This window comes from Glutamicibacter arilaitensis, assembly GCF_044793945.1.
In the GTDB taxonomy this organism is placed as follows: domain Bacteria; phylum Actinomycetota; class Actinomycetes; order Actinomycetales; family Micrococcaceae; genus Glutamicibacter; species Glutamicibacter arilaitensis_B.
In genome coordinates, this window is record NZ_CP084994.1 from 115343 (window position 1) to 171708 (window position 56366).

Genomic DNA, 56366 nt, shown 5'->3' on the forward strand with positions numbered 1-56366 from the left:
ATCATTGGCTTGATCGTCAGTATTTCCGGCTCACCTTCGGTGGGTTGGGGGTGGTGATGGGTCGGGTTGGTGGTGTGGTTCATAAGACTTAATGGCACTGGATCATCAGGTGTTGTTTCGAGACTGTTACGGCGGTCATAGCGTGGGGGAAACGCCCGGTCCCATACCGAACCCGGAAGCTAAGGCCCACTGCGCCGATGGTACTGCACTCGTGAGGGTGTGGGAGAGTAGGTCACCGCCGGACTTAACTTGAAGTATGTAGTTTGTTTTGATGATGGTTTGAGGCCCTTGCACCTGGTGGTGCGGGGGCCTCACCTGTTTAAGCCTTCGGCGCATATACGTGCGACTTCCTTCGGGCTAGAGATCTACTAGATACAGTGAATAGTAGGTACTGCTAGATCCGCTATACAGGGAGCCCCTCGTTGACTACAGATGCGCTGAAATATCGTGATGATTCTATCCGCCCCCAGGATGACCTTTACCGTCATTCGAACGGTAAGTGGTTCGAATCAGCGTCCATCCCGAGCGACCAAGGGCTCTACGGATCTTTCATGGAGCTTCGCGATGACGCCGAAGACGCGGTCCATTTGATCATTACTGATGCGGTGAAAGCCTATGAATCCGGATCGGAACTAGCTGGACCATCACAGCGTATTGCCAACCTATACGGCAGCTTCATGAACGAAGAAGTCATCGAACAGCGCGGCGCCGACCCGGTAGCCGAATACCTGCAGGCAATTTCGGACGTTTCGGATGTTGAATCCCTGCTTGAGCTATCTGGCTCCTTCTACCGCAAGGGAATCAGTGGTTTCCTAGCCTCGGGTGCCATGAACGACGCCGGAAACCCGGAACGAAACCTGTTGACCTTCTTGCAGGGTGGACTCGGATTGCCAGATGAGTCCTATTACCGCGAAGAACAGTTCTCACAGACCGTCGCCGACTATGAAGAGCACCTCACTCGACTGCTGACACTCGGTGGCATAGCCGAGCCTGCGCAGGCGGCAGCCTCTGTGATTGCGCTAGAGACCAAGATTGCTAGCCACCACTGGGATCGAGTGAAGGTCCGCGACGCTCAAGCACGCTACAACCTCATGACCGAGGAGGAGGTCTTCAAGCTGTTCCCTGGCCTGCGCCTGTGGCTGAAGGGTGCCGGCATCGAATCGAAGTACTCCGCCGAGGTAGTCTTCTGGCAGCCAAGCTACTTCGAAGCACTCTCAGGACTGCTAAGTGCAGAGCCCCTGGCCAGTTGGAAGAACTGGCTAACCGTGCAAGCGCTGCGTTCCTTTGCGCCTTACCTATCCAGTGCATTCGTCAATGAGAACTTCTCCTTCTACGCGGCCAAGCTCGGCGGGGTGGAAACGCTCAAGGAACGTTGGAAGCGCGGAGTCGCGTTCACCGAAGGCGGCGTAGGCGAAGATATCGGTCAACTCTATGTGGCCAAGCACTTCCCGCAGGAAGCAAAGCTTGCGATGGACGCTCTGGTTGAGCGGCTTATCGAGGCCTATCGCATTTCGATCTCGAATCTGCCGTGGATGGGCGCGGAGACCATCGAAAAAGCACTTGAGAAACTTTCGATGTTCCGGTCTAAGATTGGCTATCCCAACGAGTGGATCGACTACTCCTCAATTGAGACCGACCCCGTGGACGTCATCGCGAACCTTGCGGCGGCGAACGAATTCGAATTCAAGCGAGAGCTGAAGAAGATCGATGACGGGGTGGACCGCGAGCTATGGTTCATGTACCCGCAGACCGTCAACGCCTACTACCATCCGTTACTGAACGAGATCGCCTTCCCTGCTGCCATCTTGCGCTTGCCTTTCTTCGACAAGGACCGCGACGTCGCCTCGAATTTTGGTGCCATCGGCGCGGTCATCGGACACGAGATCGGCCATGGATTCGATGACCAGGGCTCGCAGTACGACGGGACCGGACAGCTGACCAACTGGTGGACCGAGGAAGACCGCGCGGCTTTTGAGCAGCTCACCGGCAAGCTGGTTGACCAATACAACGCGTTGCACCCCACCGAGGCACCGGATCACCAGGTGAACGGCGAGCTGACGCTCGGCGAAAACATCGGTGACCTCGGCGGGCTAGGCATCGCCTACCGAGCCTACAAGCTAGAGCTGGCCGCGCGCGGCATCGAAGCGGACGAGGTGATCGACGGGATTACCGGCGACCAGCGTTTCTTCTACTCCTGGGCCGAGTGCTGGCGCACGTTGATCCGTCCGGAGACCGCAGTGGTGCGCGTGACCACCGACCCGCACGCGCCGGGCGAGTTCCGCTGCAATCAGGTGCCCAAGAACCTGGCGGCATTCCATGAAGCCTTCGATACCAAGCCGGGCGATGGAATGTGGCTTGATCCGGCTGATCGAGTGACCATCTGGTAGGACGAGTCAAGGCGCAGGGAGCGATCTCTGCGCCTTGAATTCGTTAAGGCATAGAGATCACCGTGTAAGGCGCATCATGATCCTGCCAAATGACACTGAATGACACGTAGAATGGTCTATTGTGACTTCCCAAAATAATTCCGCAGATAGCACCGATCCAAACGACCAGCGTCAGGTCCGCATCGACAAGCGCAACGCCCTGCTGGCGAATGGCGAGGAAGCCTTCCCGGTTGGGGTGGCACGCACGCATAGCCTGCAGCAGGTCCGCGAACAGTTCCCTGAGCTGGAGCCTGATCAGGCCACTGGCGTCAAGGTCGGCATCGCCGGACGTATCGTCTTCATGCGCAATACCGGCAAGCTCTGCTTCGCCACCGTTCAGGAGGGCGGCCCGAAGGGTGCCGGCACCCGCCTGCAGGTCATGCTTTCGCTGGCAAATGTCGGCGAAGAGCGACTGGCCCAGTGGAAGTCCTTGGTTGACCTTGGCGACCATGTGTTCGTGACCGGCGAGGTAATTTCTTCGCGTCGCGGTGAACTGTCGGTGATGGCAGATGGCTTCGAAATGGCATCCAAGGCCCTGCGTCCATTGCCGGTGTTGCACGCAGAGCTGAACGAAGAAACCCGTGTGCGCCAGCGCTACGCGGATCTGATCGTTCGCAACGAAGCCCGCGAAATGGTGTACAAGCGCGCGGCCATCATCCGTGCGGTGCGCAACACCCTTGAAAGCCACGAGTACGTCGAGGTCGAGACCCCGATGCTGCAGCTGGTGCACGGTGGCGCTTCGGCCCGCCCATTTAAGACGCACCTGAACGCCTTCGACCAGGAAATGACCATGCGCATCGCGCTGGAGCTGTACCTGAAGCGTGCAGTGGTAGGCGGGGTGGACCGAGTCTTCGAAATCGGCCGCATCTTCCGCAATGAGGGCGTGGATTCCACGCACTCGCCAGAATTCACCATGCTTGAATGCTACGAAGCCTACGCAGACCAGTACGTGATGGCAGAGCGCATGCAGCAGATGATTTTGAATGCGGCGGACGCCATCGGCGCCGGTCGCACCATTGAGACCGCTAAGGGCACCATCAATCTGGACGGCGAATGGCGCTGGCTGAGCGTGTACCCGGGTCTCTCCGAAGCCGTAGGCGTGGAGATCACCCCAGAGACCGACGCCGAGGTATTGCGTGATGTCGCCGAAAAGCATCAGGTCAAGATCGATCCGGCATGGAGCGCGCAGAAGCTTGTTATCGAATTGTTCGGCGAGATTGTCGAGCCGAAGCTGATCGATCCGACCTTCGTCTGCGATTACCCGCCACTGGCGCAGCCATTGGCTCGTCCACACCGTTCAAAGCCCGGCGTAATCGAGGCCTGGGATTTGATCATTGGCGGAATGGAGCGCGGGACCGCCTTCTCCGAGTTGATTGACCCTGTCATCCAGCGTGAGCGCCTGACCGAGCAGTCGTTGTTGGCTGCCGGCGGCGATCCGGAGGCAATGCAATTGGACGAAGACTTCCTGCGTGCACTTGAATACGGCGCGCCACCAATGGGTGGTATCGGATTGGGCATCGACCGACTGGTCATGCTCTTCACCGACCTAGGTATTCGTGAAACGATCTTGTTCCCATTACTAAAGCCGGAGGCATAAAGCCCATGCCATATGTAGAGGCAATTGTTCCAACTATCGTGCTGGGGCTCATTTTTTGGTACGCGATCAAGGCTATTTCAAACGCTGATCGGAATGAGCGTAAAGCCCAGGCAGAAGCCGAAGCTAAAATCACGCAGCATGGTAATTCAGAATCCAACACCTCTGGAAATTAGGATAATCCTAGTAATTCCCTCTTAATTGTTTGATGCGTTCGAATTTATTGCAAAATTTGACTATACTTGATTTTTGCAATGGACTTTGAGTTCTTATGGACTTAGTTCAGCAAATCCACGCATGGAGGAAATGGAATAATGGCACGTCAGGTTCAGATTGCCCTGATTGACGACATTGATGGCAGCGAAGCAGTTGAGTCGATTTCGTTCAGTATTGCTGGTCAGCACTACGAGATTGACTTGAACACGGAGCATGCCGACGAATTCCGTGCGGCCCTAGAGCCATATATCGAAGCTGCGCGTTCGGCTAAGCAGAGCAGCGCAAGCGAGGCTCCTGCAATTCGCGCATGGGCCAAGGAAAACAACATTAAGGTCAACGCCCGCGGGCGTCTGAATGCTGATGTTGTCGACGCCTATAACGCAGCGATGCGCAAGGGTAGCCGGGGTCGCGCCAAGTAATTCACTAGGTGTTGATTTAGTCTCTCAAAGGGCCGGGGTATCGAAAGATACTCCGGCCCTTTGCTTGTATCACGACTAGATTACGAAGATTTTGTTTGGTGTACCAATCAATTTTATTTGCTTGAAGATAGAACAAATGAATTGCCGATAAATTTGCCACAAAGATATTGGTTTTCCGTTCAAACAGGCCGTCATCTACTCCTCCGGGTTATCCCTATGGCGAACAAGGGAGCATTGTGGCCCTGCGGTGCGTAGCATCGAATTATTGGTAAGCAAGGAGTGTGCCGAAGATGTTTGAGAGATTTACTGACCGTGCCCGTCGAGTTGTCGTGCTCGCCCAAGAAGAGGCGCGCATGCTCAACCACAACTACATCGGCACCGAGCACCTGCTGCTCGGTCTTATCCACGAAGGCGATGGGGTAGCCGCTAAGGCGCTCGAGTCGCTGAATATTTCGCTGGGTGCCGTGCGTGAGCAGGTGCAGGAGATTATCGGAAAGGGCCAGCAGGCGCCTTCCGGTCATATCCCCTTCACTCCACGCGCCAAAAAAGTTCTGGAGCTCTCGCTGCGTGAAGCGTTGCAGCTGGGGCATAACTACATTGGAACCGAGCACATCCTGCTCGGCCTGATCCGCGAGGGCGAGGGCGTCGCAGCCCAGGTGCTGGTGAAGTTGGGTGCCGACCTCGGTCGCGTGCGCCAGCAGGTCATCCAGCTGCTCTCGGGCTACCAGGGAAGCAAGGACACCGCCTCGGCTGGTGTCAGCTCCGGTGGACAGTCCGAGGGGACCCCTGCCGGGTCTGCAGTACTGGACCAGTTCGGTCGCAACCTCACCGCAGCCGCCCGCGAGGGCAAGCTGGACCCGGTGATCGGTCGCGAGCACGAGATGGAACGCGTTATGCAGGTCCTCTCGCGCCGTACCAAGAACAACCCGGTCTTGATCGGTGAACCTGGTGTCGGCAAGACCGCGGTTGTCGAGGGCTTGGCCCAGGCAATCGTGCGTGGCGACGTGCCGGAGACCATCAAGGACAAGCAGCTGTACACACTGGACCTCGGTTCGCTGGTGGCTGGCTCGCGTTACCGCGGCGACTTCGAAGAACGCCTGAAGAAGGTGCTCAAGGAGATCCGTACCCGCGGTGACATCATCTTGTTCATCGACGAGATCCACACCCTGGTGGGTGCTGGTGCCGCCGAAGGTGCAATCGATGCAGCCTCGATCCTCAAGCCAATGCTGGCCCGTGGCGAGCTGCAGACCGTCGGTGCCACCACGCTGGATGAGTACCGCAAGAATATCGAGAAGGACGCGGCGCTTGAGCGTCGTTTCCAGCCGATTCAGGTCAAGGAGCCCTCGGTCGAGTTGACCACGCAGATCCTGCGTGGCCTGCGTGACCGATACGAGGCGCACCACCGCGTGTCCATCACCGACGGTGCCCTGCAGGCTGCCGCCACGTTGGCGCACCGCTACATCTCAGACCGTTTCCTGCCGGATAAGGCCGTTGACCTGATCGACGAGGCGGGTGCACGACTGCGCATCCAGCGCATGACCGCCCCGCCGGCGCTGAAGGAAATGGACGAGGAAATCGCCACCGTGCGACTGGAGAAGGAAGCTGCGATTGATGCGCAGGACTTCGAAGGTGCCGCCTCGCTGCGCGATAAGGAATCCAAGCTCATCGAGGCCCGGAACGAGAAGGAAAAGTCCTGGCGCAACGGCGATCTGGATGAAATCTCTGAGGTGACCGAGGATCTCATCGCCGAGGTGCTAGCTAACTCGACCGGTATCCCGGTAGTGAAGCTGACCGAGGAAGAGTCCACGCGTCTGATGAACATGGAAGAAGAGCTGCACAAGCGCGTCATCGGCCAGGACTCGGCGATCAAGTCGATCAGCCAGGCGATCCGGCGTACCCGTGCAGGCCTGAAGGATCCGAACCGCCCCGGCGGCTCGTTCATCTTCGCCGGTCCAACCGGTGTCGGCAAGACCGAGCTGGCCAAGGCACTGGCCGAATTCCTCTTCGGTGAGGAAGACGCGCTGATCACCTTGGACATGTCGGAGTACTCCGAGAAGCACACCGTGTCGCGACTGTTCGGCGCCCCTCCGGGCTATGTCGGTTACGAAGAGGGTGGCCAGCTGACCGAGAAGGTGCGCCGCCGGCCGTTCGCCGTGGTGCTCTTCGACGAGGTGGAGAAGGCTCACGCCGACCTGTTCAACTCCTTGCTGCAGATTCTGGAAGACGGTCGACTGACCGACTCCCAGGGCCGCGTGGTGGACTTCAAGAACACCATCATCATCATGACCACCAACCTTGGTACCCGCGACATCTCTAAGGGTGTAATGACTGGTTTCCAGTCGGCAGCGGACACCAAGACCGGTTATGAGCGGATGCAGGCCAAGGTCCAGGAGGAGCTGCGCCAGCACTTCCGCCCGGAATTCCTGAACCGTGTTGATGACACCGTGGTCTTCCCGCAGCTGAGCCAGGATGAGATCGAAGAGATCGTTGATCTGTTCATCGGACGCCTGTCCAAGCGATTGGACGACCGCGGCATGACCATCGAGCTGACCCCAGCTGCACGTAGCCTGCTCGCCGAGCGCGGTTACGATCCTGCAATGGGCGCCCGCCCGCTGCGCCGCACGATCCAACGCGACATCGAGGACCAGCTCTCTGAGCGAATCCTGTTCGGGCAGATCGTCACCGGCCAGAAGATCACCGTGGATGTCGAAGGCGTGGCGGAGACGCGCAAGTTCACCTTCCACGCCGAGGGCGGCACCGGCCAGCTGGAAGGCGAGCCGGCACCGGCAGCGCTGGAAAGCTAAAACGAAGCATTAAGCACCGCGGGTGCGGTTTTCGGAGAAATCCGAAAACCGCACCCGCGGTGCTTTTTAACTAGTTTCCAACTGCCTTCGCAACCAAGGCGGTGAGCATCGCAGCCTGCTCGTCGTTCAAACCGGTGATCGCGAACGAGGTTGGCCACAGGGTTCCCTCGTCGAGCCGCGCCACATCATTGAATCCGAACGTCAGGTACCGGGCTTCGAACTTCTTGGCATCCTGAATAAAGCACAGCACCTTGCCATCGAGCGCATAGGCGGGCATGCCATACCAGAGCTTTGGCTCCAGCTGCGGTGCGGTGCTGGTGATGAGCTCGTTCAGGCGTGCTGCCAGCTCCTTATCCGTACCCTCGAAGGAGTCGATCTTCGCTTCAAGATCCTTGCGCGCCTGCTCCTGCTTTTCGGCCTTGGTCATGCGCTTCTTCGGTGCCTTGACCTCGGCCGCACGTTCCTTGATCGCGGCCTTCTCGGCGGCGCTGAATCCCGACTGGTCTGAATCTGACATGCTTATTCTCCTAAGAAACCTGGTTGATGCGAACCATATTGCCCGACGGATCGCGGAAGGCGCAATCGCGCGGTCCCCACGGCTGGTCGACAGGTTCCTGCAAAACCTCAGCCCCGCTGGCGCTCAGCGATTCGAAAAGCGAATCCACGTCGGGCACCGAAAGCACCAGGCCGCCCAGCGCGCCCTTGGCGATCAGCTCGCCGAGGGCAGCGGCGTCCTCTTCGGAGCGCCCGGCTCCCGGAGCGGAAAGCACCAAGTTCAGCCCGGGCTGCCCGGGAACGGCGAGCGATACCCAACGGAACCCGCCATGAGCCACATCGGAGGCTACCTCCAAACCGAGCGCGTCACGGTAGAAACCCAGCGCCTCATCGACGTCGAGAACCGTCAGAGGGACATACTGCACACTAATATTTGTCATGATTTCAGCCTAATGGCACGATTCCCGCCCGGCTTCTCCAAAACTGCTCAGAATCGCGGCGGACGCAGGAGGATCTTGGCAATGCAGGAGGGGATCTCTTCCGTCGCCGAATGCTCGCGCTCGCGATAGGCCGAAGGGGACTCGCCAACCACCTCGGTGAAACGGCTGCTGAAAGAACCCAGTGAGCTCCAGCCGACCTGCATGCAAGCATCTGTCACCGAAACTCCGGAGCGCAGCAGGTGCATGGCCCGCTCGATGCGCCGGGTCAGCAGGTAGGTATATGGGGTTTCGCCATAAGCGCGCTTGAACTCGCGGGAGAAATGCGCCGGGGACATCAGCGCACGAGATGCCATGGCTGGCACGTCCAAGGGATCGGCATACCGGCGGTCCATCAGGTCCCGGGCTCTGCGCAGGTGGGCGAGTGTCTGCAAATCCATTAGGCGCGCTTCCGGAAGACCAGGTAGAGCCCCAGGGCAACGCAGCACAGGTACACGCCGGTAACTGCGATCCAGCCGGCGGTGAATCCGCCAGGCGAGGAGATCAGCGCGCCCATCATCAACGGTCCAAAGGTGAATCCGGCGAACTGCCCGGCCGAGACGATGCCGGTGGAGCTGCCCAAGGACTGCGCGGGAACGGCGCGCAGCAATGCCGCCATCAGCACCACCGAGACGCCCAGCGCCGCCGCACCGTGAAGGACCACCGCTAGCCACAGCAACCACGCCGAGTCATGCACCTGAGCTTGCCAGAAGGTCACTGCGCCACAGGTGGCCAACAGCGCCAAGGTAAGCAGCAGCTTCGGCGCAGAGACCCCGCGAGCCATCAGCGCGCCCCAGCCGATTCGGGCGCCGACTCCGAAGGCGCCAGCCACCGCGGCGGTCAGTCCGCCCAGGAGCAGCGAAAAGTCCAACTCGCGCACCGCAAAGAGCGGAAGATAAACGTTAGTTGCCTGGACTCCCAAACCGTTGATGAAACCGAAAACTGTCAGGGTGACGACGATAAAGCGGGTAGATGGGCCGGTGGCCGTTGCCGAGTGCTGCCGCGCGCCGCTCGGGGCGGCCGGCAGCATCGCGGTGGCGTTGATCAGCTTCACCGCGAGCACGCCGAGCACCCCTGCAAGGACCGCGCCGACAAGAGAGGCGCCACGCCAACCCACCCAGGCTGCCAACAGCGGGAACCCCAGGCTGCCAACCAGCTGGCTGACCTGCACCCCGGACTGCTTTATCCCGGTCCAGGTGATGCGCTGGGCAGCGGGCACGCGTTGGACCAGCACCCGGTTGGTCACCCCGTTCGGGAATGACTGCGCAAACCCGGCGAGCATTGCCGCGATCAGGAGTACCGCATAGCCCCCAGGGAGCGCAACGAGTGCCAGCGCGGCCGCGGCCAGGCCGAAGATGAGGATGAATAAAGTGGTGTCTTTTTGGCGGTCTGCGAATGAGCTGAAGGCGGCGTTGCCGATAGCCGCGCACCCGAAGCACACGGTGGCCAGCAAGCCGAACTGCGCCTCACTGATTTGCAGGTCGCGAATGACCAGGTCGCTGGTTGCGCTCAACCCGTAGGTGAACAGCGGCGCGATGCCCACCGCGGCGAGGAGTACCAGCAGCAGGCCGGCTCCGGGTCTGGCCATGTGCCGTTGCATGTTGCTCCCTGATTTGAACTGGTCCGTCCTTAGTGTTGCATATTGCCTAGCTGATGTGTCACAAAAAAGACGTGAATGCTTGGGTGGCGTCGAGTACGCGAATAGTATTTGGCAGGTGAATACTTTTACCGTCCGTTCAGCCCGTACCAACGATGTTGCCAAAATTAGGGATCTTGTTCGGCCCTTGGCAGGAGATCGGATTCTGCTGGACAAAGAGGCGGTAACCTATTACGAATCTATTCAGGAGTTCGTGATCGCCGAAGACGCGGACGGCGAGGTGGCCGGCTGCGGAGGCCTGCACGTCATCTGGGAAGACATCGCCGAGATTCGAACGCTCGCCTCCAGCGCCCGGTACCGCGGGCAAGGGGTGGGACATATGCTCATTGAGGAATTGCTACGCCGGGCCAAGGCCGTTGGAGTTTCCCGGGTCTTCTGCCTGACCTTCGAGGTGGCATTCTTCGAACGCCATGGGTTCAGCGTCATGGAAGATCAGTCGGCGGTGGACCATGAGGTGTACCAAGAGCTACTGCACTCCCGTGATGAAGGCGTGGCCGAATTCCTGGACTTGGCGCGGGTCAAGCCGAATACGCTGGGCAACACCCGAATGATCTTGACCCTCTAATCCATCGAGTCAAAGCGCGCGCGGAAGAACAGGTAGAGCGCGTAAGCCAGCAGGCCCACGCCGATCGCCGTGAGGATTGGCGCCCCGAAGCTTTGCTCACGGATCGCTTTCAACGCCCCGTCCACACCGGTGGCCTCTTCGGGGTCCTGCTGGATCGTTGAGGTGATGAACAGCAAGCCGAGGGCAGCAAGCACCAGCCCCTTGGCCACGTAGCCGATGGTTCCGCTGATCTTGATGGCGGGGGAGAACTTGGACCCGCCCGAGGCGGAGAGGTCTGCCAAGAACTTTCGGGTCACGCCCTTGTAGAGGTAGTAGCCGGCCATGGCGAACAGGGTCAGCCCCAAGGCGATCAGCGCGATCCTTCCGACAGGATTTCCCATCAGTTCAGCGCTGAAGCTGCTTGCTGTTTTCCCGGAGTCGCTCCGGCCGCCGAGCGCGTAGCGACCGAAGGTGCCGCCGACCACGATGAAAACCCCGCCCATGGCCACATACTTGAGCCGGCCAAAGAGCCTATCCTGCTCGAAAAAAGCCTGCCCGACATGCCAGAACCCCAGCAGCAACGCTCCGGCGGCGCACACCCACAGCAGCACTTCGCCAAAGGGCTGCGCGGCGAGGGCTTGCAACGCACCGCTCTGGTCGGCTTCAGCCGATCTTCCGGTAGCCAGGAGGACCGCGAGGATGCCAAGGACCCCATGCAGCAGGCCGTTCGCAGCGTAACCAAGGCGCGCGGCACGCTCAAACCAGGGGTGATCGGCCGCTATTCGGGCGGCGTTGACTGCGTCGGCTGAACCTTTCATAGGCACAGCATAAGTTGACCGGGAGCCAAATGCGAGATGCGGCGCGCATCAGCTCAGCTTGGCAGCCGCACTCCGGCTGCTTCGTCAATTGCCAACCCGTCGCGCAGCAGCCCGGCTAGTGCACGTTCGCGCTGCTCGAGCGGTGCCTCGAGCTTGCCCAGCGCAACGTACTTGGCATGCTCCTGGCGTGCGAGGTCGGCTAGGAAAGTTTCGCGGTGCACGGGTTCTTCATGTTCGCGCAGGATCGCCATGATCGCCCCGCGAACCTGCCGGTCGGTGCCCTTCCAGGCTTGCCCCTTGGGTACGTAGTGCGGGGCCGGCTGTCCGGCTTTGATCCACGCGCAGTGCTCGAAAACCGGGCAGGTATCGCATTTAGGGGAGCGCGCTGTGCAGATCAGCGCGCCGAGTTCCATCACCGAGATGTTCCAGCGGTTCGCGGTTTCAGTATCTTCGGGCTGCACCTGCCGGGCGCGGGCGAACTCGCTGGCCCGCGGGTTCGGTTCGGGCAGGGCCATCGCGCCGAAGAGCCGGGCGTGCACCCGGCGAATGTTCGTGTCGACCACCACCGTGCGCTGCCCGTAGGCGAAGCAGGCGATCGCCGCGGCGGTGTACTCGCCCACTCCGGGCAGGGCGCGTAGCCGCTCTTCGGTCTCGGGGACGTGGCCGTCGTATTCGGTGGTAATTTCGATAGCTGCCGCGTGCAAGCGCATGGCCCGGCGCGGGTAGCCTAAGCGCCCCCATGCCTTGAGCGCCTCGGATAGCGGCTCCGCGGCAAGATCTTGGGGCCGCGGCCAGCGCCGCATCCACTCTTCCCAGACAGGTTGCACGCGCACCACAGGGGTCTGCTGCAGCATGAATTCGCTGACCATTACCTCCCACCCGGTGGCCCCGGGGCGTCGCCAAGGAAGGTCACGGGCATTGACGGAGTACCAGTCGTTGATCAGTCGGTGGATTTCTTGCACGTACTCCACTCTAAGCGAGCCGATTCACGGTGTGGAATCGGCTCGCATTACCGCGCTGCGGGCCGGACATGAACTAGCCTTAAGCCATGAGCAATGCATCGGGGGCTAAAGTGACGGCGAGCGTATATCGCCGTCGGCGCATTGCCGTGATCGCGATCGCGATAGCTATAGTCGGTTTGCTGGTGTGGGGCGCCGTCGCGCTGGCCGGAATCCTCGGTGCCAGCCCCGAGGGATCGGGAAGTCCTCAGGCCACGCCAACCAACTCGGCGGAACCAAGCGAATCCGCTGATCCGAGCCCGGACGGAAAATGCACGGTGGAAGAGATTGAGATTACCGCGCAGACGGATGCCCCCTCTTACTCCACCGACAAGCAGCCTCTGCTCATTCTCGGGATCGAGAATACCTCGAAGAGCGAGTGCGAATTGAACGTTGGCACCACGCAGCAGGAATTCTTGATCACCAGCGGCAACGATCGAATCTTCTCCACGGTCGATTGCCTTGCCGATGGCGAGGACGTCAATCTCATGATGAAGCCAGGGCAGAAAGAATCTGCTCGCTTCTCCTGGTCCCGGCAGCGGTCGGCCCCGGGCTGCAAGTCGGTCAACGTGCAACCTCGCCCGGGAACCTACAAGTTCACCGCGGCCTTGGGCGAAAACAACTCGGAGCCGGTCACCTTCCGTCTGGACTAGATGTATCGATCCAACAGCGAGGATTCGGCCATGCGGGCCAGCCCCTCACGGATCGAACGGGCGCGCTGTTCGCCAACCCCCTCAATTTCCATCAGCGAGGTAGTCGAAGCGGCCATGAGATGCTGCAGGTTATCGAAGGCTGCGACCAAACGCTCCCCGATGGCCTTGGGCACTGTGCGGATTTGCGAGAGCAGCCGGTAACCCTTCGGGGTGAGCTGATCATCTTGGCTCACCGTCGCGTGGGGGAACAAGATCTTGGTCAGTGCCTCCAATTCGATCAGCTGCGAATCGGAAATCTCATGTAGTTTTTCAAGCGCCGCGTTGATGTCCAGCTCTTCGCCCTCGGCATTGGAGTAGTCGCGCAGGATCAAGTGGTTGTCGGTCTGGATCCCGGCGAGCAGCTCGGCATGCTGAGCTGCTAGCAAACGGCCATCGACACCGAGTTCGAGCACGTGGCGGGAGATCTCTTCGCTGGTGCGCCGCAGCATCTCGGTGCGCTGCAGCACCGCGAGCACCTCGCGCACCGTGGCGACGTCCTCAATTTCGGCGGCCGAAAGGGCGCTGGTGACCTGGTCCAGGCGGTGCCGATAGCGTTCAAGGGTGGCGACGGCTTGATTGCCGCGAGCCAGTAGGCGCTCACTGGTTTCCAATACGTAGCGCTCGCCGGCGGCATAAAGGGTGATGGTGTGCATCGACTGGGAGACCGAGATCACCGGGAAACCTGTCTGCGTCGCCACCCGCTCGGCCGTGCGGTGGCGAGTTCCCGATTCCTGAGTTTCGATCGCCGCGTCAGGCATCAATTGCACGCCGGCCTGCAGCAGTTGCTTGCCGGTCGCGTCCAGAATTATCGCGCCGTCCATTTTCGCCAGTTCGCGGATCCGGGTTGGAGTGTATTCGGTGTTGATGCGGAAACCGCCGGAGCAGATGGATTCGACAATCCGATCGTGGCCCAGGACTACCAGGGCTCCGGTGCGTCCGCGCTGGATGCGTTCAAGGCCTTCGGCAAGTTCGGTCCCCGGGGCGATGCGGGCCAGGGTAGAGAGCAATGCGGGGGTGGGGTGCAGTTTCACCGTGCGTCCTTTCAGCGGGCAGCAACCCCCATTTTATCGTGTGGAGTTCTGCCTTTGGGTAAAGGCGATATCCAGCGCCTCGGTAATCGACTCAACTTGGAAGACCCGGATGCCCTCTGGAATGTTTTTCAGTGGCTCGGGGGTGGACGGAGCCATGGCGAAGGAGAACCCCAAGCGGGCAGCCTCGGTGATGCGCCTGGAGATCTCCGGAACCTGGCGGACCTCACCGGCCAGACCCACCTCGCCAAAGGCGACAAAGTCCTGCGGGAGCGGGAATTCGTTCATCGAGGAGGCGATCGCCAAGGCGCAGGAAAGATCCGCTGCAGGTTCGGTGATTTTCACTCCGCCAACGGTGGCGATATAGGAATCCATGGAGGACAGGTCCATGCGGGCGCGCGCCTGCAGAACCGCGAGCACCATCTGCGCACGGGCCGGATCCAGTCCGCTGGTGGCCCGGCGCGGCGCCGGTGCCGTGGAGCGCGAAAGCAGTGTCTGCACCTCGGCGACCAGTGGGCGCCGGCCCTCTAAGGTTACGGTGATGCAGGTGCCGGGCACCGGATTGCGGGTCCGCGTGACGAAGAGTTTCGACGGGTCGGTCAGCGATTGAATGCCATCTTCATTCAAGTCAAAGCAGCCCACCTCATCGGTAGCTCCATAACGGTTTTTCAGCGCGCGCAGGATGCGCAACCGCGAATGCTTCTCCCCGTCGAATTGGCAGACCACATCGACCAGGTGTTCAAGCAGCCGTGGGCCCGCTACCGAGCCTTCCTTGGTTACGTGGCCGACCATGATGGTGGTCATCGCCCGGGTCTTCGCCGCGTTGATAATGGAGGCGGCCACCTCACGCACCTGCGAAACGCCACCGGCGGAACCGTCGATTTCGGCTGAGGAGAAGGTCTGCACCGAGTCCAGGACCAGCAATTGCGGATCGATCTCGCGGATCTGCCCCAGAGCCAAGGACAGGTCTGTTTCGGCTGCCAGGTAGAGATTGTCAGCGACGGCGTTAATCCGTTCGGCGCGGGATTTCACCTGTGCCGCGGATTCTTCGCCGGTCAGGTAGAGGACGCGAAGCCCGGTCTGCGCGGCCTTGGCCGCGACGTCGAGGAGCAGCGTGGATTTGCCCACTCCGGGTTCGCCGGCGAGCAGGATCGCCGCGGCGGGAACCAGGCCGCCGCCAAGCACCCGGTCGAGTTCGGAGACTCCGCTGGTGCGGAAAGCAGCCGCGGAACCATCGATTTCTGCGATGGGCCGGGCAAGGTTTGCGACCTTCGCTGCAGGCGCGGTGCGAGCGGATATCGCGCCGACTTCCTCTACCGAACCCCAGGCTTGGCATTCGCCGCAACGGCCGACCCATTTAACCGTCGTCCAGCCGCATTCGGCGCACTTGTAGCTTGCTGGAGACTTGCTGCGTGTCGAGGTCTTGGCCATGTACCAATGCTATCGAGGCCGGCGGACAATTCAGCTCAGGCGGGGCAGTGGCCCAACGGCTTCCTGGTGATCGCGGCCGGCAGCCTGCAAGAGGTCGACGACAAGCGGACGCAATAGCAGCACCAGCCCTTCGCCTTGGAGTCCTTCAACCCCAAGCTCACGCGGGTCAAGCTGGGCTGCCACCGCTTCGAGCTGGTGGCGCGCGGCCTTCTCGAATTTTCGTTGCCCCGCCACAGTTGGTTCGCGCACCGAATGGGCCATGGTGTTGACCGCCTCGGAAACATCGCGCAGCAGCGGTGCCACATTCTGCGCGCCTTCTGGGGTCAGCGCGCCATTGCTGAGCACCGAAGCCAGGCGGCGGGCGAAGACGCGGCTGTTGCGCGCGGCGCGGTCGTAATGCTCGAGGCGCAAGGCGAGCCGGGCCAGTTCGTGCCGGTGCCTGCGCGCCGTGGGGGACAGGGTGGCGATTTCCTTGGCCGCGCGGAAGGCTGCCGGAAGCTTTTCGACATGGCGTTGGGTGGCGCGTGCCTTGATCAGGGCGTGGAAGGCCGCACGGTGGTCGTCGTCCCGCACCGCCCAGGAGCACTCGATCAACGCCTCGGAAAGTTCCTTGAGCAGATCCGAGAGGGCGCCGATCGGGGTGCGCCGCGGATCGCTGGGCCATAGGACGATGATCAGCAGTGCAAGCACCGAACCAGTCATGGCATCGAATGATCTGGCGAATGGCCCGTCCGCGCTGATTGGCAGCAGCACCACCAGGGCGGATTGCATGCCCAGCTGGGTGGAGAAGATCGCTCCCGAATCCAGGTAGCGGGCGATGACCAAGGACAGCGACATCACCGCCGCGGCCTGCCAGATGCCCTGCCCCCACCAGTGCATGAGACCGTCGCCCAAGGCCACGCCCAGCGTGCACCCAAGCGCCACCTCGGCGGTGCGCCGGGTGGTGGTGGCAGCCCCGAAGCCCAGGGAAATCAGCGCGCTGGTTGCCGCGAAGATTGGGTCGGTGTGCCCCCAGATCGCCGAGGCGATCCAGAACGCGCCGATCGCGCCCAATGTCATGCGCAGGATGCGCGGCAATGAATTGCGCGCGCGCACCAGTCCGGAACGGTTCCGTTGGGCCAGGAACTTCCTCACGCGTTGCGGCATTCGTGCTTGGGGCATGGGACAAGTGTTCCACGAGCCGCCGTGACGTGGCACACTGGCAACGAAGATATTGCGACCGTGAGAGAGGTCACTGTGCTTTTGCAAGGTTGTTAACCTTTTGTTCACCTTCGCCGGGGCAGCTGGTTACCTCGGGCGTTTAACGTCGTATACGAAGCGTGGCAGATGTCCGCTGTTGGTCCCACTCAGATCATCGACAAATGGGGAGTTATAACTCGTGAAGCTTAATCGTTTTGGCAGCGCTGCTGCAGTCCTTTCCGTCGCCGCGCTCGCACTGACCGCCTGCGGATCCGACAATCCAACCGCAGCCGCTGGCTCGGAATCCGCTGACAGCTCGGCAGCAGCCGGCGTCACCGGCACCCTGACCGGCATCGGCGCGTCCAGCCAGAACTCGGCTATGGAAGCCTGGATCACCGGCTTCAAGGCTGAGAATGCAGACGCCAACGTGCAGTACTCGCCAGATGGCTCCGGCGCGGGCCGCGAAGCCTTCCTCGCCGGCGGTGCGCAGTTCGCCGGCTCGGATGCTTACCTGAAGGCCGATGAGGCAACCAAGGCCAAGGAAGTTTGCGGTCCAGAGGGCGCATTCAACATCCCTGCTTACGTCTCCCCGATCGCGATTGCCTTCAACCTCGAAGGCGTTGAAGAGATCAACATGGATGCGGCAACCATCGCCAAGGTGTTCAAGAAGGAAATCACCAAGTGGAACGATGAGGCTATCGCCAGCCAGAACCCGGACGTTGAACTTCCGGACACCGCCATCACCGTGGTGCACCGCAACGATGAGTCCGGCACCACCGAGAACTTCGTCGAGTACCTCTCCGCCGCAGCCGGCGATGTTTGGGACTACGACGTTTCCGGTGACTGGCCAAGCGACATCCAGTCGGAGAACGCCAAGGGCACCTCCGGCGTGGTTTCGACCACCACCTCCACCAACGGTGCCATCACTTACGCCGACTTCTCCGCGGTAGGCAACCTGTCCACCGTAAACGTGAAGGTTGGCGAGGAATACACCAAGATCTCGGCCGAGGCCGCAGCCAAGGCGCTTGAGACCGCTACCGCCGTCGAAGGCGCAGCCGAGAACGACCTGGCTCTGGATCTGGAACGCGACACCACCGAAGCTGGCACCTACCCAATCGTGCTGCTTTCGTACCACATCTTCTGCACCACCTACGAAGATCAGGCTACTGTTGACCTCGTGAAGGCCTTCGGCAACTACGTGATCTCCGAAGACGGCCAGAAGACCGCTCAGGACTCGGCAGGCAACGCCCCAATCTCGGCAGCAATCGCCGAGAAGGCAGCCAAGTCGATCGACGCAATCACCGTCGCCAAGTAGTAACAAGCAGCAACGCAGTATCGCGTGGGCGGATCGATTTGATCCGCCCACGCACCCCCTCCACCCCACGACCTCGCAGTCGTAAACCCCCTCCCTTGTAAAGGCTCCTGCCATGACTACCAATGCTTTGAAAAGCAAGTCATCGACCTCGGGTCAAGCGGGCGATAAGATCTTCTCCGGAACGGCACTTGCCGCCGGTGTGCTGATCCTAGTCACGCTGTTCGCCGTTGCGATCTTCCTGCTCATTCAGGCCCTGCCGACGTTTGTCGCCGATCCGGCTGACATTTCCGGCGGGGAAGGCTTCTTCGCCTATATCTGGCCGATTATTATCGGCACCGTGATCGCCGCGGCGATCGCGCTCCTCATCGCCACGCCCGTAGGCATCGGCGTGGCCCTGTTCATCTCGCACTTCGCTCCGCGCAAGGTCGCCGGCCCGCTGGGCTACGTCATTGACCTGCTTGCCGCGATCCCTTCGGTGATCTACGGCGCCTGGGGTTATATGGTGCTTGCCCCGGCGCTGGTTCCAGCCTTCGAATGGTTGGCAGAGAATCTGGGCTTCATCCCGATTTTCGCCGGTCCTGCCTCGCAGACAGGTAAGACCATGCTCACCGCAGGCATTGTGCTCGCGGTGATGGTATTGCCGATTATCACTTCGCTGAGCCGCGAAATTTTCTTGCAGACTCCGAAGCTCCACGAGGAGGCGGCCCTGGCTTTGGGCGCCACCCGCTGGGAAATGATCACCACGGCGGTGATCCCCTTCGCACGTCCGGGCATCATCTCGGCGGTCATGCTGGGCTTGGGGCGCGCACTGGGTGAAACCATGGCGGTAGCCTTGGTGCTCTCCACCGGCAACCTGATCCCATCGCTGATCAAGACCGGCAACCAGACCATCGCGGCAGAAATCGCCTTGAACTTCCCAGAGGCTTTCGGATTGCGTCTGGCCGAGCTGATCGCCGCTGGCCTGGTCCTGTTCTTGATCACGCTGATCGTGAACATGATCGCCCGTGGCATCATTGCCCGGCACAAGGAATTCTCGGGAGCTAACTGATGAGTGTCATGACTACTAACACCCAAGCGGCCCAGCCGACCCCGCCGAGCCGCAAGCGCAATTCGCTCTCCAAGGGAAAGCTGCCCCGCTGGGCGGTGCCCGCCATCGCGGCCGGCGCTATCATCATCGGTGCCGCGTTCTCCACGCTGACCGGCTTCAACGTCGCAACCTTCGCGATCTACTCGGCGGTGCTCTTCGTGATCGCCGGTACCGTGATTACCACCGCGGTCGAAGGCAGGCGCCAGGGCCGCAACGCCATGTGGACCTACTTGATCTACGGGTCCTTCCTGCTGGCGCTGATCCCGCTGGCCTCGGTGCTCTACACGGTGCTGGAAAAGGGACTGCCGGGGATGAACTCGCACTTCCTGTTCAGCTCCATGAACGGGGTCACCGGTGCGGTGGACAACCAGACCGTAGCTGACGGCGCACCAGTGGTCGGCGGCGCGTACCACGCGCTGATGGGTACGCTGATGATCACCTTGTGGGCTACCGTCATCTCGGTTCCGGTGGGCATGCTCACCGCGGTCTACCTTGTTGAATACGGAAAGAACGGCCCGCTGTCCAAGGCCATCACTTTCTTCGTCGACGTGATGACCGGTATCCCATCCATCGTCGCTGGCCTATTCGCCGCCGCCTTCTTCGGATTGCTCCTCGGTCCGAACGCCCGCATGGGTATCGTAGCGGCCGTCGCGTTGAGCGTGCTGATGATCCCCACGGTGGTGCGTTCCACCGAGGAAATGCTCAAGATCGTTCCGAACGAGTTGCGCGAGGCATCCTACGCGTTGGGTGTGCGCCGCTGGCGCACCATCTTGAAGGTAGTCATCCCCACCGCGATCTCCGGTATCGCCTCCGGCGTCACCCTGGCGATCGCCCGTGTGATCGGTGAGACCGCTCCGATTCTGGTGACCGCAGGCATCGCCAGCAGCATCAACATGAACGTCTTCGCAAACTGGATGTCCACGCTGCCGACCTTCATCTACTACCAGATCCTGACTCCGACCAGCCCAACGAATATCGATCCTTCGGTGCAGCGCGCCTGGGCCGCTGCCCTGCTGCTGATCCTGATGGTGATGGCGCTGAACCTCGGCGCCCGATTGATCGCCTCGCTGTTCGCCCCGAAGAAGGGCCGTTGAGCCTCTAGGCTCCGGCGCTCACCACACTAGATTTCGAAGGAATACACCATGGCAAAACGCATCGACGTCAAAGATCTGAACGTCTACTACTCCAAGTTCCTCGCTGTTGAAGACATCTCGATCAACATCGAACCAAAGTCGGTTACCGCGTTCATCGGCCCCTCGGGCTGCGGCAAGTCGACCTTCCTGCGCACGCTGAACCGCATGCACGAGGTCATCCCCGGCGGCCGCGTCGAGGGTGAAGTGCTGCTGGACGGCGACGACCTCTACGGCCCAGGCGTTGACCCGGTGACCGTGCGCAGCCAGATCGGCATGGTATTCCAGCGTCCGAACCCGTTCCCCACCATGTCCATCAAGGACAATGTGCTGGCCGGGGTGAAGCTCAACGGCAAGAAGATTTCCCGCTCCGATGCGGATTCGCTGGTTGAGAAGTCCTTGCGTGGCGCGAACCTGTGGAATGAAGTCAAGGATCGCTTGGACAAGCCCGGCTCCGGGCTTTCCGGCGGCCAGCAGCAGCGCCTGTGCATCGCGCGCACCATCGCAGTGAAGCCCGACGTGATCTTGATGGATGAGCCTTGCTCGGCGCTTGACCCGATCTCCACGCTTGCCATCGAGGACCTGATCAACGAGCTGAAGAGCGAATTCACCGTGGTGATCGTGACTCACAATATGCAGCAGGCCGCTCGCGTTTCGGATAGGACCGCGTTCTTCAACATCGCCGGTACCGGCAAGCCAGGCAAGCTCATCGAGTACAACGACACTGCTGCCATCTTCTCCAACCCGGAGCAGAAGGCCACCGAGGATTACGTCTCCGGACGCTTCGGATAAAGATTTCGTATGCCGCCCCTATTGCGACGGGGCGGTAGACGGACCGGAAGGGGGGTCTTCCGGGGATCCTGGAGGGGATCACCGCCGGCGGCGCCATGCGAAAGCAAGGCGCCGCTGGTTTTTAACCTCCAATGTAAAGCTCCCTTGACTGTAAAGCACACTTGTCTGTAAAGTTTGGTTTACATACCAAGAGGTTGAATCAGGAGTTGAGATGAATACGAAAACTGCGACCCAATCCAAATGGGGGCGATCGCGCTTCGGCGGCGGCTCGACGACGCTGATCATCACCAGTCTGCTCGTGGGGATCGTGCTCTCCGCCGGTGCTGGCCTGCTCTTCGCCCGACTGAACTACCAGGAAAATTTCGCAATGGCGGCCCTGGTCATGATGGCCGGATTGCTGCCAGTGCTGTCGGTAGCCTGCTGGGCGCTGCTGCTTGACCGGGATACCTTGCGCGGGGCCACCAGGAATCCCGAAATATCGGTCGAAAGCCAGTGGTACGACAAGGCCGCCGTTGGGGTCTTCCAGGATCTTCTGCTCATCTGCGGTCTGGGCGGCGCGGTGTTTTCATTCCTGCAACTCCAGGCGTCGATCGGATTGATTTTAGCCGGCGTCGTTATGCTGGCCATGATCGACTTCGGTGTTCGCTACCTGCTCATAAAGCGAGTTGAAGGGTAGTGGAAAATACTTTGCCCGCACGGCGCTTGGAGCGCGGGCTCTCGCAGCAGGCGCTTGCCGATGAGCTCGGCGTCTCAAGGCAGACAGTCATTTCGCTGGAGAAGGGCCGCTATGACCCTTCCCTGCCGCTGGCATTCAAGCTTGCCGAAGTCTTCGGCTGCAAGATCGAAGACCTCTTCCAGCCGGACGAGAGGTAATAAATGAAGTCCCGGGGGTGCGCCGGAGCCAGTCTTTGGGTTACGTTGGTATGTGACTCGGGGCACTTGCAAGAAAAGAGAAACCGCAATGGGACGCAAGATCTTGCGACGGCGCATTATCCGCGCCACGCTGGGCGGTAGCAGCTTCGTCCGCGAGGAAAAGCTTGCCGGTGAAGAGCCATTGGAAATCCGCTTCGGATCCACCGCCTTCACCACCTCGATGCGCACCCCAGGGGACGACTTCGACTTGGTTGCCGGCTTCCTGCACGCCGAGGGAATTATCGCCCGTTCCGAGCAGCTGACCGCCATGCGGTACTGCATGGGCACGGATGAAGAAGGCAACCAAACCTATAACGTCATCGAGGCCCAATTGGGCTTCGGTGCTCAGCCTCCTGACCTATCCACGGCCCGCAACGTGGTGACCAGCTCGGCCTGCGGCATCTGCGGAACCAACTCCATCGACGAGGTCCGCAAAAAGTCCAGCTATGAACTCGACCCCGAAGTTGGGCAGCTGCAGCTCGCGGTGCTGCTGGCGATGCCGGACACCCTTCGCGAATCCCAGAAGCTCTTCAGCTCCACCGGAGGGGTCCACGCCGCGGGGCTTTTCAGCACCACCGGTGAACTGCTCATTCTTCGCGAAGACGTGGGCAGGCACAACGCCGTGGACAAGGTCATCGGAGCCGCGCTGCGCGATAACCGCCTGCCCCTGAGCCAGACAATCTTGCAGGTCTCCGGACGCGCTTCATTCGAGTTAGTCCAAAAAGCCGCCATGGCGGGAATCCCGGTACTCAGCGCGGTCAGCGCGCCATCCTCGCTAGCCGTAGAGCTGGCAGATGAATGTGGCCTAACGCTGGCCGGATTCTCCCGTGGGAACAGCATCAACCTATACACTCATGCCCAACGCATTTTAGGCACTCAGTAGCTCAGTGGAGGAATACCATGCATCTCCCAGCCCCCAAAGATGACATCAACGAAGATGACCTCAAGGTCGGTGACCCCAAGCGCAGCGCCGCCGGCCTCAAAGCCGTCGCCGTTTCCTTGCAACGCGGCTTCGCGGAAGCGGGGGTAAGCCGCACCCTGCTTTCCATGGCGCGCATCAACCAGCGCGGCGGCTTCGACTGCCCAGGCTGCGCCTGGCCCGAATCGATTACCGGGGCGCGCAAGCCGGCCGAGTTCTGCGAAAACGGCGCCAAGGCCATCGCCGAGGAGGCCAGCGCCCGCATCGTCACCCCGGAGTGGTGGGAGCAGCATCCGATCAGCGTATTGCGCGAAAAAACAGAATACTGGCTGGGCTCGCAGGGACGCATCAGCGCACCGATGATCATCCGCGCCGGAGACACCCACTACAAGCCGATTAGCTGGGCCGAAGCCTTCAGCACCATCGGTGAGCATGTCAACGCCAGCACCCCGGATAAGTGCGTGTTCTACACTTCGGGGCGCACGGCAAACGAGACGGCGTTCATGTATCAGTTGCTCGCGCGCTCGCTGGGCACCAATAACCTGCCGGACTGCTCGAATATGTGCCATGAGTCCTCGGGCTCGGCCATGAACCCGACCATCGGCATCGGCAAGGGAACCGTCTCGCTGGAAGACTTTGACCACGCCGAACTCATCTTCGTGGTCGGCCAGAACCCGGGAACCAATCACCCTCGCATGCTGTCGGCGCTCGCCGACGCACGTAAGCGCGGTGCGAAGATCGTTGCGGTGAATCCGTTGCCAGAGGCCGGATTCTTTGGATTCAAAGACCCGCAGACCGTGGGCGGCATGCTCGGCAAGCCGAGCGAAATCAGCACCCACTTCCTGCAGATCAAGGTTGGCGGAGACTTGGCCCTCTTCCAGGCCTTTGGGCACCTATTGCTCGCCGAGGAAGAGAAGAATCCGGGAACCGTGGTGGACCAAAAGTTCGTCGCCGAGGTGACCGACGGGTTCGAAGCCTACAAGAGCGCCCGCGCAGAACTCGATTGGGAAGCAACCGAAGAGGCCACCGGTCTTAGCCGCGCGCAGATCACCGAGATCGCCGGACTGCTCATTGCTTCCAAGGCCTCCATCTTCTGCTGGGCTCTGGGCCTGACCCAGCAGCCGCACTCGGTGCCGACGCTGAAGGAAATCATCAACCTGCTGCTGCTGCAAGGCAACTTCGGCAAGCCGGGCGCCGGAGCGTGCCCGGTGCGAGGCCACTCCAACGTGCAGGGCGACCGCACCATGGGGATCTGGGAGAAACCCACAGAAGCGCTCCTGGAGTCGCTGGACGCCGAGTTCGGCATCGACTCCCCGCGTGCCCATGGTTACGACTCCACAGAGGCACTGGACGCCTTTGAGCAGGACGAGGTGGACGTGTTCGTCTCCATGGGAGGCAACTTCGCGCTGGCGAACTCCGAAACCGAATTGCTCGAAGCGGGCATGCAGCGCGCCAAGCTCACCGTGCACATTTCCACCAAGCCGAACCGTTCTCACGTGGTGCACGGGCAGACTTCGCTGATCCTGCCGACACTGGGACGCACGGATAAGGACGATAAGCATCCAAAGGGTGCGCAGTTCCTCTCCGTGGAGGACTCGATGTCGGTGATCCACTCGACTCAGGGCCGGCTCACGCCGGTCTCCGAGCATTTGCTGTCTGAACCGGTGATCGTGGCCCGCATGGCCCAAGCCATCCTGGGGGATGACCACGTCGTCAACTGGCGGGCCATGGCCGAGGACTATGACGTGATCCGTGATCATATCGCTCGAGTGCTGCCCGGATTTGAGGACTTCAACCGGCGGGTGCGCGAACGCAATGGTTTCGTGCTGCCCAACGCGCCACGCGATACGCGTTCCTTTGCCACGGATATCGGCAAGGGACGGTTCACGGTCTCACCTTTCGAAGCGCTCAAGGCCCCCGAAGGCCACCTGATTTTGCAGACCATGCGCAGCCATGACCAGTACAACACCACGTTCTACGGGTTGGATGACCGGTACCGCGGCATCAAGGACGGGCGACGGGTGATCCTCATTCACCCGCAGGACCTGACCGAGATGGGCTTCAACGACCGCGAACTGGTGGATGTTATCTCTACCTTCGCGGGAACCGAACGCCGGGCGAACAGGTTCCGTTTGGTTTCCTATCCGACGGCAAAGGGTTGCGCCGCGGCATATTTCCCGGAGGCAAACGCATTGGTGCACCGCGGACTAGTCGCCCGTGAGTCCAACACTCCTGGGTTCAAGGCGATGAGCGTACGCTTTGTGCCGCATACCGAACAGCCCGGCCCAACCTTGGATAGCTAGCCCACCGGATCCATTGCAAGGGCCAGAATCGCCCCGGCGACAATGCATATCACCGGGGTGGCGATCCAGTGTCCGTAGACCTTCATGACGCGGTGCCAGATGACCGATTCGAAAGCCTGGTTCGCTCCGGCGCCGACAATCGAGCTGGTGACCGCTTGAGTGGTTGAAAGCGGTAGGTGCAGCAGCATTGAGCCGACGTAGAGCATGGTCGCTGCCACGCCCTGGGCGACCATGCCGCGCAGCGGATCAAAATTGACTAACCGGCGCGAGAGCGTATAGGTGATCCGCCAGCCGCCGAGGAGTACCCCGAAAGACAGCGCCGATGCAGCGATCACTTGAATGGCCAAGGCGACCGGTCCTGGATCCATGTGGCCGCCGGTGATCAGCACCAGGGTGATCATTGCTGCGGTACGCTGACCGTCCTGCAATCCGAGGCCAAGTGCGACGGCGCAGGCCGTAATAGCCTGGCCCGCCCGCGAGCGGGTGTTGACGTCCCTGGAAGTGTCGTGACGCATCAGCCAAGTTGCGGGAACCACCAGCAGAAAAGAGGCGGCGTAGGCGATGACCGGGGTGACCAGCAGCGGGAGCAGCACCGAGCCGGTGAAAAGGGCTACAGCGCCGCCCAGCGACTCATTTCCAAGCCAGGCATTGGCGACGCCTGCGCCGACCAGGGCAGAGTACAAAGCGTGCGTAGACGAGACAGGTATGCCGCGCCACCAGCACAACAGCAGCCAGGCCCCGGCGGCCAAGAGCGCGGCGATCAATAGCTTCATCCCGACGGTGTCTTCGGGCAGTTGCATGTTCAGCCGGCTGACCAGCACCGTACTGAAGGTAGTGGTCGCCATGGTGCCGATGAAGGCGAATAGGGAGGCGGCGCCGACAGCTATAACCGGGCTCAGCGCACGGGTGCGAACGGCGGCGGCTACGGCTGTAGAGGAGTCCCTGAATCCGTTGAGCACTGCATAACCCAGGGTCAGCACGATGGCGATGGTGGTGAATAAGGGGAGCAAATCCATGAGTTTTCTAGGATTCCTTGACCAGCACGCGGCCGAGGTGGTCGGAGAACTGTCGCAAGGTGTTCGCGGCGAGCAGCAAGTGGTCTGCTACACGCTGATGCTTGTGAATTGTGGAGGCCTTGGAGAAGTTGGCGATTTCGTTGATCCAAACCAGATGAGTCCGTGCTGCACGCTTTGAGTACTGCATCATCTGCAGCCAGTTATCTTCCAAATCATCAAGTTTATTCAGGCTTCGCACGGAGTTGGAGGCGAGTTCGGCAAGTTGAGAGATCAGCTCAAGTTGCTCGGCCGCCCGATCCGAGAGCGGTGTGGAGCCCAGGGTGTTGATGAGTTCGCCGATGCCGCGTAGCTGCTCCATGGTTTCGTGCAGCAGCCGCGAAAACGTGTACATGTCTTCGCGCGGGAGCGGGCTGATGTAACTGGTACGCAGGTGGGTGAGCAAAGCGTGCAGCAGATCCGATGCTTGGGCTTCCGCCGCGGCAAGATTCTTGAGCTGCTCGGGACGGCCCTCGGGATTGCCGATCATCTCGGAAACGCTGGCCACCGAATTGCGAATGGTGATTGCCAGGTCAGACAGCAATTCAATACCGCGAGATGCTGAAGGAAAGATTTTGAACTTCACGTTGCTCGGCGCACCATTCATCTTAGGTCATCGTTTTGGTACTAACGCTGAACAGTTTACGTCGTGAAGGTTAACTACGAAACGTATGTGATGCCGGACCGGGAACGCCTCTCGGCGGAAGGCCGCTCGAAGCGGCAGAATATTGGAGCCCGGGGTTACCAGCGGCCCGGCACCGTCTACTAGTTTTCTCGTACTAAGCGCTTGCTGTCAACCACAGCTCGTGTCGCGTGCGCATTGTCACGTTATTTGCGCAGTGATTTCTCGATGCCGCTGAGGCACAGCAAGCCACAGCAGAACCAAATTGCCCCGGCAGGCCCCGCACCCACCGCCACGGTACTCGCTGCCATGGGCAAGACCACCTGGCCTAGCCTGTTACCCATCAGGCGGACCGCGAGTGCTGCTCCGCGGTCCTGCGAGGGCACGGAGGTGGAAACCATGGTCATGGTCACCGGCTGCCCCATGCCGAGGAAGAATCCGCCGATAAGCAGGGCCAATCCGGCGAGCCAGAGCGTATCGATGAACACGGGCGCAATGGCGATGGTAATGCCAGCGGTGTACAAGCTGGTCAGCAGCATTGCCTTGCGACTGAAATGCCGTGAGATCCAAGGAAGGAAGAGCCGCGAGACCACCGACGCGCTACCTCGAATGGCCAGCAAGGCGCCCACCGCGGCAGGCGTCACGCCATGCTTCTCTGCCACCAGGGGGAGGAACGCGGTCAGGATGTCCAAGATTGACAGCAGCGTCAGCGAGGCGAGCATATGCGAGGGCATGCCTTTGACCTTGAGAATCGAAACCATCGAAGCTTGCGGCTTAGGCGCCGAGCTGGCAGCCACCTTCTTGATTTTCGGCTGAAGATTAGGCAAGAGCAATGGAATTGCAAGTAAAGCGCAGGCGCCGCCGATCCACAGCGAAAGATTGATATCTGCAATGCGTTCGGGGGAGTCGGCCACCGTTGAGGTGCCGAGAATGATTCCTGCGATCAGCGGCCCGAGGAACTGACCGGCCGAATACGCGGCAGTGAACCAGCCGAAACCCTTATCCAGCTGATCGTCGGGAAAGTAGCGGGCAATGGAAGATTGCCCGCCAATGGTGAACATCAAATGCCCCATGCCCAGTACGGCGCTGGCGACTGCCACCATGATGTATCCCTGCGCGGTGGCAATGCCCAATGAACCCAGGCCCATGAGGCCGGCTCCGGCGAGCATGAGAAAACGAATCTTGGGGATGCGCGAACTGAAGCGTCCCAGCCACACCGCTGTGACCATTGGCAGCAGGGCGTATGCCGCGGTGGCGAGCCCAACGGTGACCGGTCCGGCATCCAGGGATATGAGCTTGTACGTGGTGACCGGTCGAACGAGGTTTAGCGTGGTCTGGGAAAGCAGGGCGGTAGCGACTAGTACCAGCAGCCATCGGAGGGTTCCAGAAGCTGCATTATTGGCTTCCGCGCCCACTATGCCTACCTTTTTGCCGACGTCAGTATATTAATCAATCCTAATGGCTAGCACTAGGTAATCAGTCCAGCGTGCCCTGTCGCCAGAGGCGGGCACAGGCCTCTAAGTCCTCTGCGGTATTCGCCATTGATTTGGCCCTGGCAGTCAGTTTTGTGCCACGGGTTTCATGCGCGAGATCTGCCGCGTCTGCATGTTCGGTCATTCCCAACGCGAGAACCCTGCAATAGGCTGCGGTGCGTTCAAGCGCGTGGGCAAAGTCGCCGTCGAAGGCACCGGAAAGGATAGAGGTTGCCATGTTCTTAAGCTCTTCACCCGTCGGAGGTTCGGCGACACCGGCCACCAGGCGTTCCACCTCGGCACGGTGGGATCCGGCGCGGAAACGTGCAGACATGGTCTCAGCGTTATTCATGGTTGCCGCGCGGATGGCATAGAGGCGCCACAAAGCTCCCGGCAACGACCTTGCAGGGGCATCGGACCAGAGCTCCGCAAGAACTTCTAGGCCTTCGGTTTCGGCGACCTGAATTAGCCTTTGCGAAACATCTGGATCTTCATTCGCGATGCCGCGGCGAATGAAGGCCTGCGCCGAAAGATGGGCTGCTTCCGAGATGCGCGCCGGATCGGCACCGCCCTCGTACGGGTCGAAATCTAGGGGAGCGAAGGGCCGTGGCTTGTGATGTCTGAACCCTGAGACTTGGCCAACTTTGGATCCTGCGCGTGCACCTTTCATGGCTTCGAGACTACTCCTCTTTAGTGGATGGCGCCCCATTGGGCTAGGTGTGAAACGAGGCATACAAAAAACCGGTCAGGCACGCAAAGCGTAGGGATTTTCTGCGAGATGCGAAGCCGGTAGTGGCGTGACTCAACCGCAATGCCAAAGAAGAACCGTATTGCTCCCGGATGATTCGGGCCGCTGCCAGCTGGCCGAGGAACTCCTTCAACGCCACGAAAAATCACTCGATTAAGTATGAAACGCTACTTCGGGTATTATGGATTTTGGCTTAGGCCGTGCGCCTTTAGCTCAGTTGGTAGAGCACTGGACTTTTAATCCATTGGTCGCGGGTTCGAACCCCGCAGGGCGCACAAATGAGAACCGGCTCCCACTTGGTAAAATAGGTGGGAGCCGGTTCTTTTCATGAGTAGTCACACCTCGGATGGACCAGCGCCTTTACCAGCTCTCAATCTGCGAGAACTCGCGAATGAGGCGGAACGGTTTGTCGTAGAACGCGATTCCATGGGAACGCGTCCCGCCCCGCGTGGCGGGAATGATTTTGTAGTAATCGTGCTCCCAAACGAGCATCGTGGGTTGGTCGATCGAGGATTCGTCCCAATCCTTCGGAATTGTTGGAGTGCAGATCCACAGCTCACTTTCGAAGTCACTGAGATTATTAGTGGCAGTTTTCCAGTCTCGCCGGCCCGCTAGTATCTCCTGGTTCGGAATTTAGGACACTGGAGAGTATCTCTCCCTGATCCGGGGCGATCTTCTGCACCTGGCGTAGTGCGGCATGGACCTCGCGCGAATCCTCCGCATTGCATAGATCACGCACCGCTTGGTTGAGGCGGTTTTGGCGATGGACAGCGCGTTCCTTGATTTCCCAGCGTTCGCGCTCACGGCGAATCTCGATGGTAGAGCGCTGATGTCGTTTCTTGCTGACGACCACGGGAAGCTCCTGAAAGCTGAGTGGATTGTTGCCAGTCAGTTCAGTCTAGGAGCGGTTGGAGAAGTGGGGGGTTACTTCAGGAGATCTGTGGATAACTAGCCCTAGTTGTCATCAGGCCAATGTTGCCAAGAATTCTGTGACGCGTTGCATGACTAAGGCTCGCGCTGCCGGATCGCAGGATGGCAGCGAGTTGTCGGTGAAGAGGTGCTTAGCGCCGGCATAAGTGTAGAGCTGAGCAATCCCTGCCCCGGGCCCAGCAACAAATTCTGAGGCCGCTGCCAGGTCGCCTTCCAACGCGAAGAATGGATCGGTGTCCACGCCATGGATCTGGGCTTTTAGCGCCTTCGGCCAGGGGCCGAAACCCCATTCGGCATCCAGATCAACGAAGGATTCCAAAAGTACGGCGGCCAAGGCTCCGGGCCGCTGCTGGGCATACTGCTGCGCCAGCGCGGCTCCCCATGAGGTGCCGATGTAGACCAAATTGCTCGGCAGGGCATCAAGCAGGCCGGAGATCCGGCGTGCAACCTCCGCATCTCCGATCTGCTTGGCCAGTTGCAGGCCGGCCTCGATGGTTTCTGGTTGGGCACCGTCATATAGATCGGGGGTATGCACCGTGTGGCCAGCGGTCTCCAGCTCATCGGCCATGGCTAGAACGCCGGGCGTGAGACCTTGGACGTGGTGAAATAAGAGGATCTCGGCCATCGGGGCTCCCAGCAGAGGCGGGTGGTTACACCACCGAGCCTATGACCCTAAGTCGTTCGGGTCAATGAGTCCTCTAGCGTTCGTCTACTAGATTCTCTATCCGTTGAGGCAGGTGCTCGATAGCCAAATCCCAGCCTGGCATTTGACTGTTGATCTCCACGCTGTAACCCTCGGTCAGCATGAACTCGGCACAGGTGAGGGTCTCCTGTCCGGAGCCGGTTTCATAAATGAATGCTCGTCGAATGTCGTTCCAGAGCAGAGTTGCAGACTGATCGATGACCAAGCCGGTGGTGACTACTTCGACGGTGCGCTGGGGGTAGGACATTTTCAACTTGCTTTCGGGGTCCTCGGCGGTGTGCTTTGATCAAGTGTAAACCGGCAACACACCGCCAAGGGGCTACCGAACCGGCGTGGGATAGGACTTAGTCATGGTTCCTTCCGCGGACAGCTCCAGCAAGTAGTCCAAATTCAGTTTGTCCAGGAAATGCTGATCGTGGCTGACTACCAATAATGAGCCGCGATAAAGGGCTAACGCCTCACAGAGTTGTCGCACACTATCGAGATCCAGATTATTTGTCGGCTCATCGAGAATGAGTAGTTGCACGGGAGGTTCGGCCAGCAGCAGCGAAGCTAGGTAAACGCGAAAACGCTCGCCGCCGGAAAGCGCAGACAACGGACGGTCAATGCTTGCTCCGCGGAGCAATAAGCGTGCAAGCATATTCCGCACCTGGCCGGGTGTAGCCGATGGTGCCACCTCGCTAACGTTTTCGATGGCACTACGTTCTTCGTCAAGCCCGATAAGCAGCTGTGGCAGGTAGCCAACTCGATCCAGATAGAGTTTTCCAGACGGTCCGGCCTCCGCATCAGATCCGGAGAGCAGCTGGCGCAACAACGTGGTCTTGCCCGACCCATTGGGGCCAACAAGTCCCACGCGTTCGGGCCCTTGGATGATGTGATTGCCCGTAGCTGAAGTCAGTTGGGCAACCTGTTTGCTGGCAGGCAGTTTCGGATCTGGTAGTTCCAAATTGATGTGCTCAACCTGTCGGACTCGTTCCTCGGCCTGATCGAGCCTTGACCGTGCGCTGTCAACCTTGCCGTCGAGATTCGAGCGCATCTTGCCAGCGTTAGCTTCGGACTTTTGGCGTAGATGATTAGCCAGAATCTTGGGGAGGCCTCCTCCTAATTGCTCGGCTCGCCCCTTGCGCTTGGCGCGGGCGAGTTTGGTTTCGGCTTCGACGCGTTGGCGTTTTTCCACCTTTAATGAAGCATTAGCCGTTTTTGCAGCCTGCTCGGCCGCCTGTTGCTCGATCTCCAATTGCTCGCGGTATGCGCTGTAGGGGCCGCCGAAAACTCGTAGCTTTCCAGCGTACAGCTCCACTGTGTGTTCCATGAGCTCAAGCATTTCAAGGTCGTGGCTGACCACGACCAACGTGCCCTTCCAGGAACGCACGAGTCCGTACAGCAATTCACGGGTTGGCGCGTCGAGGTTGTTCGTTGGCTCGTCGAGCAGCGTGATGGGCAATTCGGCTAGCCGCAGTCCGATCACTGCGAGCAGCATCGCTTCGCCACCGGATAACGTGCCGACTCGGCGATCCAGGTCCAGCGTTCCGAATCCTAAGGGACTCAGTTCGGCTTCCAATCGGGCCTCCAAATCCCAGCTGTCTCCAACCGCATCAAAATCTGCCGGGTCGACGCTACCGGCTTCAATGGCTTTCAGCGCGCGATATGTTTCATCGATCCCTAGCAGTTCGGTCATGGTGGTGTCCTGATGCAAGGTGAGAGTTTGCGGTAGGTAGGCGAGATCTTCCGAGGATTCCACCGAACCTTCGCTGGGGGTCAGTTGCCCGGCAATGAGTTTCAGCAAAGTTGATTTGCCGCTGCCGTTCGCACCGGTGAGTCCGGTGCGCCCCGAGGGAAAGGTTCCTTCCAAGGCGGAAAGAGCGCGCTCGCCGGTGGGCCAGCTGAAACTGAGATTGTGCAGGGTGATTGGTGAAGTCAAAGACATAGGTGGCTCTCCCACGGGTGTGAAGAGGCTACCGACCTGAGGGATCGCGAAGCTGGCTCAACTTGAGGAGCCATAAAAAAGGGATACCGTAGCCGGTAGCCAAAATGAACAGATTGCACCGGATGCAGGGTGCTTGGTCATTGGCTGGCTTAGCGGGTATCCATGTATTTGAGTGTAGCAGGCGAAATCTTCACTTTGTAGAGCGTCGGGTAGTGCGTGAAACGCAGTTCGGCCCGCATCCACAAAGGGATACGGGCCGAACTGCTAGGTGCTTTTGGAGTTAATTCCAGGCGCGGTGCACGGCGACGATGCCACCGGTCAAGTTGCGGAATTCGACATTCTTCCAGCCAACATTGATGAACTTCTGGCCCAAATCCTGCTGGTTTGGCCAAGCCGCAATCGACTCTGCCAAGTAGGTGTATGCCGAAGGGTTCGAGGAGACCAGATAGCCCAGTGCAGGAATTACGCGTGGCAGGAACTGCTGGTAGGCCACCTTGATCGGGGCGACGGTTGGGGTGGAGAACTCGGCCACCACGATGCGTCCACCCGGCTTGGTGACGCGTCGCAGCTCGGACAGGGCTTTCTCGGTGTCCGAGATATTGCGCAAACCGTAGGAGATGGTCACCGCGTCAAAGATGTTATCTTCAAACGGAAGGTCGGTACCGTCGCCGTAGACGAATTCAAGCTCCGGATAGCGCTTGCGCCCCTCAGCCAGCATGCCTTGCGACATGTCGCACGCGGTAACCTTCGCGCCGGCCTTAGCCAGTGGCATCGACGAAGTGCCGGTGCCGGCGGCTAGGTCCAGGATGCGCTCTCCGGGCTTTGGCGCGATGGCTTCGGTAGTGACCTTGCGCCAGTAATTCACGATGCCGCCGGTCATCAGGGTATTGAGTAGATCGTAGCGAGGAGCTACATTATCGAACATCTCCTGGACCTGGTTGGCCTGCTTATCCAGGCCTGCGCGCACATTGTGTGAAGTCATGCTTCCAAGTGTTTCATATTTGGAGATGCCCGGGCGCCGGATGTGGGGCGAATCGCGTTCAGAGCAGAGATTCCAGCCGTGCGTAGCTTGCCTCCATCCCGTCGGTCATCCCGGTAGCCAGCACCATGTCGCGCGTCTGGGCATCGGGATAGGTGATCACCAGCGATAGGAGAGTCCCTTCGCTGCTATCGGAGAATGTCGACTCGTTTAGCGTTGGTGGATAGTCGGTGTCGATCATTTGCTCGGTGGTCCGCTCGTAGGACTTGGGGAGACTTTCGAGCAGTTCACCGCTGAATCCGAATCCTTGCCCCTCGGTACCGGTTTCCGGTTCCCAGCGGTAGCGGTAGGTCCCACCCACGGATTTGGGAAGAACGCATTCGGTCATCTTCCAGCCGTCGGGACCGAGCAGCCAACGCTTCATGAGCGCCTCGTCATGATGTGCCTGCCAAACCTGATCGCGGGTTCCTCGAATGATGCGGCTAACGCGAATCTGGGTTTCCGAAAGGATCTGGGCTTCGGTGGCGAACGTTTGGGCATAGTTGCGCAGATCTATCAGCACCTGTTCGATCTGGCTCATGGCCGAACGAGTTCCGTCGATCATGCCCATGTCTACGACCTGTTCCAGGTCTGCCGCGGAATTGAAATTCGCGGTAATGGTCAGCTTGGTGCCGGTTGGATGGGGGTCGAAGCTGAAAACCATGCGGGTCGTCGGCAACTCGGTGTTTGGTGTTCCGTCTGCGTTGGCAAAGCCGTCGGTGACTTCGAAAAACTTTTGGTCGGCTATTTCATTCCATTCCCAGTAGCCGTGGAACTCTTCTCCTTCGGGTGAGGTCATGTGGTAGTGAGTGCGACCGCCTTCTGCAGCGTCGTGGCGGGTGAATGTTGCAGGGTATTCAACAGGCCCCCAGAACTTTTCTATCTGGCGCGGATCGAGGTAGGCATCCCAGAGTCGGGATACCTTGACCGGGAATTCGGCATGGACCGTGAGGGTGAGGGATTCGGCGTCTTTGACAACTGATGTGACGGGCATGAGAAAAGCTCCTTAGGTAGCCTCGTCGGCGAGGAAATCATCGAGCCGGCCAATACGCTGGCGCCAAATATCCTCGAGGGATGAGAGTAGTTCCTGCGCATGCCGGATGGTGTCCGGCTGTCCGCGAACTATGCGTTCGCGGCCACGGGCGATCTTGCAGACCAGACCGGCGGCTTCCAAAGCGGCAACATGCTTTTGCACGGCGGCAAAAGTCATGTCGTAGCTGGCAGCCAATTCGGAGATGCTGACCTCGGCGTGCAGGGTTCGCCTCACGATGTCTCTTCGTGTTGCGTCTGCCAAGGCGCGGAAGACCTTGTTCGTCTGCTCTTCGCTCAACTCATATACAACCATTTGGTTGTACGATACTCCCGATAGGCAACCGGCGCAAGGGGCGGCGGGAAGCTATTCCATAGGGGGAAGGACTCCCATGAAGGGTGATGGGTCTAATTTCTAGTCGAAGCCTTGCGCGTTTCTTGCCATGGGCGAGGGTGCGGAACTACCAGCATCGATCCCTACTAAACCCCCGGAAACTAACCTAGGATTGGCGTACTAGCGCTAACTTTTAGGTGGTTGGGGAGTCGAATTGAGTGATCCAATGATTGACTGGCCTGCAACCGCAAACCAGGCATTGCTCGCACATGAGCTGTTGGATGCGGAACGCGCCAATCTTGATTCCCTCCCGCTGCGCAATGTCGTGCGTGAGTCGTGGAAGCGCGCTTTGTCGCAAAACGATCTCCCAGCAGAGCCTGCTGTGCTCAGTGACGAAGGTCTGCGCCTGGTCCGCGAGCGCAGCGAACTACAAAGCATCTGGCCAGTCTTTGAGAGGTTGCTGGTGCCAGCGGCAACAGATGCCAACCTGTTGGTTGCGCTCGCCGACGCGCGGGGAACCCTGCTTTGGGTGGCTGGAAGCAATGCGGTTCTCAGCAGTGCGGAACGAGTTGGTTTTGCTGCGGGAGCCGACTGGGCCGAACCCTCGATGGGTACCTCTGCTCCTGGCATGGCTCTGGCCACTGGTAGAGGGTCGCAGGTTTCCGGCGCCGAACACCTCTACGAGCAAGTGCAACACTTCAACTGCTCGGCTGTTCCCATTCGGAACCCGAAAACCGGACGTGTGATCGGAGCAATCGACTTGACCGGGGGTGCGGAAGCTATCGCCCTGCATTCGATTCCATTGCTCCAGGCCGCCGTGGCCGCCGCCGAGGGGCAGTTGATGATCTCCGGGATGTCAGCCAAATTCAGCGAAACCGATTTTCTCGACTTATGCGGCCTTGATGGGGTGGATCTTTCCGGGCAGCCGATCGCATTGCGGCACGCTGAAATTCTGACGCTGCTCGCTCAATATCCGCGCGGATTGAGCAGTGCAGAACTCGTCGACGGTCTATTTGAGCGGCCAGATTCTGCCGCGGTGGGAACTGTGCGTGCCGAAATGGTCAGGCTGCGAAAGATGCTCTCCTCGAAGTCCGAGCGACTTCTGTCTTCGCGGCCCTATCGCCTGCAGTGGAAGTTGGAAACGACGCTCACTCGCCTATGGAAGTCCTTGGAGAGTGGGGATCTGCAAGCTGCAATAGATTTGTATGCCGGTGACCTGTTGGCCCGAACCCAGGCGCCGGCAATCCTTGAACTACGCAGAAGAGCGCAATTAATGTTGCGCGAGGTCGCGCTGGATCATGGAAACGCCCAGCAGTTGCTGCATTTGGGCCGCCAGTTCTCGGATGCCGAACTCTTGCGTGCAGCGTTGCGCGATCTGCCCGCCGAGGCGCCCGCGCGCTCACTGATCGTGGCCGAAGTTGAGTCCTTGGAGTCATAAGTTGGCGTGCAACGTAGATGCAACCTTTGAGTGACTAGGCTCACATCCAAGGCAAAGCGGCGGAACCATTCCGCGGCCGCATGGATGATGACGAAGGAGTCGTGAAGCAATGAGCGTCTACGCAAACCCGAACACCGATGGGGCACTAGTCAATTTCAAATCGCGCTACGAGAACTATATTGGTGGCGAATGGGTTGCCCCGGTGAAGGGAATGTATTTTGAAAACATCACCCCCATCACCGGCAAGTCTTTCTGCGAGGTAGCCCGTTCAACCGCCGAGGACATTGAAGTTGCCTTGGACGCTGCTCATGCGGCCGCACCGGCCTGGGGCAAGACCAGCCCGGCGGCCCGCGCAGTCATTCTTAATAAAATTGCGGACCGCATCGAGGATAACCTCGAAATGCTTGCCGTCGCCGAGACCTGGGACAACGGAAAAGCGGTTCGCGAAACCCTGAACGCTGATCTCCCTCTGGCGGTAGACCACTTCCGCTATTTCGCTGGCGCAATTCGCGCTCAAGAGGGATCGCTGTCCCAGTTGGACGAGGACACTACCGCCTATCACTTCCACGAACCTCTGGGTGTGGTCGGCCAGATCATTCCATGGAACTTCCCAATTCTGATGGCGGTCTGGAAGCTCGCTCCAGCACTGGCCGCCGGCAACGCCGTAGTCCTCAAGCCGGCCGAACAAACCCCCACCTCGATTCTGGTGCTCGCTGAACTCATTGGTGACCTGCTGCCTGCAGGCGTGCTGAATATCGTCAACGGTTTCGGCGTAGAAGCGGGTAAACCGCTTGCAAGCAACAAGCGCATTCGAAAGATCGCGTTCACCGGAGAAACCACCACCGGGCGACTGATTATGCAGTACGCCTCCGAAAACCTGATACCTGTCACTTTGGAGCTCGGCGGCAAGTCCCCGAACATCTTCTTCGAAGACGTTGCGGCAAAAGATGATGCCTTCTACGATAAGGCCCAAGAAGGGTTCACGCTTTTCGCTTTGAACCAGGGCGAAGTCTGTACCTGTCCATCGCGTGCACTTGTCCAGGAAAGCATCTACGGCGAATTCATGGAGAAGGTCATCGCCCGCACCGAAGCGATTAAGCAGGGCAACCCGCTGGATACCGAGGTCATGATGGGCGCTCAGGCTTCCAACGACCAGCTGGAAAAGATCTTGTCCTACCTGGACATTGGCAAAGCAGAGGGCGCTAAGCTGCTGACCGGTGGCGCTCGTGCGGAACTCGGCGGTGACCTCGAAGGTGGCTATTATGTGCAACCGACCATCTTCGAAGGCCAAAATAAGATGCGCATTTTCCAGGAGGAGATCTTCGGCCCGGTCGTAGCAGTGACGAAGTTCAGCGACTATGACGATGCGCTGAGCATCGCGAACGATACCCTCTACGGTCTGGGCTCGGGAGTATGGAGCCGCAATGGCAACACCGCCTACCGTGCTGGCCGCGATATTCAAGCGGGACGTGTCTGGGTCAACCAGTACCACGCCTACCCGGCGCACTCGGCTTTCGGTGGCTACAAATCCTCCGGCATTGGTCGAGAGAACCACCTGATGATGCTGGATCACTACCAGCAGACCAAGAACCTGCTCGTCTCTTACTCGGAGAATAAGCTCGGTTTCTTCTAACCGTGGACTGCTACCGCCAAGAGTAGGACACTGGGCCTAACGGGTTTTCCCCAAGTACCGTTGCCCGGGTTCAACGAACATTCGTTGCACCTGGGCGGCGGTACTTAACCGCAATCGCAAAGGAGTACACCATGAGCACCGTCACCGAATCTCGGGCTGCGATCGTTGGGGAGGAGTTTTCCCGCGTCGCTTTCACCGAAGAAACCCTGGAACTTCTGCGCAAGCTCTGGAGCATTCATGGACCGTTGATGTTCCACCAATCCGGGGGTTGCTGTGATGGTTCATCGCCCATGTGCTATCCGGCGGGCGACTTCAAAACCGGGAATGCAGATATCCTTCTCGGGGTGTTGGTGCTAAAAGATGAGGTGGGAGAGGAACTAGGGCAGATCGATTTTTGGATGTCCAAAGAACAATTTGAATATTGGAAGCACACCAAGCTCACCGTTGATGTGGTCGACGGGAGAGGATCGGGCTTCTCCGTGGAGGCCCCGGAGGGTAAGCGTTTCCTCATCCGCAGCGAGATCATCGAGTTCCCTACGGCGTAAGATCAATGAATGCGTCTCTGGTCATTACATCCCGAACTGCTCGACGGTAAAGGACTGGTTGCCTGCTGGAGGGAAACCCTGCTTGCGCAAAAAGTACTTGCCGGAGAAACCTCGGGCTATGCCAATCACCCACAATTGGTCCGCTTTCGAGCAACGGGTACCCCGTTGCAGATGGTCAGTGCCTACTTGCAGGGGCTGCATGATGAATCGTTGACGCGTGGGTATAGGTTTGATCAGACAAAAATTCTGTTCCCCGAACTAGCAGGGCACAGCGGTCAAATCGCTGTAACGAGCGGCCAAATAAATTTCGAATACCGCCACCTGTTGCGCAAACTTGAGATTCGTACGCCGGAAAGCGCTCACGCACTGTTGGCTCGGAAAGACGGCGGACTGACTCCCCATCCGCTATTCCACGTGGTTTCTGGGCCGGTTGAATCATGGGAAAAAGACGCTCATGCCGCAGCAGATCATGATGTTCAAGATTCGGTGCACGGCACGGATGGATAATTGGGTGAAAACTGCATCCCAACAGCGCGATGAGTGCAGGGCTCCGTCCCATCAGCCCTCAACATGCGGCAACCGCTAGAACGTGGGCAAGTTTTGAGCCCAAACCGAGATGCGTTGCAACTGCATTGCGTCGAGTAGCAGTACGATTTCCAGACTGTCGTTTGCTGGCCGTAGCAGGACCGCGGAATCAGCGGGGAGCCCAGCCTGGGCCGATATCGCCTCATAAGCCATGGAGCTTTTGGCGACGCCTGAAACCATGCAGAGGAAAAGCTCCGTGTCGCTGCCATTCCAAGATTCAGCAATCGAATTTTTCCGTTCAAAAAACCGCTGCAGATCATCTCGATGAAACCACCCGGTGCCCATTTCGATTTTGATCTCAGCAACGATAGCCAGAGATCGCAACTTGAAACCAGCAGGCGCACTTGTAGCGCGCAGGACGAAGCCCGGCCCGTCCAGCTGCGGAACTAGCGCTAAGTCCCGCTGAATTCTCTCCGGATCAACGGTTTCTTTACGTCCAAACCAAGCCAAGCGGAATTCCTTTACCTCTCATTGCCGGCCTAGGCGGCCGACCTATTGCATCTAACACTAGTTCAGTACCTCGGCAGAGTCGCCGCCGAAAACTTCAATCTATTCGAGTTCAGGTTCACTCCATCCGATTCGACAGTCAATGGGAGAAGGAGACTGAACGGCGGATTAAAACAAGGCCGCCACAGCAGCGTTGCGCATTCCTGCGCGAGCAACCGTGGCGGCGATGTTCGAGTAATCAGAAGTTAGCCTTCAGTGGGAGTACTATTTTCGTGCGCAACTCGGCGAGTATCGAACCTAGGTTTACCCAAAGCCGAGAATCTTGAATCTCTGCGCAGTTCCATGGTGAGCGATATTCCCAGCAGCGCTACGATGATCGTAAATGGCAGCGCCGAGAGCATTGACGCCTGTTGCAAGGCAGCAAGCCCTCCAACCAGAAGCAGCAGCACTGCGCTCAAGCCAGTGAGGATACCCCAGATGCTCAGGACTGGACGGGTTGGATTCAAATGCCCGTTGCTGGACATCATGCTCAACACGAACGTGTTTGCGTCGGCGCCGGAGACGAAGAACAGCACTACCAAGATCATGGTCACCACCGAGGTGAGTTCCACCATTGGCAGTTCGGCGAGCATCGCGAAGAATGAAGAATTGAGATTCTCTGCTGTTTGCTCCGCGATTGGAGCGCCATCCATCTCGAACTTGATCGCGCTTCCACCAAAGATAGTGAACCATGCAAAGAACACCAAGCTTGGAATGCCCAAAACACCTGCGACGAACTGCCGAATGGTGCGGCCCTTGGAAATTTTGGCGAGGAATACCCCGACGAATGCGCCCCAGCTGAGCCACCAAGCCATCATGAAGTACGTCCACCACTGCATCCACTGAAGGTCATCAGGTGTTGTCGGAGTGATCAGCGAAACCTGGAAGAAGTCATTGAAGTATTGGCCCACGGAGCGGAAGAAAATATTTCCGATGAAGCTGGTTGGGCCGAAGATCAAGACGAACAGGGCCAGTAGCACCGACAAGGACATCGTGATCTGGCTGATGTACTTGATGCCGCGGTTGACTCCGGATAGTGCGGACAAGGTGAACAGAATGGTGATGACCGCGATGATGATGATCTGCACCCCGACACCTGTCGCAAGCCCGAATACTCTATTCAGACCTTCTTCGATTTGCGCAGCACCCAGACCCAGTGACGTGGTGGTGCCGAACAGCGTCGCCAGAATGGCAAACACATCAATTAGCTTGCCGAACCAGCCATCCACAAGGCGTCCCAGAACTGGTCGCAACATCGGTGACACGAGACCGGGGCGACCCATGCAGTGTGTGGAGTAACCGATAGCCAGGCCGAATACACCGAAGACTGCCCAGGCGTGCGGACCCCAGTCAAAGAAGCTGAACTGCAGTGCGCGAACTGCCGCGTTAAGGGTGCCGGGATCTTCCATCCCGTGTGGCGGAGCCATAAAGTGCGAGATTGGTTCGGCCACGCCGTAGCTGATCAGCCCGATGCCCATTACGGCGGACAGGATCATTGCAAGCCAAGCCCAAGTGGAATATTCGGGGCGTGAATTCTCATCGCCCAACCGAATGCTCCCGTAGCGACTCGCTCCAAGGAAGATCATGAGTCCGATGCAGCCCAAGGTCACCACCAGGTAGCTCCAGCCGACCGTGCGCGTGACCCAGTCCATGCTGTCGGTCATCAGTGCGCCGAGACTTTCCGGTGAAATGCTAGCCCAGAGCAGGATCCCGAGCAGCAGAATCATGGCGGTATAGAAAACGCCGCCCACGCGTGGTTTCTCGCCGAGCGCGTTGTCCAGGTTCTTGACCGAGGAAGCAGTACTGGGCTCCCCGGTCGAAGTTTTATCGACCATGATTTTCTCCGATTCGATGTTCTGACACCGCATGACGCAGTGACTAAGAGGTCGGTTAATTGACGGGTGCTAGAGGGACTCTAGAATTGCGCCGTCGTAGAAACGACCGGCCTTGTAGACCATCGGTTCGATGTTGGATACTTCTGCGTGACGAACGCGGCACACGAAAATGGTGTGAGTATTAGCCTGGAAGCCTTCGAGATTTTCTGCCTCAACCATCTTGGAAGAGGAATCGAACAACGGACCTCCGTAAGGAACTTCATCCCAAACGATATCAGCGAATTTGCCAGCCGAATTGGAAACGCAGGGCGAAACAAGTGTCTATCTGCTCACGGAAAAGGATGTTGTTACGTCAGCGAGTTGACGTAAATCGCACACAGTGGGTTCAGGAATTCTTCGGCGCAAACACCATAACCAGCTATAGCATTGTCGAGATTCAAGTGTTAAAACCAAACGCTAAGTCCTTGGGTCGCGCGTAATTGCACGGCGGGCATGGTGCCGTCGTTGCAGTGTGACTTGCCATTCTGGGTGCTACGCGCAATCCGGATTCCTATGATTGCGCCGTGACCAACGCCTGCAAGGAGATGTCCACTCCGCAGGCAACGCGTGATGAGGATGTCGATTCCCCGGAGTAGTAGTTCAACCGCACCTTCGACGGGTGGTTTGAGAATAAGCAGGATCCAGTGGAAGGCTTCGTGGAGCCAAGCCCTATTGAAAAATTCGCTGGACGAGGAGAATTCTCCCGAATCACTGCACGAATCCGCAATGATCGGCACACCTGCAGAGGTTGTCGAACGCTTACGCCGTTATGAGGAATTGGGAGTCACGGAGTTCAGGTTTTGGAACGACAACACACTCAGCCACGCGGAGAAGAAGCGCTCGCTTGAGTTGTTCATCGAACAAGCGATGCCGCACTTTGCACAAGTTGCGGTGTCGCAAAAGTAGCAAAAAAATCCGAAACAGAGCCAGAAATCGACCTCCACCGCCGAATCCTGGCTCTGCTGCGTCAAGGGTCAGTGAGTCCATTCAAAGGACTCGCGGCACGATACCCGGCCATGACTGCTCACAGCACCAAAAGCGATGGATTGGAGTTAGCGAACATGCCTTCCTCTGCTTACCGACGGCGAGATTATTTCTGCCCGCACCCGGGCCTTGGCTGACACCGAGAAATGCGCTCTGAAATGGCGTTGGTTCTTCACTTCATTTGATGCTTGACATGGAGATACGCGCCACTTGAGACAAACGGTGGTGCAATCCGGCTAGCGCGACATCTGTCCCTAATTTCTGCGCTCCGAGCGCTCCGGGTTTGCTCTGCTATCCTTGCCTTAAATGCAGGTCGCAAACCTGGCCTAGAACAAATCCGACGGCATCAAATTACCGTCAATTTGTTTAATGATTTGGAAGGGAACAAATGCATTTAACTCCCCGCGAGCAAGAGAAATTAATGATCGTCGTCGCGGCCGATCTGGGCCGCCGCCGGCAAGAACGCGGTTTGAAGCTCAACCACCCTGAAGCGGTGGCCATCATTACCTACGAACTCATTGAGGGAGCCCGCGACGGACGCACCGTTGCCGATCTAATGAGCTACGGGACAACGATCCTGACCCGCGAGGATGTCATGGACGGAATCGCGGAGATGATCAGCGACGTCCAGGTCGAGGCAACGTTCCCCGACGGGACCAAGCTGGTCACCGTCCACAATCCGATTCGTTAAGTACAGGAGTAGAGATGAAACCGGGAGAGTACATTCTTGCCGATGACCCAATCGTCTGTAATGCGAGTCAACAGACCCGAATCCTGAACCTAGTCAATCGCGGAGACCGGCCAATCCAAGTCGGCTCGCACTTTCACTTCGCAGAAGCCAACCCGCAGTTGGATTTTGACCGCGTCGCGGCCCGCGGATTCCGCCTGGATATTCCTGCGGGAACCGCCGTGCGCTTTGAACCGGGGGATGCGCGCACTGTGCACCTGGTGGAATACGCTGGCGCGCGCGAAGTCCACGGGTTCCAAGACCGGGTGAACGGACCGCTGGGACGCACCGTGCCGGTTGTCGAAACCGATGCAATTGGCGGCACTGCGGGCATTGACCCGATAGTCGAAGCCGACCTGGTCGAAGATTACGACATCGATCTTCCCAACAAGAGTGAAGCAACCATCGGTTTTCACACCACCTTCGGCGTGGACCCAGTGGACGAGAACTTGCCGCCCAAGCCGCATAAGGTCCGGCAGGCCGAGAAATCGCAGGCACCGGGACCGGACGAAGAGCAGGAGAGCTAAATATGAGCTTCGAACTCAGCCGCAAACAGTATGCGGAAATGTACGGGCCCACCACCGGCGATGCCATCCGCCTGGCAGACACCGAACTAATCCTTGAAATCGAAAAGGACTACACCACCTACGGTGAGGAAGTCGTCTTCGGTGGAGGCAAAGTCATCCGCGACGGCATGGGCCAAAATGGACGGTTGACCCGCGACCAAGATGTGCCCGATACGGTGATCACCAACGTCGTCGTGCTCGACTACACCGGCATCTACAAAGCGGATGTGGCTCTGCGCGACGGGCATATCTTCAAAATCGGCAAGGCCGGCAACCCCGACATTTCCGATGGCGTGGACATCACTATCGGTGCAGCCACCGATATCATTGCCGGCGAGCACAAAATACTCACCGCGGGGGCCATCGATACGCATATCCACTTCGTCTCCCCGGATCAGGTGCCCGTAGCCTTATCCGCGGGAACCACCACGCTCATCGGCGGCGGCGCCGGACCTTCGGACGCGTCCAAGGCCACCACGGTCACTCCGGGGCCTTGGCATATCGCCCGAATGCTGCAGGCGGTCGAGAACCTTCCCATCAACATCGGTTTGCTCGGCAAGGGCCACGCCAGCGACCGTGCGCCGCTCGCCGAACAGGTGCGCGCGGGGGCCATCGGGTTGAAGATCCACGAGGACTGGGGCGCCACTGCCTCCTCCATCGACAATTCATTGAAGGTAGCCGATGAATTCGACGTGCAGGTAGCCATTCACGCGGATACGCTCAACGAAGGCGGCTTCGTGGAAGACACCATCGCCGCGATCGCCGGACGAGTGATCCACACCTTCCACACCGAAGGTGCCGGCGGCGGCCACGCCCCTGACATCATCCGCATGGCGGGGCTGCCCAATGTGTTGCCGGCATCGACTAACCCGACGCTTCCATACACCGTTAATACGGTGGACGAGCACCTGGACATGTTGATGGTCGCTCACCACCTGAATGCCGACATCCCCGAGGATGTGGCCTTCGCCGACTCGCGTATCCGTCCAGAGACGATTGCCGCCGAAGACGTGCTGCACGATATGGGCGTTTTTTCGATTACCTCTTCGGATTCACAGGCTATGGGCCGCGTGGGCGAGGTCGTCTTGCGCACCTGGCAGGTAGCCGACGCGATGAAGCGCCAGCGCGGCAAGCTTGCGGGCGACGGCGTGGTGGGAGACAACTTCCGGCTCAAGCGCTACGTCGCTAAGTACACGATCAACCCGGCCATTGCCCACGGCATCGCCGACTCCATCGGCAGTGTCGAGGAAGGCAAATTTGCCGACCTGGTCCTTTGGGACCCGGCATTTTTCGGGGTCAAGCCGGAGATGATCATCAAGGGCGGACAGATCATCCAGTCGGTGATGGGAGATTCGAACGGGTCGATTCCGACCCCGCAGCCACGCACCATGCGAATGAACTTCGGTGCTTTGGGCACCGCGGTGCAGGCATCTTCGATCACCTTCCTGTCCAAGGCGGCAATCGACGAGGGCGTGCCCGAGCGGTTGCGCCTGCGCAAGGTGATCCGCGCCTGCCAGGGCATCCGCCAGCTGACCAAGGCGGACCTGAAATTCAACAGTGAAACCCCGGAAATCCTGGTTGATCCGCAGACCTACCAGGTCACCGTGGACGGGGAGCTGGCCACCTGCGAACCATCAGTGGTTCTGCCGATGGCTCAGCGGTACTTCCTGTTCTAGGCCTTTTGCGGCTCAGCAATTTTTAGAGGAGAACAATGATCATTGAACAACTTGTGGGCAATGTCCACGAGCTTCCGGCGGAGCGGTATGCCGGCCGGCACCAGGAAAAGGTGGTGCTGCCCAGCTCCGCGCTGGTCAAAAGAATTCAACGGGTCACCAGCGACCACGACCGGGAACTGGGGATCCGCTTGGCCCCCGGCCCGGACCTGCGCGACGGGGATATCCTGTATCTTTCGGACACCGAAATGATCACCGTGTCGGTGTTGCCGACCGATGTGCTGGTAATCGCACCACGCACCATCTTGGAAATGGGGCAGGTTGCGCATGCCCTGGGCAACCGCCACCTGCAGGCGCAATTCTTCGGCGAGGAATCCGAATACGCGGCGCAGGTCATGGTAGTCCAGTACGACCACACCGTGTCCGATTTCTTGGAGCACCAGCAGACCCCGTACAACCGGCAAGAACGCGTGATGCCGGTGCCGTTCCGCCATGCCGAACACACCCACTAGCGCCTCGCACCTGCTGACGCTGATGCAGCTTTCCGACTCGGCGTTGCCCACCGGGGCATTTAGCCACTCCTTCGGGATGGAAAGCTATCTAGCCGATGGGCAGGTGCATGACGAGACGAGCTTCGCGGCGTGGGTGGAGCTGTTCCTCACCCAGTCGCTGAGCTACACCGACGGGCTCGTGGTGCGTCTAGCCCACGAAGCGCAGAGTCTGGATCGGATCATGGAACTGGATGCGATGATCCACGCTGCGGCGTTGCCGCGGCAGCTGCGCGAGGCTGCCGTCAAAATGGGAAAGCGGATGCTTGCGGTGGCAAGCGTGGTCTCTCCGAGCGGGGAACTCGAAGGCTACGTGCAGGCGGTTGCATTCGGGCGATGCGCTGGGCATCCGGGGATCGCCTTCGCGCTTGGTGCCCGCGCGGCCGGTGCCCCGGTGGCGGACACCGTGAACAGCTACCTGTTCTCCACCGTCACGAGTCTGACGCAGAACGCCATTCGGGCGATTCCGCTGGGCCAGAATGCAGGACAACGGGTACTGCGCGCCATGCATGAACCAGTCACCCGCAGCGTGGCGAGGATCTTCAGTCTTGACGACCGAGATCTGGGCGTCGCGATCCCTGGTTTGGAGATCGCGCAGATGCGGCATGAACACCTGCGCGCACGCATGTTCATGTCTTAGTACACCGACCGCCGATTGGCGGTCCCAATGATTTGAGGAGCACAGTTATGGAACCAATTCGTATTGGCGTCGGAGGCCCGGTTGGGGCGGGCAAAACCCAGCTCATTGAGCGAATTACCCGCGCGCTGGATGGCCAGATCTCCATGGCGGCCATCACCAACGACATCTACACCATCGAGGACGCCAAGATCTTGGCGGCCAATGGGGTGCTGCCGCTGGATCGGATCGTCGGCATAGAGACCGGCGGCTGCCCGCACACCGCCATCCGCGAAGACACCTCGATGAACTCTGCGGCCATTGAGGATTTGAAGGCCAAGCACCCGGACCTGGAGATCATTTTCGTGGAATCCGGGGGAGATAACCTCTCGGCTACTTTCTCGCCGGAGCTAGTGGATTTCTCCATTTACATCATCGATGTGGCCCAGGGTGAGAAGATCCCGCGCAAGGCCGGGCAGGGCATGATTAAATCCGACCTGTTCATCATCAACAAAACCGACCTCGCACCATATGTTGGAGCCGATTTGTCGGTGATGGAGTCGGATTCCAAGCAATTCCGCGCGGACAAGCCATTTTGCTTCACGAACCTGAAAACCGATGAAGGCCTAGAACATGTTCTTAATTGGTTGCGACGAGACGTGCTGATGACGGATCTGTGCTAATGGCAGCTCGCACCGCACGCCGCGCCCCGGTGTTGGCTCCTACTCCGTTCACCGGTCGGCTGGTTGGCGAATTGCGGCTGCGCATCGGCCGGCGTTCGGGCAAGGACATCGCCACAGCGCAGTACCATCAGGGTGCCTTGCGGGTGCTGCGCCCGCATTACCTGGATGACAGCGCACAAGTTTGCTACACCATCGTGAACCCAGGCGGCGGGTATCTTGGAGCCGACCGCTACGGCATCGAGGTGGAGGTGGAAGCCGGCAGCAGCTTGCTGCTGACCACTCAGTCGGCGACCAAGATCTACCGCACTCCGCAGGGCGAAGCCAGCCAGGAGATGCTGGTGCGTTTGGGCTCCGGTGCGGTGCTTGAATACCTGCCCGACCAGCTGATCGCCTACCGGGATGCCAGCTACCGCCAGGAGCTCGTGGTGGATATGGCGGCCGATGCCTCGCTGGTGCAGTTCGAAATCCTCACCCCGGGGTGGAGCCCGGACGGCACGCTCTTCCGCTATGACCAGTTGCGGCTTCGCACCCAGGTGCGGGTGGAGGGAAAACTGGCGGTGCTGGACAACCTGTGGGTGCAGCCGGGGGACCAGTCGCTCGATTCGCAGCTTTACCTACAGCAAGCCACCCACGTGGGCATGCTGCTTGCGGTGGATGCGCGCATCGATGCCGCGCTGGTGGAGCAGCTGCGCGAGGTGGCCTACCGGATTGCCGGGCAGCAGCGCCAAGCGGTGCACGTGGGCGTCTCGCAGACGCCCACCGCCGGGGTGGCCGTGCGCACGCTTGGCACCTCGACCGAATCCGCCACCGCGGTGCTGATGGGCATCGTCAACGAGCTGCGTGAGCGATTGCGCGGCCAAGGGCCGGTGAACCTGCGCAAGTACTAGCACATTGGGTTTAGAGCATGTCGGCGCGCAGCTGAGCGGCGGAGCGTGGCGAAAGCAGCCCCGGGGCCACATCGAAGACGGTCTGCGCGCCGGTGATGCCGGCGCGGTTCATGCGGTGCACCGCACGGGCGTAAGCCACCAGCACGCTGGAGGTGAACTCCGGGTTGGAACCGAGCGCCAGCGAGTACTCGATGACCTGCTTCTGCGAATCGCTGGTATTGCCCGAGCGGATCACGAATCCGCCGTGCGGCATATCGGAGTGCTCCGTCGCCAGAGTCTGCGCGTCGACGAAATGCACGGTGGTGTCGTACTGGTCGAAATAGTGTTCCATGCTCACGATTTCCTGGCGCACGTTGTTCTCATCCGCGCCGTTTTCGAGGACCACGAAGCACTCGCGCTGGTGCTTCTCGCGGGTGCTCAGGCTCGGGCGCAATCCGGCCCGCACCTGTTCGATCGCTTCTTGGCTTGGGATGGTGTACTGCACGCCGGCGGCAACTCCGGGCACGCGGCGCACCGCGTCGGAATGGCCTTGGCTTAGCCCGCGGCCCCAGAAGGTGTAGGTTTCCCCGTCCGGCAGCAGCGCTTCGCCATAGACCCGGTTGATGGAGAACATGCCCGGATCCCACCCGGCGGAGATAAGCGCAGTCTTGCCGGCAGCCTTCGCCGGCGCGTCCACGGACTCGTAGTACTCCGGGATGCGCGCGTGGGTATCGAAGCTGTCAACGGTGTTGAACAGCGCTGCCAGTTGTGGGCCTTGCTCGGGCAAATCTGATTTAGAGCCGCCGCAGAGAATCAGCACGTCGATGTCGTCGACATGCTTGGCCAAGTCGTCGACGGAGTAGCGCGCCGCCGGTTGCGCGAGCTCGAGACTCTGCGGGTCGCGGCGGCTGTAGACGCCTACCAGTTCCATGTCTTGGTTCTTGGAAATCGCGGCCTGTACGCCGCGGCCGAGGTTTCCATAGCCGGCGATGCCGATGCGGATTTTCGAAGACATTAGATTCACAGTCCTTTGATCTGGCATAAGAGCCTCGGTCATTGGCCGGCAGGAGGTGGCTCGCTATCCGGAGAAAAAGTGGCGAAAGACGCCGGTGGACATATGCCACCACAAGGGATTATTCCAAAGAAGCCAGCGGAACCCTAAATGCCCTGCTGCATATTAAATAGTGGAGCTAAGGGTCCGGGCGGCGCAGCCTTTCACGAACTTCGGTGCGCCTTGGACGTAGTTGATTCCAGCGATTAGGGTGTTTCCCGGCCAGTAGCTGCAGGTGGCATGAATGAGTCTGGGAAATGCCGGACTCGGTCGCAAATGAGGTGCAGGCTGCCGGCGTCGTGGGAGGCCAGCAGCACCGCGGCGCCTGCCGTCGCTTGCGCCGTGAGTAGCCGCAGGATTATCCCCGTGGTCCCCTCATCGAGTTGCGCGGTCGGTTCGTCGCAGACCAGGATCCGCGGTTCCAGGCTCAGCGCTCGCGCAAGCAGCACCCGTTGGAGCTGACCGTCGGAAACTTCCGCCGCGCGGCGTTGGAGCAAAGCCGAATCGAGCTCAACGAGCGTGCATAGCCTGTGCAGTTGTTCGCGGTAGCGTTCGGGACGGATCCTGATCGCACCTTCGGCGAAGGCCAACGGGGCGGCTAATAGTGCCCCCAGATATTGTCGAGGATCGGTGGCCGCGCGTGGGGACTGGGGCACGATTCCGATTTTGGTGCGGACTTCCAACGGCACCGGACGCCGTTGGTCCACTGGCTGCCCGTCGATTAAAACCTGGCCGCTATCCGGTGACTTCAGCAAGGCCGCAATGTTGAGCAGGGTGCTTTTCCCGGCTCCGGAATCCCCGCGGATACCCACTATTTCGCCCGGTTCGAGCCGGAGATTCACGCCGCGAAGTAATTGCTGCGACGCACCTGGATATCCGTAGCTGATGCCGGCTAATTCGAGGCTCACTAGTTCTCCTCCTGCTGCCTAGCGAAAACCTGCTTCGCCCCTGCGCTGCGCACCACGCGGTCCTCTTGCAGCACGCTCACTTCATCTGCCAGTTTCGCGGCAAGATCGAGGTCGTGGGTGACCATGATGACCGTGCGGCCGGCCAGGGCCAGATCCTGCAATACCTCGGCGAGCTGCTGCCGGCTTTGCGGATCCAACGCCGAGGTCGGCTCGTCTACGAGAATCAACTGCGCATCGCCGATCAACGCCAAGCCAAGCAGTACGCGTTGAGCCTGGCCGCCGGAGAGCTCATGCGGATAGCGAACCCGTAATTCTGCGTCCAGACCCACCCGTTCCAAGGCCTGGTCCACCGATCTGGCGGAGCTGCCGCGTCGCTGGCGGCGCAATTCGCGTCGCACCATGGCGCCAACGGTGCGTACCGGATTGAGCGCCGTGGCCGAGGAACCAGGGACAAAAACCAATTGCCCGCCGGTGGCGTAGGGCGTAGTTCCTATTTGAAGCCGTTGGCCATGCAGCAGCAAGGAACCGGTGGCGTGCACCTGTGGGGGAAGTACCCCTGCCATGGCTCGCAGGAGCATGGTCTTGCCCGCACCGGAAGGGCCCAGTATGACGTTGATTTCTCCGGTTTTGGCCCGGTAGTCCACGCCGCGCAGGATCTCGGTGCGCGTCCCGGCTTTGGGCTCGGACCAGAGTTGCAGGCCCCGGACCTCAATCGCCGGCTGGCACGATTCGATGGGCGCGGATCCTTCGGACGCGATCTGCGTTAACGTTGTCCGAGCGCGGGATCGCGGCGCTGATTCGTGGGCGAGAGCGGATAGCGCCGCGCTGAGCAGCACCAGCAAGCCCGCGGGGATCACGAGCAACCACCAGGCGCCGGACAGCACTCCGCCGCGGGCGTCTTCCAAAATGAGCCCCAAGGACGCAGCCTGCGGTGGAAGCCCCACGCCCAAAAAGGATAACGCCGATTCGTGCCAGATGGCATGTGGTAGCTGCAGCACCAGGGCAATAGCCGCCTGCGGAGCTACCGCCGGGATCAGATGGTTGACCCAGATGGCCAATGGCCGTGCGCCGGCGGCCCGCGACAGCGCAACGTACTGAGATTCGCGTTCGCTGATCAAGCGCGAGCGGACAATGCGCGCAACCTGGGTCCAGTGGGTCAGCGCGATCGAGGCGACGATCGCCCACCACCGTCCGGGCCACATGGATAACACCACAACGCTCAGCAGCAGGTGGGGCACCGCGTTCAGGATGTCCACCAGGCGCATGGCTATCCGGTCAATAATTCCCCCGGCGTAGGCGGCCAGCACTCCGACTCCCACGCCGATGATCGTGGAAGCGGCCGCGGAGGCCACTGCCAGCAGCAGTGAAAGGCGCAGCGCCTGAGCCGAACGCACCCATAGGTCACGTCCTAACTGATCGGTGCCGAATAGGTGGCCAAGGCCCGGTGGCTGATACACGGCACTCAGGTCTGCGCCCTGCACCGCTTGGGGATTCAGCCACGGCACGCACACCGCATAGAGCACCAGTGCGCCAAGCAAGAGCACGGCGGAAAGCTGCCGCTTAGACATCGCGCACCCGCGGATCAGCCAGCACGTAACCGGCGTCGGCCAGCGCGTTGCCCACAAAGACCATCAAGCAGGAACAGGCGGTAACGGCCGCCAGCAGGGCAAAGTCCGCCGCCACCGCGGCGTCGATGACGGCGGAGGCGATGCCCGGCCAGGCGAACACGCTCTCCACGAGCAGAGCACCGGTGACCAACTCACCTAACCTGCTTCCGACTACGGTCAAAAAAGGTAGGGCCGCGACAGGAAGTACCTCGTGGCGCAGGATCTGCGTTTCGGAAACGCCGCGTCCACGCGCGGCGAGTACCGCATCCGATTCAAGGACCTCAAACATCGAGCTGCGCAGGTTCAGCACCAACCAGGGCAAGAGGCTCACGCCCAGGACCATAGCCGGAAGGATTAAATGAACCAGCACGGTGCCAGCTGTCGGAGGCTGCCCGGCCGAGGAGGCCCCGCCGGCGGGCAAACCCAACCCCAGCGCAAAAACTGCAATTGCCAGCAAGGCCAATACAAAGGGCGGGAGCGCCTGGGCAGACTGCGCGAAGAGCACCACCAAGCGGTCCAAGAGACCTGCTCGGTGCCGTGCGGCCAGCCAGGCCAGCAGCAGTGATGCTACGACCGCAAGCAGCAATCCGGTCAGGGTCAGCAACGCGGTATAGGGCAACCGTTCAAGCAGCACCTCGCGCACCGGTTGCGCATAGAGCCGGGAGAATCCCCAGTCGCCTTGCACCGCGTTCGCGACCCAGCGCCACCATGTGAGGAACCAAGGGTTATCCAAACCCAGCTGTTCGTTCAGCGCTTCGCGCTGCATGGCAGTGGTGCGTTCGTACCGTGAGCCGAGATAGCTGGCCAATGGGTTGAAAGGAGCAACAGAAGCCAGCCAGAACACCAGGGCGGTGATGCCTGCGGTGACCGGCAGCCCCAGGAGTACCCGGCGCACTAGGATATTCGCGGCGGTGCGCAGCCGTAGCCGGCGGCCGCTTCCCTGACCGAGCGTGCGCGTCACTGCTTGCGGGTCCATTCATGGATTTTTGCCCAAGGGCCCCACGTGGTTCCGTGGTCGTGAGGCTCTAGGAGCAAAGACGAGGTATTCCAGTGTTCGTTGACGTCGCTGCGCTGCACGTAGGTGTGATCCAGAAAGGCGAGCAGAAGCATGGAAGGCTGCTGGGCATACAGCTGCTGGACCTTCCGATAGGCCGCGGATCGCGCGTCAGGGTCCAGGTTGGTGCGTCCGATATGCAGCTGTTCATCCATAGCAGGGCTGGAATACCGGCTGGGGTTGTCATAGTAGGCGCCGGATTCCGGGTAGGAAGAATGGAGCATTTTATAGAGTTGGGTATCCACGTCGTAAGGGTCATCCCCACCACCGAGCATGATCGCATCCTGGGCGCTGCGCGGTTCGGCCTCGTCAAAAGTCGCAGCCTGAACATCCACCGTGATGCCGATCTTTGCTAGTTGCGCGGCAACCGCCAGCGACAGGTCACGGCGCAAGGTATCTCCCGGGTTGTACAGCACGGTGAATGCCGCCTCGGCACCGTCCTTGCTGCGAATCCCGTGGCCCGAATCGACCCAGCCGGCTTCATCGAGCAAGGAGGCCGCGCGTTCCAAGTCATGCGCGAAGGTCGCTTTCGGCGCATAGTTCTGAGCATATTCGGGGGAAACGAAGGTGTAGGCCGGCCGGCCGGCGCCATCGAGCACCGCGTCGATCAGCTCCTCGCGGTCGACCGCGAGGTTTAACGCCAGCCGCACCACGGGATCTGAGGTGAACGGATGCCCGGCGGGCAGGGAGATGCCGCGCCAATCGGCCGAAGCCGCGGTGAGCACTTCGAAGCCTTCGCGGCTGGCAAAGCTGTGGGCCAGTCGAGGTGGCAGCACCGTGCCGGTGAATCCGCCCGTGGCCAGTCGTTGGCTTCGGGCGTTGTCATCGGGCGCCGCCTCGTAGATTACCGGGGAAGCCTCTACAGGTCCCGCGCGGAAGCCGGGGTTGGCCGAGAGCACAAGCCGCGCAGAGGAGAAATCTTCCACGACGTACGGGCCGGTGCCAACCGGTGTTCGGCTGAGTACCGATTCGGCGACTGGCTTAGTTGGGTCGACGAGTTCTGCCGGAGCGATGCCGATCAGCAGCGAGGTTTTGAAGGATACCTGCGCTTCTTTGAGTTTAAAACGCACCGTATGTTCATTGGGTGCGGAGACCGATTCCAGATTTTCCAAGCTGCCCGCAAGCGGCGAGGCGGTTCGTGGATCGAGGATCGCCCGATAGCTGGCCACGACGTCTTGGGCGTCAAAGGAGGACCCGTCGCTGAACTTGACGTTTCTGCTTAGCGAAATATCCCAGACAAGAGAGTCGGCGGAAATCTTCGGTTCTTTGGCCGCCAACAGGGGCACCAGATTCGGAAGCTGATCTTGTTCGCCTTCGAGAGTGAATAGCGATTCGTTTATTTTCCCAAGGCCGTAGTTGTCGAAGCCGGCCAGGGGATTCAGGGTTTCCGGCAGTGCCGCGGTGAGCAGGGAGATGGGTTGCTCAGCAGAAGCCTGTCCGCTGGCTGGCTGGCAGCCGGCGGTGAATAAGATCAGGGGAAGCGTCAAGAACGCTAAGACGCGACTGCGGCTGTTCGGCGTACGCAGTGAGGATCCTTTCGCTACTCTGGGTGTGGGGGATATGTTCACAGGATACATGTGTCCGGCTGGACAGGTGTTGAACCGAGGGAACCGAATTTCGTGGGAGGAAAAGTCTTGATGGAAAGCAAGCGCAGCCAGATCGCTGCCGACGCGGTCAATGACGCTCAGCGGCGAATTTCCCAGTGGGCGGAGGTGTTTTCCCTCTGTGCTGATCCGACACGAATAAAAATACTTTTCGCCATTCATGCGGCGCCGGATTCGTCGGTGAACCAGCTCGCCCAGGCGGCGGAGCTAAGCCCGAACACCGTCACCCAAGCCTTGGCAACGCTCCAGCGGGCTCAAGTGGTTCAATCCCAGCCTGACGGGCGTTTTCGGCGCTGGCGATTGGTTCACGCAGGAGTTCACCAACTCCTGCACCAGATGGAGGCTCCACATTCCGAGCTGCACCCCGAACACCTGCCGCAGCAAGTCGACTAGGCAGTAGCCTCGATGTTCCAGCGGCACTCGCCGGAGGGGGCAGCCCGATGCCTATTCGGCGGTTTGCTGGATATGGTCCAAATGCGCCTCTAGCTTGCTGCAAGCGCGGCTAAGGTGCTCGCCCAAGGTGCTGGCAGCACCTTGGGCGTCATGGGCCTCGATCTGCTTCAGGAGCTTTCGATGTTCTGCGGCAATATCTTTGGTGCTTAGCAATGTGGCATCCTGCACGTGGGTCATGCACAACCGAATCTCGTCACTGAGCTGGGCATAGATAGCGCTGGTGCGCTGTGAATCCAAGGCGTTGACCAACGCGGCATGGAATCTGAGATCGGGTTCAATGATCTGCACCGGCGAAGCGTTGGATAACGCGGTGATTTGCGCGTTGGCGTCATATGCAGCCGGTGGAACGTGCCCGGTAGTTGCCAGCAACCGCACCGCTTCGGCTTCGATGATGGCGCGAGTCTGATAGATATCTCGGGCGTCGGCCGAATTCAGTAGGGTGACCCGGGCGCTCTGATGCGCATTGCGGGTCAAGAGCCCGCTGGCCACCAAGTTTTCAAGTGCGGCCTTCGCGGTGGGTCTTGCCACGGCGTAATGCGCGGCGACGTCCACCTCTCCCAGGGCAGTGCCTGGGGCCAGCTCTCCGTCGAAAATTCTGCTCCGCAGGTCATTGATGATCGCCTGGACTACCGAGACGACACCGAGTCTTGCGGACATGAAATTCCTTCCAAAAAACTTGCTGACCCCTCGAGTATCCCACGAAGGGTACTAACATAGCATGTGTACTTGTTAGACAATTTTCTCATTAGGTAGGCTGGGCCTACCAACCGCACAGGAGCGCATCATGGCATTGAGCACGCCGGCACTCGGTGAAACCAAGGTTTCGCGGAGCATCCTTGACTTGGTCGCCGATCCCGACCGCGTCAAGACCACCTCAATCGACCGGGTGGCCTACGCCTCCGATGCTTCGCATTACCTCTACACGCCGCAAGCGGTGATCATAGCCAAGGATGCTGTCGAAGTTTCGCAGCTCTTTTCGGCAAGCATGCGCGCCGGCCAGCCGGTAACGCTCCGCTCCGGTGGCACCTCGCTGGCTGGCCAGGCAAGTGGCGACGGGTTGATGCTCGATGTGCGTAGAAACTTCCGCGGCATCGCGGTGCTTGACCAAGGTAAGCGCGTGCGCGTGCAGCCCGGTGCGACGGTGCGCCAGGTCAACGCGCGGCTCTCGATATACGGTTTCAAGCTCGGGCCGGACCCTGCCAGCGAGGCCGCCTGCACCATCGGCGGCGTGATCGCAAACAATTCTTCGGGCATGGCTTGCGGCACGGAGTTCAACACCTACCGCACCTTGGAATCGATGACCTTCGTGCTGCCCAGCGGCACCATGATCGATACTGCGGCCCCAGATGCCGATGCAAAGCTGGCCGCGGCCGAGCCTGAACTTGTCTACATTCT

Annotated in this window: 57 protein-coding genes, 1 tRNA gene, 1 rRNA gene and 1 pseudogene (1 of these 60 cut by a window edge); 31 read left to right on the forward strand and 29 right to left on the reverse strand. The window is 59.9% G+C overall.

Features of this window, described 5'->3' with window-relative positions; all coding sequences use genetic code 11:
- Positions 1 to 127 precede the first annotated feature (127 nt).
- The 6 genes from rrf (at position 128) to LG294_RS00555 (ending at position 7459) form a co-directional block, all read left to right on the forward strand.
- A 5S ribosomal RNA gene (gene rrf / locus LG294_RS00530) occupies positions 128 to 244 on the forward strand.
- Between the two features lie 178 nt (positions 245 to 422).
- Positions 423 to 2387, forward strand: coding sequence for a M13 family metallopeptidase (locus LG294_RS00535; protein WP_404288492.1), 1965 nt, complete (start codon positions 423 to 425; stop codon positions 2385 to 2387).
- Positions 2388 to 2508: 121 nt separating this feature from the next.
- Positions 2509 to 4023: a lysine--tRNA ligase gene (gene lysS / locus LG294_RS00540; RefSeq protein ID WP_404288494.1), complete on the forward strand. Its 1515-nt coding sequence runs from the start codon at positions 2509 to 2511 to the stop codon at positions 4021 to 4023.
- A 5-nt stretch (positions 4024 to 4028) separates the two neighbouring features.
- Positions 4029 to 4196 (forward strand): hypothetical protein, encoded by a 168-nt coding sequence (locus LG294_RS00545; protein ID WP_404288496.1) that lies wholly within the window; start codon positions 4029 to 4031, stop codon positions 4194 to 4196.
- A 138-nt stretch (positions 4197 to 4334) separates the two neighbouring features.
- On the forward strand, positions 4335 to 4655 hold the full coding sequence (locus LG294_RS00550) for an Lsr2 family protein (protein WP_404288498.1): 321 nt from the start codon (positions 4335 to 4337) through the stop codon (positions 4653 to 4655).
- A 290-nt stretch (positions 4656 to 4945) separates the two neighbouring features.
- Positions 4946 to 7459 (forward strand): ATP-dependent Clp protease ATP-binding subunit, encoded by a 2514-nt coding sequence (locus LG294_RS00555; RefSeq protein WP_404288500.1) that lies wholly within the window; start codon positions 4946 to 4948, stop codon positions 7457 to 7459.
- 70 nt (positions 7460 to 7529) lie between these two features.
- Here the strand turns inward: LG294_RS00555 and LG294_RS00560 are convergent, their stop codons facing one another.
- The 4 genes from LG294_RS00560 to LG294_RS00575 are packed head-to-tail and all read right to left on the reverse strand — an operon-like array spanning position 7530 to position 10030.
- A complete protein-coding gene (locus tag LG294_RS00560) occupies positions 7530 to 7976 on the reverse strand; it encodes an iron chaperone (RefSeq protein WP_404288502.1) in 447 nt (148 codons plus the stop codon).
- A gap of 10 nt (positions 7977 to 7986) precedes the next feature.
- Entirely contained in the window at positions 7987 to 8394 is a 408-nt protein-coding gene (locus tag LG294_RS00565; protein ID WP_404288504.1) for a VOC family protein, read from the reverse strand.
- A 47-nt stretch (positions 8395 to 8441) separates the two neighbouring features.
- Positions 8442 to 8831, reverse strand: a complete 390-nt coding sequence (locus LG294_RS00570) for a helix-turn-helix domain-containing protein (protein WP_404288506.1) — start codon at positions 8829 to 8831, stop codon at positions 8442 to 8444.
- Positions 8831 to 10030, reverse strand: a complete 1200-nt coding sequence (locus tag LG294_RS00575; protein ID WP_404288508.1) for a nitrate/nitrite transporter — start codon at positions 10028 to 10030, stop codon at positions 8831 to 8833. The genes LG294_RS00570 and LG294_RS00575 overlap by 1 nt, the downstream gene beginning before the upstream one ends.
- Before the next feature lie 115 nt (positions 10031 to 10145).
- Here LG294_RS00575 and LG294_RS00580 point away from each other — a divergent pair, with 115 nt between their 5' ends.
- Entirely contained in the window at positions 10146 to 10652 is a 507-nt protein-coding gene (locus tag LG294_RS00580) for an amino-acid N-acetyltransferase (RefSeq protein WP_404288510.1), read from the forward strand.
- On the opposite strand, the gene LG294_RS00585 is transcribed toward LG294_RS00580, so the two are convergent.
- Together LG294_RS00585 and LG294_RS00590 are read right to left on the reverse strand one after the other, a co-directional pair.
- The gene (locus LG294_RS00585) at positions 10649 to 11449 is read right to left on the reverse strand and encodes a DUF1206 domain-containing protein (protein ID WP_404288512.1); all 801 of its coding nucleotides are present in this window, start codon (positions 11447 to 11449) and stop codon (positions 10649 to 10651) included. The genes LG294_RS00580 and LG294_RS00585 overlap by 4 nt on opposite strands.
- Before the next feature lie 53 nt (positions 11450 to 11502).
- Positions 11503 to 12411 carry an A/G-specific adenine glycosylase gene (locus tag LG294_RS00590; protein WP_404288514.1) on the reverse strand — a complete coding sequence of 303 codons (909 nt, stop codon included), beginning with the start codon at positions 12409 to 12411 and terminating at the stop codon, positions 11503 to 11505.
- 86 nt (positions 12412 to 12497) lie between these two features.
- Here LG294_RS00590 and LG294_RS00595 point away from each other — a divergent pair, with 86 nt between their 5' ends.
- The gene (locus tag LG294_RS00595) at positions 12498 to 13100 is read left to right on the forward strand and encodes a hypothetical protein (protein WP_404288516.1); all 603 of its coding nucleotides are present in this window, start codon (positions 12498 to 12500) and stop codon (positions 13098 to 13100) included.
- On the opposite strand, the gene disA is transcribed toward LG294_RS00595, so the two are convergent.
- Genes disA through LG294_RS00610 form a run of 3 tightly spaced genes read right to left on the reverse strand, consistent with a single transcriptional unit; the run spans position 13097 to position 16759 of the window.
- A complete protein-coding gene (disA, locus tag LG294_RS00600) occupies positions 13097 to 14170 on the reverse strand; it encodes a DNA integrity scanning diadenylate cyclase DisA (protein WP_404288518.1) in 1074 nt (357 codons plus the stop codon). The genes LG294_RS00595 and disA overlap by 4 nt on opposite strands.
- 33 nt (positions 14171 to 14203) lie before the next feature.
- The gene (gene radA, locus LG294_RS00605) at positions 14204 to 15598 is read right to left on the reverse strand and encodes a DNA repair protein RadA (RefSeq protein ID WP_404288520.1); all 1395 of its coding nucleotides are present in this window, start codon (positions 15596 to 15598) and stop codon (positions 14204 to 14206) included.
- Positions 15599 to 15628: 30 nt separating this feature from the next.
- The gene (locus LG294_RS00610; RefSeq protein ID WP_404288522.1) at positions 15629 to 16759 is read right to left on the reverse strand and encodes an aromatic acid exporter family protein; all 1131 of its coding nucleotides are present in this window, start codon (positions 16757 to 16759) and stop codon (positions 15629 to 15631) included.
- A gap of 217 nt (positions 16760 to 16976) precedes the next feature.
- Here LG294_RS00610 and pstS point away from each other — a divergent pair, with 217 nt between their 5' ends.
- The 8 genes from pstS (at position 16977) to LG294_RS00650 (ending at position 25235) form a co-directional block, all read left to right on the forward strand.
- Positions 16977 to 18092, forward strand: coding sequence for a phosphate ABC transporter substrate-binding protein PstS (gene pstS / locus LG294_RS00615; RefSeq protein ID WP_404288524.1), 1116 nt, complete (start codon positions 16977 to 16979; stop codon positions 18090 to 18092).
- 112 nt (positions 18093 to 18204) lie between these two features.
- Positions 18205 to 19140, forward strand: a complete 936-nt coding sequence (gene pstC / locus LG294_RS00620; RefSeq protein WP_404288526.1) for a phosphate ABC transporter permease subunit PstC — start codon at positions 18205 to 18207, stop codon at positions 19138 to 19140.
- On the forward strand, positions 19140 to 20273 hold the full coding sequence (gene pstA / locus LG294_RS00625) for a phosphate ABC transporter permease PstA (RefSeq protein WP_404288528.1): 1134 nt from the start codon (positions 19140 to 19142) through the stop codon (positions 20271 to 20273). The genes pstC and pstA overlap by 1 nt, the downstream gene beginning before the upstream one ends.
- A gap of 48 nt (positions 20274 to 20321) precedes the next feature.
- Entirely contained in the window at positions 20322 to 21101 is a 780-nt protein-coding gene (gene pstB, locus LG294_RS00630) for a phosphate ABC transporter ATP-binding protein PstB (RefSeq protein ID WP_404288530.1), read from the forward strand.
- Between the two features lie 211 nt (positions 21102 to 21312).
- Positions 21313 to 21777, forward strand: a complete 465-nt coding sequence (locus LG294_RS00635; RefSeq protein WP_404288532.1) for a hypothetical protein — start codon at positions 21313 to 21315, stop codon at positions 21775 to 21777.
- On the forward strand, positions 21777 to 21974 hold the full coding sequence (locus tag LG294_RS00640; RefSeq protein WP_404288534.1) for a helix-turn-helix transcriptional regulator: 198 nt from the start codon (positions 21777 to 21779) through the stop codon (positions 21972 to 21974). Before LG294_RS00635 ends, LG294_RS00640 begins: the two co-directional genes overlap by 1 nt.
- A gap of 88 nt (positions 21975 to 22062) precedes the next feature.
- Positions 22063 to 22896, forward strand: a complete 834-nt coding sequence (gene fdhD / locus LG294_RS00645) for a formate dehydrogenase accessory sulfurtransferase FdhD (protein ID WP_404288535.1) — start codon at positions 22063 to 22065, stop codon at positions 22894 to 22896.
- Positions 22897 to 22913: 17 nt separating this feature from the next.
- Positions 22914 to 25235: an FdhF/YdeP family oxidoreductase gene (locus LG294_RS00650; RefSeq protein WP_404288537.1), complete on the forward strand. Its 2322-nt coding sequence runs from the start codon at positions 22914 to 22916 to the stop codon at positions 25233 to 25235.
- Here the strand turns inward: LG294_RS00650 and LG294_RS00655 are convergent.
- From LG294_RS00655 to LG294_RS00670, 4 genes are all read right to left on the reverse strand, one after another.
- Positions 25232 to 26251, reverse strand: coding sequence for an anion permease (locus tag LG294_RS00655; protein WP_404288539.1), 1020 nt, complete (start codon positions 26249 to 26251; stop codon positions 25232 to 25234). The two genes, LG294_RS00650 and LG294_RS00655, sit on opposite strands and share 4 nt — an antisense overlap.
- A 7-nt stretch (positions 26252 to 26258) precedes the next feature.
- Positions 26259 to 26873 carry a hypothetical protein gene (locus tag LG294_RS00660; protein ID WP_404288541.1) on the reverse strand — a complete coding sequence of 205 codons (615 nt, stop codon included), beginning with the start codon at positions 26871 to 26873 and terminating at the stop codon, positions 26259 to 26261.
- 242 nt (positions 26874 to 27115) lie between these two features.
- Positions 27116 to 28324: an MFS transporter gene (locus tag LG294_RS00665; RefSeq protein WP_404288543.1), complete on the reverse strand. Its 1209-nt coding sequence runs from the start codon at positions 28322 to 28324 to the stop codon at positions 27116 to 27118.
- 61 nt (positions 28325 to 28385) lie between these two features.
- On the reverse strand, positions 28386 to 29051 hold the full coding sequence (locus LG294_RS00670) for a hypothetical protein (RefSeq protein ID WP_404288545.1): 666 nt from the start codon (positions 29049 to 29051) through the stop codon (positions 28386 to 28388).
- Between the two features lie 280 nt (positions 29052 to 29331).
- Here LG294_RS00670 and LG294_RS00675 point away from each other — a divergent pair.
- A tRNA-Lys gene (locus tag LG294_RS00675) sits at positions 29332 to 29404 on the forward strand.
- Positions 29405 to 29709: 305 nt separating this feature from the next.
- On the opposite strand, the gene LG294_RS00680 is transcribed toward LG294_RS00675, so the two are convergent.
- The 7 genes from LG294_RS00680 to LG294_RS00710 all read right to left on the reverse strand — a co-directional run bounded on the left by LG294_RS00680 (position 29710) and on the right by LG294_RS00710 (position 35052).
- Positions 29710 to 29982 carry a hypothetical protein gene (locus tag LG294_RS00680; protein ID WP_404288547.1) on the reverse strand — a complete coding sequence of 91 codons (273 nt, stop codon included), beginning with the start codon at positions 29980 to 29982 and terminating at the stop codon, positions 29710 to 29712.
- Between the two features lie 111 nt (positions 29983 to 30093).
- The gene (locus LG294_RS00685) at positions 30094 to 30684 is read right to left on the reverse strand and encodes a dienelactone hydrolase family protein (protein WP_404288549.1); all 591 of its coding nucleotides are present in this window, start codon (positions 30682 to 30684) and stop codon (positions 30094 to 30096) included.
- Between the two features lie 73 nt (positions 30685 to 30757).
- Positions 30758 to 31009 carry a hypothetical protein gene (locus LG294_RS00690; RefSeq protein WP_404288551.1) on the reverse strand — a complete coding sequence of 84 codons (252 nt, stop codon included), beginning with the start codon at positions 31007 to 31009 and terminating at the stop codon, positions 30758 to 30760.
- Between the two features lie 72 nt (positions 31010 to 31081).
- Positions 31082 to 32689, reverse strand: a complete 1608-nt coding sequence (locus tag LG294_RS00695) for an ABC-F family ATP-binding cassette domain-containing protein (RefSeq protein WP_404288553.1) — start codon at positions 32687 to 32689, stop codon at positions 31082 to 31084.
- A gap of 280 nt (positions 32690 to 32969) precedes the next feature.
- Positions 32970 to 33671, reverse strand: coding sequence for a demethylmenaquinone methyltransferase (locus LG294_RS00700; RefSeq protein WP_404288555.1), 702 nt, complete (start codon positions 33669 to 33671; stop codon positions 32970 to 32972).
- A 58-nt stretch (positions 33672 to 33729) separates the two neighbouring features.
- Positions 33730 to 34701: an SRPBCC domain-containing protein gene (locus tag LG294_RS00705; RefSeq protein WP_404288557.1), complete on the reverse strand. Its 972-nt coding sequence runs from the start codon at positions 34699 to 34701 to the stop codon at positions 33730 to 33732.
- Positions 34702 to 34713: 12 nt separating this feature from the next.
- Entirely contained in the window at positions 34714 to 35052 is a 339-nt protein-coding gene (locus LG294_RS00710; protein WP_404288559.1) for an ArsR/SmtB family transcription factor, read from the reverse strand.
- A 232-nt stretch (positions 35053 to 35284) separates the two neighbouring features.
- Here LG294_RS00710 and LG294_RS00715 point away from each other — a divergent pair, with 232 nt between their 5' ends.
- The 4 genes from LG294_RS00715 to LG294_RS00730 all read left to right on the forward strand — a co-directional run bounded on the left by LG294_RS00715 (position 35285) and on the right by LG294_RS00730 (position 39193).
- Positions 35285 to 36508, forward strand: a complete 1224-nt coding sequence (locus LG294_RS00715) for a transcriptional regulator (protein WP_404288561.1) — start codon at positions 35285 to 35287, stop codon at positions 36506 to 36508.
- A 109-nt stretch (positions 36509 to 36617) separates the two neighbouring features.
- On the forward strand, positions 36618 to 38141 hold the full coding sequence (adh, locus tag LG294_RS00720; protein ID WP_404288563.1) for an aldehyde dehydrogenase: 1524 nt from the start codon (positions 36618 to 36620) through the stop codon (positions 38139 to 38141).
- Between the two features lie 131 nt (positions 38142 to 38272).
- The gene (locus LG294_RS00725) at positions 38273 to 38686 is read left to right on the forward strand and encodes a DUF779 domain-containing protein (protein WP_404288565.1); all 414 of its coding nucleotides are present in this window, start codon (positions 38273 to 38275) and stop codon (positions 38684 to 38686) included.
- A gap of 9 nt (positions 38687 to 38695) precedes the next feature.
- Complete coding sequence (locus LG294_RS00730; protein WP_404288567.1) at positions 38696 to 39193, forward strand: pyrimidine dimer DNA glycosylase/endonuclease V; 498 nt, start codon at positions 38696 to 38698, stop codon at positions 39191 to 39193.
- A 75-nt stretch (positions 39194 to 39268) separates the two neighbouring features.
- On the opposite strand, the gene LG294_RS00735 is transcribed toward LG294_RS00730, so the two are convergent.
- The 3 genes from LG294_RS00735 to LG294_RS00745 all read right to left on the reverse strand — a co-directional run bounded on the left by LG294_RS00735 (position 39269) and on the right by LG294_RS00745 (position 41832).
- Positions 39269 to 39721, reverse strand: coding sequence for a hypothetical protein (locus LG294_RS00735; protein ID WP_404288569.1), 453 nt, complete (start codon positions 39719 to 39721; stop codon positions 39269 to 39271).
- Positions 39722 to 39963: 242 nt separating this feature from the next.
- Positions 39964 to 41592 (reverse strand): BCCT family transporter, encoded by a 1629-nt coding sequence (locus LG294_RS00740; RefSeq protein ID WP_404288571.1) that lies wholly within the window; start codon positions 41590 to 41592, stop codon positions 39964 to 39966.
- Between the two features lie 69 nt (positions 41593 to 41661).
- Positions 41662 to 41832, reverse strand: a complete 171-nt coding sequence (locus LG294_RS00745; RefSeq protein WP_404288573.1) for a hypothetical protein — start codon at positions 41830 to 41832, stop codon at positions 41662 to 41664.
- Positions 41833 to 42303: 471 nt separating this feature from the next.
- On the opposite strand from LG294_RS00745, the gene LG294_RS00750 reads away from it, so the two are divergent.
- The 8 genes and pseudogenes from LG294_RS00750 (at position 42304) to LG294_RS00785 (ending at position 48315) form a co-directional block, all read left to right on the forward strand.
- Positions 42304 to 42537 carry a hypothetical protein gene (locus LG294_RS00750; protein WP_404288575.1) on the forward strand — a complete coding sequence of 78 codons (234 nt, stop codon included), beginning with the start codon at positions 42304 to 42306 and terminating at the stop codon, positions 42535 to 42537.
- Positions 42538 to 43003: 466 nt separating this feature from the next.
- The gene (locus tag LG294_RS00755; RefSeq protein WP_404288577.1) at positions 43004 to 43306 is read left to right on the forward strand and encodes an urease subunit gamma; all 303 of its coding nucleotides are present in this window, start codon (positions 43004 to 43006) and stop codon (positions 43304 to 43306) included.
- Between the two features lie 14 nt (positions 43307 to 43320).
- Positions 43321 to 43623: pseudogene (locus tag LG294_RS00760) on the forward strand (urease subunit beta); the annotation flags it as partial.
- A gap of 248 nt (positions 43624 to 43871) precedes the next feature.
- Positions 43872 to 45584, forward strand: a complete 1713-nt coding sequence (gene ureC / locus LG294_RS00765; RefSeq protein ID WP_404288579.1) for an urease subunit alpha — start codon at positions 43872 to 43874, stop codon at positions 45582 to 45584.
- A 35-nt stretch (positions 45585 to 45619) separates the two neighbouring features.
- Positions 45620 to 46093, forward strand: a complete 474-nt coding sequence (ureE, locus tag LG294_RS00770; protein WP_404288581.1) for an urease accessory protein UreE — start codon at positions 45620 to 45622, stop codon at positions 46091 to 46093.
- The gene (locus LG294_RS00775) at positions 46074 to 46769 is read left to right on the forward strand and encodes an urease accessory protein UreF (protein ID WP_404288583.1); all 696 of its coding nucleotides are present in this window, start codon (positions 46074 to 46076) and stop codon (positions 46767 to 46769) included. Before ureE ends, LG294_RS00775 begins: the two co-directional genes overlap by 20 nt.
- Positions 46770 to 46816: 47 nt before the next feature.
- Positions 46817 to 47428 (forward strand): urease accessory protein UreG, encoded by a 612-nt coding sequence (ureG, locus tag LG294_RS00780; RefSeq protein WP_404288585.1) that lies wholly within the window; start codon positions 46817 to 46819, stop codon positions 47426 to 47428.
- Positions 47428 to 48315, forward strand: a complete 888-nt coding sequence (locus tag LG294_RS00785) for an urease accessory protein UreD (RefSeq protein ID WP_404288587.1) — start codon at positions 47428 to 47430, stop codon at positions 48313 to 48315. The genes ureG and LG294_RS00785 overlap by 1 nt, the downstream gene beginning before the upstream one ends.
- A 10-nt stretch (positions 48316 to 48325) precedes the next feature.
- On the opposite strand, the gene LG294_RS00790 is transcribed toward LG294_RS00785, so the two are convergent.
- From LG294_RS00790 to LG294_RS00810, 5 genes are all read right to left on the reverse strand, one after another.
- Positions 48326 to 49309, reverse strand: a complete 984-nt coding sequence (locus LG294_RS00790) for a diaminopimelate dehydrogenase (RefSeq protein ID WP_404288589.1) — start codon at positions 49307 to 49309, stop codon at positions 48326 to 48328.
- Positions 49310 to 49551: 242 nt separating this feature from the next.
- A complete protein-coding gene (locus tag LG294_RS00795) occupies positions 49552 to 50253 on the reverse strand; it encodes an ABC transporter ATP-binding protein (RefSeq protein WP_404288591.1) in 702 nt (233 codons plus the stop codon).
- Complete coding sequence (locus LG294_RS00800; RefSeq protein ID WP_404288593.1) at positions 50253 to 51821, reverse strand: ABC transporter permease subunit; 1569 nt, start codon at positions 51819 to 51821, stop codon at positions 50253 to 50255. Before LG294_RS00800 ends, LG294_RS00795 begins: the two co-directional genes overlap by 1 nt.
- Positions 51814 to 52836, reverse strand: a complete 1023-nt coding sequence (locus LG294_RS00805; protein WP_404288595.1) for an ABC transporter permease — start codon at positions 52834 to 52836, stop codon at positions 51814 to 51816. Before LG294_RS00805 ends, LG294_RS00800 begins: the two co-directional genes overlap by 8 nt.
- Positions 52818 to 54401, reverse strand: coding sequence for an ABC transporter substrate-binding protein (locus LG294_RS00810; protein ID WP_404288597.1), 1584 nt, complete (start codon positions 54399 to 54401; stop codon positions 52818 to 52820). The genes LG294_RS00805 and LG294_RS00810 overlap by 19 nt, the downstream gene beginning before the upstream one ends.
- Before the next feature lie 150 nt (positions 54402 to 54551).
- Here LG294_RS00810 and LG294_RS00815 point away from each other — a divergent pair, with 150 nt between their 5' ends.
- Positions 54552 to 54911, forward strand: coding sequence for an ArsR/SmtB family transcription factor (locus tag LG294_RS00815; protein WP_404288599.1), 360 nt, complete (start codon positions 54552 to 54554; stop codon positions 54909 to 54911).
- Between the two features lie 51 nt (positions 54912 to 54962).
- On the opposite strand, the gene LG294_RS00820 is transcribed toward LG294_RS00815, so the two are convergent.
- On the reverse strand, positions 54963 to 55628 hold the full coding sequence (locus LG294_RS00820; protein WP_404288601.1) for a GntR family transcriptional regulator: 666 nt from the start codon (positions 55626 to 55628) through the stop codon (positions 54963 to 54965).
- Between the two features lie 127 nt (positions 55629 to 55755).
- On the opposite strand from LG294_RS00820, the gene LG294_RS00825 reads away from it, so the two are divergent.
- On the forward strand, positions 55756 to 56366 hold the start of the coding sequence (locus tag LG294_RS00825) for an FAD-binding and (Fe-S)-binding domain-containing protein (RefSeq protein ID WP_404288603.1). Its footprint extends 2224 nt past the window's final position; 611 of the gene's 2835 nt are visible here — the first part of the coding sequence; its start codon is at positions 55756 to 55758; the stop codon falls past the right edge of the window.

What these genes read in the sequence shown, in the direction of transcription:
- LG294_RS00545 (WP_404288496.1), top strand. Translation starts at nt 4,029, where the DNA reads ATGCCATATGTAGAGGCAATTGTTCCAACTATCGTGCTGGGGCTCATT.
- LG294_RS00550 (WP_404288498.1), top strand. Translation starts at nt 4,335, where the DNA reads ATGGCACGTCAGGTTCAGATTGCCCTGATTGACGACATTGATGGCAGC.
- LG294_RS00555 (WP_404288500.1), top strand. Translation starts at nt 4,946, where the DNA reads ATGTTTGAGAGATTTACTGACCGTGCCCGTCGAGTTGTCGTGCTCGCC.
- LG294_RS00560 (WP_404288502.1), bottom strand. Translation starts at nt 7,976, where the DNA reads ATGTCAGATTCAGACCAGTCGGGATTCAGCGCCGCCGAGAAGGCCGCG.
- LG294_RS00565 (WP_404288504.1), bottom strand. Translation starts at nt 8,394, where the DNA reads ATGACAAATATTAGTGTGCAGTATGTCCCTCTGACGGTTCTCGACGTC.
- LG294_RS00570 (WP_404288506.1), bottom strand. Translation starts at nt 8,831, where the DNA reads ATGGATTTGCAGACACTCGCCCACCTGCGCAGAGCCCGGGACCTGATG.
- LG294_RS00575 (WP_404288508.1), bottom strand. Translation starts at nt 10,030, where the DNA reads ATGCAACGGCACATGGCCAGACCCGGAGCCGGCCTGCTGCTGGTACTC.
- LG294_RS00585 (WP_404288512.1), bottom strand. Translation starts at nt 11,449, where the DNA reads ATGAAAGGTTCAGCCGACGCAGTCAACGCCGCCCGAATAGCGGCCGAT.
- LG294_RS00595 (WP_404288516.1), top strand. Translation starts at nt 12,498, where the DNA reads ATGAGCAATGCATCGGGGGCTAAAGTGACGGCGAGCGTATATCGCCGT.
- radA (WP_404288520.1), bottom strand. Translation starts at nt 15,598, where the DNA reads ATGGCCAAGACCTCGACACGCAGCAAGTCTCCAGCAAGCTACAAGTGC.
- LG294_RS00610 (WP_404288522.1), bottom strand. Translation starts at nt 16,759, where the DNA reads ATGCCCCAAGCACGAATGCCGCAACGCGTGAGGAAGTTCCTGGCCCAA.
- pstC (WP_404288526.1), top strand. Translation starts at nt 18,205, where the DNA reads ATGACTACCAATGCTTTGAAAAGCAAGTCATCGACCTCGGGTCAAGCG.
- pstA (WP_404288528.1), top strand. Translation starts at nt 19,140, where the DNA reads ATGAGTGTCATGACTACTAACACCCAAGCGGCCCAGCCGACCCCGCCG.
- pstB (WP_404288530.1), top strand. Translation starts at nt 20,322, where the DNA reads ATGGCAAAACGCATCGACGTCAAAGATCTGAACGTCTACTACTCCAAG.
- LG294_RS00635 (WP_404288532.1), top strand. Translation starts at nt 21,313, where the DNA reads ATGAATACGAAAACTGCGACCCAATCCAAATGGGGGCGATCGCGCTTC.
- fdhD (WP_404288535.1), top strand. Translation starts at nt 22,063, where the DNA reads ATGGGACGCAAGATCTTGCGACGGCGCATTATCCGCGCCACGCTGGGC.
- LG294_RS00650 (WP_404288537.1), top strand. Translation starts at nt 22,914, where the DNA reads ATGCATCTCCCAGCCCCCAAAGATGACATCAACGAAGATGACCTCAAG.
- LG294_RS00655 (WP_404288539.1), bottom strand. Translation starts at nt 26,251, where the DNA reads ATGGATTTGCTCCCCTTATTCACCACCATCGCCATCGTGCTGACCCTG.
- LG294_RS00670 (WP_404288545.1), bottom strand. Translation starts at nt 29,051, where the DNA reads ATGAAAGGTGCACGCGCAGGATCCAAAGTTGGCCAAGTCTCAGGGTTC.
- LG294_RS00685 (WP_404288549.1), bottom strand. Translation starts at nt 30,684, where the DNA reads ATGGCCGAGATCCTCTTATTTCACCACGTCCAAGGTCTCACGCCCGGC.
- LG294_RS00690 (WP_404288551.1), bottom strand. Translation starts at nt 31,009, where the DNA reads ATGTCCTACCCCCAGCGCACCGTCGAAGTAGTCACCACCGGCTTGGTC.
- LG294_RS00695 (WP_404288553.1), bottom strand. Translation starts at nt 32,689, where the DNA reads ATGTCTTTGACTTCACCAATCACCCTGCACAATCTCAGTTTCAGCTGG.
- LG294_RS00700 (WP_404288555.1), bottom strand. Translation starts at nt 33,671, where the DNA reads ATGACTTCACACAATGTGCGCGCAGGCCTGGATAAGCAGGCCAACCAG.
- LG294_RS00705 (WP_404288557.1), bottom strand. Translation starts at nt 34,701, where the DNA reads ATGCCCGTCACATCAGTTGTCAAAGACGCCGAATCCCTCACCCTCACG.
- LG294_RS00710 (WP_404288559.1), bottom strand. Translation starts at nt 35,052, where the DNA reads ATGGTTGTATATGAGTTGAGCGAAGAGCAGACGAACAAGGTCTTCCGC.
- adh (WP_404288563.1), top strand. Translation starts at nt 36,618, where the DNA reads ATGAGCGTCTACGCAAACCCGAACACCGATGGGGCACTAGTCAATTTC.
- LG294_RS00725 (WP_404288565.1), top strand. Translation starts at nt 38,273, where the DNA reads ATGAGCACCGTCACCGAATCTCGGGCTGCGATCGTTGGGGAGGAGTTT.
- LG294_RS00730 (WP_404288567.1), top strand. Translation starts at nt 38,696, where the DNA reads ATGCGTCTCTGGTCATTACATCCCGAACTGCTCGACGGTAAAGGACTG.
- LG294_RS00740 (WP_404288571.1), bottom strand. Translation starts at nt 41,592, where the DNA reads ATGGTCGATAAAACTTCGACCGGGGAGCCCAGTACTGCTTCCTCGGTC.
- LG294_RS00755 (WP_404288577.1), top strand. Translation starts at nt 43,004, where the DNA reads ATGCATTTAACTCCCCGCGAGCAAGAGAAATTAATGATCGTCGTCGCG.
- ureC (WP_404288579.1), top strand. Translation starts at nt 43,872, where the DNA reads ATGAGCTTCGAACTCAGCCGCAAACAGTATGCGGAAATGTACGGGCCC.
- ureE (WP_404288581.1), top strand. Translation starts at nt 45,620, where the DNA reads ATGATCATTGAACAACTTGTGGGCAATGTCCACGAGCTTCCGGCGGAG.
- LG294_RS00775 (WP_404288583.1), top strand. Translation starts at nt 46,074, where the DNA reads ATGCCGAACACACCCACTAGCGCCTCGCACCTGCTGACGCTGATGCAG.
- ureG (WP_404288585.1), top strand. Translation starts at nt 46,817, where the DNA reads ATGGAACCAATTCGTATTGGCGTCGGAGGCCCGGTTGGGGCGGGCAAA.
- LG294_RS00785 (WP_404288587.1), top strand. Translation starts at nt 47,428, where the DNA reads ATGGCAGCTCGCACCGCACGCCGCGCCCCGGTGTTGGCTCCTACTCCG.
- LG294_RS00790 (WP_404288589.1), bottom strand. Translation starts at nt 49,309, where the DNA reads ATGTCTTCGAAAATCCGCATCGGCATCGCCGGCTATGGAAACCTCGGC.
- LG294_RS00800 (WP_404288593.1), bottom strand. Translation starts at nt 51,821, where the DNA reads ATGTCTAAGCGGCAGCTTTCCGCCGTGCTCTTGCTTGGCGCACTGGTG.
- LG294_RS00805 (WP_404288595.1), bottom strand. Translation starts at nt 52,836, where the DNA reads ATGGACCCGCAAGCAGTGACGCGCACGCTCGGTCAGGGAAGCGGCCGC.
- LG294_RS00815 (WP_404288599.1), top strand. Translation starts at nt 54,552, where the DNA reads ATGGAAAGCAAGCGCAGCCAGATCGCTGCCGACGCGGTCAATGACGCT.
- LG294_RS00820 (WP_404288601.1), bottom strand. Translation starts at nt 55,628, where the DNA reads ATGTCCGCAAGACTCGGTGTCGTCTCGGTAGTCCAGGCGATCATCAAT.